We start from the raw sequence: 57,671 nt of genomic DNA, 5'->3' as shown, positions 1-57,671 counted from the left end.
TAGCCAACGCCGGAAGCGATGCAGGCAGGAAAATTTTAAGCAAAATAGAGAAATGTCCTGCTCCATCCATAAACGCTGACTCTTCAAGCTCTTTCGGAATACCTCGAAAAAAGTTAAGCAAAAGTACAACACTGAAAACTTGAACTGCACCCGGCAGTACAAGTGCCCAGATCGTATCGATGATTCCTACCGACTTTACAATAATATAGCTTGGAATAAGTCCCCCGCCAAAAAAAATTGTGAAGACGAAAAACCATGAAAATAAAGTCCTTGACCGAAATGTCTTAACCTCTTTAGATAAAGGATATGCGGTAAGGACAACTAAAATCATATTAATCCCGACACCAAGAATGACTCTTTTCACTGTAATTAGCATAGATGTAATAAACTGCGGTTTATTTAAAACTAACTTATACGATGCCAAAGTGAAATCAACAGGTAAGAACTTAACGACACCCGCGGAAACGGCTCCTTTTGAACTTAACGATATGGCTAATACGTGAATTAGCGGGAAAATACATGTTAATGCAAGCAATGTTAAAGCTGTATAATTAAAAATTTTAAATATTCGATATCCCATCGATTTATCAGCGACCATCTTACCCCGCTCCTTTCCAGTTTCTAGAAGATTCTATAATTCGCCAAACGGTAGGCAAGGAAGTACGAAAGCGAAACCATGATTAATGAAATAAGTGATTTGAACAAACCGACTGCTGCTGCAAATGAGTACTGAGCATCAATCAAACCAATCCTATATACATAGGTATCAATAATATCCCCTGTCTTGTATAGTGCTGGTCCATATAGCATCAACACTTGTTCGAACCCTGCATTCAGTACATCCCCTAGACTTAAGGTTGCAACAAGAATAATAATCGGAAGCATACCTGGAAGGGTCACATTCCAAGTTTGTTTCCAACGGTTTGCACCATCAATCGAGGCTGCCTCATATAACGTAGGATCTACATTCGTAATGGCTGCCAGAAAAACAATGGTACTGAATCCGACGTTTTTCCAAATATCAGAACCTACTAACACATATGGGAAAATGGGGGCGCTATTTAAAAAGAGAATCGGCTCGATTCCGAAGACACCCAAAAACTGATTGACAATACCATCTGCCGATAATAGTTGGAATAAAATCCCTCCTAAAATAACCCAGGAAAGGAAATATGGGGCGTATATAACGACTTGAACAAATCTTTTATACCATTCTTTCATGACTTCATTTAATAGAAGTGCAACAACAACCGGGAATACTAACCCCGCAACTATTTTCATCATCGCAATAAACAATGTGTTCCATAATACTTGCCTAAAATCAGGTAACAGGAACATATACCGGAAATGATCTAATCCAACAAAAGATGATTCAAAAAAACCTTTTGCAGGTATAAAGTTTTGAAAGGCCATCACAATTCCAAGCATCGGACCGTATGCAAAAATTCCTACTAAAACAATTGCGGGAAGTAACATGATATAAAGCGGAATTTCTCTCTTTGTCCTAGGAGAAAGAAAAACTTTCTTTTCACTTCTAACTCCAGGAGAAATATCAACTACTTGGGCATCTGAACCTATTACTTTTTTCGAAGAAAGCATCTGTCTCTCACCTCTTGAATCCTGACTTTCCACTCAAGTGGAAAATCAGGATAAAATATAAAGCAGTTACGTCTATTTATTTCGATTGATACCATTCGTTAACTTCTTTCGTAATATCGTCTCCACCTTGTTTCTTCCATTGCTCTACAAAAGCATCGAACTTGTTGATGTCTGCACCATTGACGATTTCGATAAACGTTTCAAGGAATAATTTATCTAAGTTTGCTTGTTTGGAAACCATGGATGGTGTTGGCGCTCCATAAAACTCATTGTTTATATAATTGAAAGAGTCATACAGTCCAAGCGATCCACCTTCTCCATATTCAAGAGCAATTCCCCAATTCTCGTCATTTCCGTCTTTATAATCTTGTATGCGATCGTAAAGCTGCTTCTCGCCTGGATGAAGTTTTGAATCATCTCCAGATTGAAAAGCTTCTTCTATCGACTGTTGGAACACAATATTTTTGCCCCAAGGCTGCATATGGGCAGGTGCCATTTTCCATAATTCACTTGCCTCAGGATCAACCTGTGGATCTTCACCCCAGTAATGCTCCGCTACAAGATTCACCATTTCAATATACTTTTCTGGATGCGGATATCCCTTTTTAAGAACATAGAAACTATGCGTCTGAACCGTTTCTTTTACATGTAATGCTGGTTTATCATCCATGGACATAAACGGAAATGCTTTCCACTCTGCTTCAGGATCACTATCTTTTAATAGCTGAAGCGGCCATTCTGGAGCCCACCATTTTCCAAAATGAATGCCAAGCTTACCATTGATATAATCTTGACGCGATCTCTCACCATCATCTTCAACCGTCCATTCTTTGTGGATAAGGTCTTTCTTCTTAAGCTCTTGAAGAGCTTTCAGTGCTTCTTTCATTTCAGGTTGAATATTTCCATTCACAATATTTCCGTCTGTATCTTTAATCCAGGTATCAGGATAAGCATGGTACGCAGCAAATAATCCACTTAGGCCATACATACCATAGGAACTAGTTCCAGCTTCGAATCCATAGTTTTGTTTTGGATCCATCGCTTTAAAAGCTTCCGCAATCGCTATCACATCTTGAAATGTTTTAGGATCCGGCAAATTTAACTTTTTAAGCCAATCGGAACGAATCCACGTCATAGATCCATCTTCGTCAGGTCTCCCTACATCAGGAATAAAGTATAGCTTCCCATCTCTTCTTAATGGTTCAAGGGCTTCTTCAGGAATAAGCTCCTTCAACAATGGTGAAGCATGCTGTTCCCACACATCTGTAAGATCCTCTGCAAGATCTGCCTCAATGATTTGATCCAATTGGACAATATCCTCACCTCTAACCGTAAATAAATCCGGCAGATCATTTGTCACAATGAGTGCATTTAATTTTTGGGTATACTCTTCGCCACTTTGCATCGCAAGCGTTACATCGAGTTTTATCCCTAACTCTTCCTCAACAAGTCTCGTCCACTTATTGTCTTTCGTTGACTGGCCATCTGGGAAGTTAACGTCGGGATCAACTCTTCCAACCGCAAAAGTCATATTGACAGGCGCGTTGTCATCGCCACCAGATTTTTCACCATCAGATTTACTTGTTGGTGAATCTGTGTTCTTCGAGCAACCAACGATTAATAGCATAATAAGAACGATTGCCATCAAACTCTTAAATCTTTTCATTCCCATCTCCCTTTCATTTTATAAAAATAAAACTTCCTTTGCGTAACCGCCTTCATATCTACTTCGATTTATACCATTCATTTACTTCTTTCGTAATATCGTCCCCACCCTGTTGTTTCCACTGTTCTACGAAAGTATCGAATTTGTTGATGTCCCCACCGTTGACAATATCAATAAATGTTTCGAGGAATAATTTATCTAAGTTTGCTTGCTTCGATGTCATGGATGGTGTCGGAGCTCCATAAAATTCATTGTTTATCCACGTGTTGTTTTGAGTATACGTGTCATAGACACCAAGTGAACCGCCTTCACCGTATTCAATGGCAACTCCCCAGTTTTCGTTTGCGCCGTCTTTATAATCCACAATTCTTTCATAAAGCTGCAGCTCAGTCGGACGAAGTTTCTTAGTATCATCGGATACAAATGCATCCTCTATCGATTTTTGGAACACGATATTTTTACCCCAAAGTTGAACATCAGCAGGAGCAATTTTCCATAATTCACTTGCAGGTGGATCTGCAACTGCCGTTTCACCCCAATAATGTTCAGCCACTAGATTGACCATATCGAAAAATGCCTCTGGGTGAGCAAATCCTTTTTTAAGAACATAGAAACTATTAACCTGTACCGTTTGCCTTAAATGTAAGGCAGGTTTATCATCAGCGGACATAAAAGGAAATGCCTTCCATTCTGATTCCGGATCGTTATCCTTTATTAGCTGCAATGGCCATTCCGGAGCCCACCATTGACCAAAATGAATGCCTATTTTACCATTGATTAAGTCTTCACGCGCTCTTTCGCCATCGTCCGCAACTGTCCATTCTTGGTGAATTAATCCTTTTTTCTTAAGATCTTGTAGGCTTTGAAGTGCGTCCTTCATTTCCGGTTGAATCGTACCATTTACAAGATTTCCATCCGCATCTTTAATCCATGCATTTGGGTATGCATGATAGGCAGAGAATAAGCCACTTAAACTGTACATATTCCAGTCAGCTGTTCCTGCCTCGAATCCATAATTTTGGTCTGGATTCACAGCTTTAAAAGCTTCGGCAATCGCGATAACATCTTGGAATGTTTCCGGTTCTGGCAAGTCGAGCTTCTTGAGCCAATCCGTTCTAATCCAGGTCATAAATCCTTCTTCAGCAGGATCTTGTACCGCAGGAAGAAAATATAGCTTTCCATCCCGCTTCAAAGGTTCAAGCGCTTCGTCAGGTAATAGCTTTTTTACTAATGGAGAGGCATATTTTTCAAATGCTTCTGTCAAATCTTCAGCGAGGTCTGCTTCAATGATTTGGTCTACTTGATTAATTGCCCCGCCATAAACTGTAAATAAATCTGGCAGATCGTTTGTCACGATCAGTGCATTTAATTTCTGGTTGTATTCATCCCCGCTTTTCATGGCAAGGGTTACATCCAGTTTAATACCAAGTTCTTCTTCAACTTTTCTTGTCCATTGATTATCTTTTGTTGTCTGGCCATCAGGGAAGTTTACGTCGGAGTCCACTCGTCCGACTGCGAAGGTCATTTCAATAGGAGGATCATATTTTCCATCCACTTTGTTGGCTGGCTCTGAAGGTGAATTATCTGGGGTGGAGGTGTTTTTATTACATCCTGCGATTAAAATCGCTATAAGTGCAACAACAAGAAAATATTTTATTTTTTTCATCTTTTTTCCCCTTTCAAATATTCAAACATCCTCAACAGTAGTAACTCGATTACCACCTCCTTGCAAAATCATACAATTTACTTAAATCGCACTAGATCATCTACTCGTACAGGCATTCCAGTACGCAGCGACTTATTTCCTGCGATTCCTGTTAAAATCGATAACGCTCCGTCAATATGAGAGGCAGCACGGTTATAAATGTCATTTTCGGGCTTTGCAAAAATATCTCTTAGCAAGACAGGATCACCCCCGCCATGACCGCCTTCGCCTTCCTCAAAGTCAACTTTATAAGGAGCATCGAACATTGGAAATACATGTATACTTGATTCTTGAAGTGCACCTTCCAATGAGACGTCACCGCCAGAATTCACGTAGGACATTTCAACGATTTTCACTTCCATTCTTCCTTTCGTCCCATTGAAGGCGATATTGTATCCTTCCCATGGTAGGAATGTATTGAGGGAATATGTCATAATCGCTTTACTTTTATACTTAACTAATAGTCCCATTGTGTCCTCGATGCTGATACCATCTCCAAATACGCTTTGATCTCGGATGTATCCGTCATCCTTCTCGGCATCCAAATACATTGCTTTCATATATGGGTTGCTTTCCATGTCAAGTCCGAATGGGTCGTTCTTTGCTGCCTCACTCCCATGTGAACGAGTATAAAATTGTTCTATTCCTCTTTTCTCTGCGTTTTCGCGACCGTAAAACCTTAAATCCCCCATTGCATAAACGGTATCTGGAGTCGTTCCAAGCCAGAAATTAACGAGATCAAAATGGTGTGTCGATTTATGGACCAATAACCCACCACTATTTCGTTTGTCACGGTGCCATCTTCTAAAATAATCTGCACCATGTTCTGTATTTAAGAGCCATTCAAAATGGACTGAAATGACATCTCCAATGACTCCGCTCATGATCAATTCCTTTATTTTCGTATTATGGGGAGCATATCGATAATTGAACGTGACCCTTAATTTACGACCGGTTCTTTCAACAGCATCCAAAATCGCCTGACATTTCTCTTCGTTGATGGTCATCGGCTTTTCCGTAATGACATCACAGCCTAATTCCATTGCTCGAATAATATAGTGGTCATGTGTCCGGTCTATGGAGGTTACAATGACGACATCCGGTTTTTCCTTTTCAATCATGAGTTCAAAGTCATTCGCTCTATATGTGTTCACTTTATGGTAATTGAGACGCTCCTCCAAAACAGAATTCGCATAATCCATGCGCGTTTGATTCACATCGCAAAATCCAACAAGCTCGGAAGTCTCGCGGAAATCTCTTACCATTGCTTCATAGAAAAACCGCGCCCTGCCGCCTACTCCAACCACCGCATATTTTTTCTTCATCGTTTGCACCTCCTATAAATATTTGGTCATTTCTAAATCAAATGCTTCGACCAATGTTTCGAACATGTGGAACTCTATTTTTTGTTTATCTATTACTTTTAAAATCGAATCTTTTCCACTTTGAGAACAATTAAATATTTTCAGCGTCTTAGGTTCAGCTAATTGAAAGCATGTTTCAATCCCACCGACAGCTCTAAAATGTGGTATGAAAAAATGATTGATATAATCTGCATCAGATTCAGTATTAAAGCCGTTTAGATCAACAGTTGCTGAATGTACATTTTTTAAAAACGGCAATGCAGCTGAAACCCATAATCCCGCATCTTCCAGCCCAACAATATGCAATCTGTCATACTGGCAGTCTAGTAAAAACTGATAAATATGGACGATATCCTGCACTCTATAAACGGAATCTGTATAATTGTAGGTTGTAAAATATTGATCCAGGTTCGTGTTCCTTCCTGATTGGCTAAATGGCTTCAAAGAAGCTCCAGTTAGAAACGCATCAAATGTCGCAACTTGAATACCTTTCTTCAACCAGTCGTTCACTATTTTTCTACTTTTCGAATCTTCCAGAATACCTTTAGAACCGCCTGGGTGAGCAAATAAAACGATTTCATTTTTATTTGACACTGATTTACTTTTAAGAATCGATAATGGAATGTTTACATCTTGTTTTTCAAGCTTGACTACATATTGTGCAATCGCGATTTGATCCGTGTCTTCATCCTTATATTGCTTTCCATAATAAATATCGTCTGGTTTAATCGCCTGCACGTAACCTGAATCATTGTTTAAGCCCATTAAAAACTTCAAAGCTTTATAATAAGGCTCTATCGACTCATTTCTTGCTGCGTCTAACCTATCTATCTTTTCTTGCTTTAAATTAGTGATTATTTCATCGGCATCTTTCAGTTTGTACATCGATTCCGGAGAAGGAAAAATGCGAAATTGATTTACATCGCCAAAATTAACTTTTACTTCTTCCCATGGAGCTGAATTTCCTTGGAAATGCACTCTAAACCAGTTATAAACTACTTCCCTCGTTGCTTTGTTGTAATTATGCTCTGCTTTTATGTAAAAATATTCCGTCTTTTCAACAGAGTCAAATAGTCGATAAATGTTTTGAATGTAAGGAAATTCTAGATGGGGGATGTTGTTCGTCCAATCACCTGTATTTCCCGTCATCAACATAGGACGTGGAGCGAACATCGCTGCTATTTCAACATTCGTCGTACCTTCCATTCGTAAATATGGTGCATTTTCACATTTACATCCACCTTGCATATAGGATGAAATCATACTGACAGGCGCCCCAACCTTTAAACGTTCATCGACCGCTCCGAGTAAAAAGGTTTGAGTTGCGCCTCCAGAAGCACCAGTACATCCGATTTGTTCAGGGTCAACATCTGGAAGCGACTGTAAAAAGTCAAGGGAACGGATACTGTTCCAAAGCTGCAACCCAAGGAGACTCACACCCCAAAGTTCCTGCTCCACACCACTTAATTCATGATCAATCTGCCTACTATCCACATAGCCGACCATGTCATAGGAAAAAGCGACAAATCCCATTTTGGCAAAGTTGGCACAGCGAGTTGGAATTTCCGTCAAATCACTCATTTCCAGTCTTCCGTTTTCCCAGTGACCATGAGGATTTAATATAGCTGGAAACGGACCTTTTTGCACTTTAGGGCGGTATAAATTACCTGTCACATAAAAACCTGGATAGCTTTCAAACAATACCTTTTCGACTGTAAAATCATCAAATTCAACCTTATCGAAAATTTTTGCTTGTAAAGCGCATTTATTCGGGAATGGCCAAAGCCCTGAACTTATCAAGATTGCTTCCCTTAACTCATTACATCTATTTTTCCATTCATTGAGGTCCTCATATCGAGGTAATTCAAATGAATAATTGTGGTGATAAACATCAGATAATCTACTGTCCTGAACGATTGACCGCAACTTATTTTCCAATTTCAAGCCTTCAAGCAAATCAGTTCCCATTTCTTCATACCTCCGCAATTTGTTAAATGTGATTTATTATTGTGACATCCTACTTGCTGAAGGCATACCTTTATATCCTGTTATTAAAGGCAAGTCAGGAGTGGATGGATGCATAAGTCGTTCTTCCTCTAACTCCTCGATTTTGGCTATCTTTCCACTCACGTAATCATTGAGCCTTTTAGTAGCGGTATCGATATTAGCCAATAAAGCCCCGTATCTTAAGTCAATAATTTCCCAACCAAATGCTTTATTCGTTTTAAACCAAATATCACGGTGATATAGCCGCAAATCTTCAACCCTACTTTTAAGTTCTTTCAAAGTTTCGTTGCTTAATCTTTGTAATTCCTCATTCCTCTTGCCCTTGTAAGCACTCGTTATTTGAAGGCCGATTTCCGCCTTAATCGCCAATACGGAGGACACTTTTTCAAGTAGAGTAAAGACATAGTCGAATTCTCCGTTACGCTCAATGCTTTCATGCATACGTTCAGCTAATTTTGCATAATGCTCCCCAAGATTTAACCCTTCGATGTTTTTATCAAATAAACCAGCTAAAATGTTTTGCCATAATAAATATTTTGAAGGGTTGCACATGTAAGTGTTATCCTCCGAAGTACCCGGCACTTCATCTATATATTTTACAGAGATAAAGTCGTCGAAATTTCCACCTGTACAGAACTCAAATCTCCTTTTTAACTTTTCCATATCTAACTCGCGGGAATATCCATGCTCCGCATATAACTGCCATCCGAGCATCGCTGAAAAAATTTGGCTCTCTGTTCCATCGTCTCCCCAATGAGTAAGGAACACTTCTTTGATTTCTTTCTTTTTACTTGCATTCAAAATGGCGTTTGATGCCCTAAAAGCGATACCGTAGTTAACACCAAATCCGAAACAGCTGTAAATTCCACCACAGACGATGGTAGGAACATTTAAAGATCGATGCTTTTCAATAATAGTTTCATAAAATGGTTGATCGTCCCGGTTGTATTCCCAGAAGTTCATCTGCATCCCTTTTGGTATAGCGCTTACAATCTCTTCTGGAATTTGTGCATCTACATCAAAATTGTTCCCGTAACCCGTTAGCCTTGGCGTACGGAAGTACATATCGCTGAACATCATTGGGGTAAGTTCAAGCTTCTCGGTAATTTTAACGATATGGTTAATATGCTCGGTCATAATTTCGAACTTGCTTTTTAAACCATTTCGATTTAAATATTCACCTAATCCTAATTTCCAAGCTTCATCCAACCCTAGGTGAATGCGCTTACTTCTAAATGGAGCAGAAACAGTAGAAAGAAGATTTTCAATTAACTCATATGTCTGTGGTTCCCCTACAAGCAAAGTAGCTTCATCTTCCCTAACTGAATTAAACCGCGGCCACTTCATTACTTCTTGCAAGTGCGCCAATGTTTGTATACAAGGAATCACTTCGATTCCTAACGAAAAAGCATAGTCGTCAATTGCTTTCAAGTCTTCATATGTATATTTTCCACGCATATATCCAAAGAAAGGCTCATCCTTTACTTCAAAGCTATCTTCCATATAAAGAATTAACCAGTTCAACCCCATGACAGACATTCGTGTAAGAATTTCCTTCACTGTATTGATGTTCATTACCGCGTTCCCTTGTGAAACATCAAAAAACAAACCGTTTCTATCAAACTGAGGCTCTTCAACAATATGAAACTCATCTTTTTCTTCACATGCTTCAAGAAATAACCCTAATGCCCGAAAAAAGTGAATGTCCTTAGAATAGGTAATAGAGCCGACATTTTTCGACTTTACAACTTCTAGTTTATCATATTGACTTTTTATCACCTTGATAGGTAAACCATTTTCATCTATACTGAAGTTAAATTTATCGGCAAGTGCGTTAATTCCTTGCTCTAATCTCGTGAGATCTCCTATTAATTGAAGTTTCATTTACATTCCCCCAATAAATATTGTTTGCAATTTAGAACACCACTTCACAATTACGAATTTCTTATTTATAACCTATCACTATTTTTTTACTTTTTCAATAAAAACTTGAAGAATTAATTAAATTTTTTTAATTTAGTTCTATTTCAATCCTTTCTTTATTCTATATAAACGAAAAAAACTGCCGAATAAACTCGGCAGCATTTAAGTAGTTAGTATGTTAAACTGTGATTTCGGAAAACCCCATTTGTTCTGAAATCAGGCGGCATTGTTCTTTTAAAAATTCTCCAATCTCTTGGAAATGAATGCTATGAAGATCATTTCGAACTCCAGTTATACTTAAAGCAGCTATAACATTGCCTTTATCATTAAAAATAGGCGCTCCAAGACAACGAACACCTATTTCACCTTCCTCATCTTCAATGGCGTAACCCGTTTCACGGACGTTTCCAAGAAATTTCTTAAACAATTCAGGTGAAGTAATCGTGTTTTCAGTAGCCCGAACCATTGGGTTATTTACTAATATTTCGTCTAACTCTTTTTCGTCTATATAAGCAGCAAGTACCTTCCCTACCGCAGAGGAATGAATGAACATTGACTGTCCAATCTTAGTATCAAACTGGACAAATGTTGGGCCATTTACTTTTTCAATATAAACAGCTCTTCCATTGCTTAATGTAGCCAGGTGAACAGTAAATCGCAATTGCTGGGCTATTTTTTCCATAAAAGGACGTGCAACCCTGCGGATATCGTATTTGGACTTTGTTTCTATACCAATATTGTATAATTTCATTGTTACTCTGTACCGACTATCGTCTACTTTCTCAACATACCCCATTGTTTCAAGCGTCGACATCATCATAAACACGGAGGTCTTTGGAATGCCCATTTGTTCGTGGATGTCAGTAATTCGTAGGGGCTCTTCTGATTTTGACAATTTTTCTAATATCAGCAATCCTTTTTCCAATGCCGGTACATTGTAATCCTTTTTTTTCTTCATCTCCACCCATTAACCTCCAATATTGTATATTTCATAGTATTAAATAATCGTTCTGTATACTGAATATAATTTTAATATAACATCGGTTTCGAAATGCGTCAACGCATTATAAATGGAAACTTACTCGTCTATTAAAAAAGCAAACAAAACGCAATGAAAGAAAGGCAAAATATATAAATATAATAAAAGTATGCAAGGTTAAAATACCTAGCATACTTTTTATTACTCACACAATAATAGGGAATATACATAGATTAATATATTCGTGATAAATTTATTTTGACCACAACTGTATTAGTGACTGTACCGCTTTATTGAGACTTTCCTTAGCATCTTGTGTTACGTTCTTCTGTTTTGGTATATTATCCAAATGCTTTAAGAAATCCTTTAGCTTTTTAACAGCCTGTTTATTCGAACCTTTATTATATTGATGAATTGCCTGATCAAGGGTATTACTCAATTGATTTACTAACGAGCCATTCACTTCCCCGGAATTAATATATTCATTTAGTAAATTTTGTAGAGCTTCTAATTGATATTTACTATAATCAAAATATCTAACGTGATGTGAAGTACCAGGTGTTACGATAAATACTTGTGATGGATCATGCGGGTTCATCTCTACATCTCTAACATACGGCCATGACAATCCTTCATTTACTTGCTGCCATGTTTCACCGCCATCAACCGTTAACCAAGCTCCGCTTGATTCAGGAACTCCTCCAGCAATCCAGACATTTGCTGATCCAGCAATAATAATGTTCTCATTTTCTGGATTTACATCAAATCCTCTAATGTATTCGTCTTCAAAGATTTTTTCCCAAGTTGCACCGCGATCCGTACTGCGGTATAGTCCACGCGAATTGTTAGATTCCCAGTCATCACTTTGGTAAGGGCCAATCGCTATAAAAATATGTTCAGGGTTTTGTTTTGAAACGACTATCTTCTGAACCCCTTCAAATTCTTCTCCACCAATTTGCTCCCACGTTGAACCAGCGTTAGTGGAGCGGAAGAATCCATCAGAACCACCGGCATACACATAGTTACCATTTGTAGGATCCACAGCCGTTGCAGCGGTACGGTCAGGATTGACATCCCAGGTTTCAAAACCGTTATATTCATACGGATCTTTACTAGTTGCTTCTCTCATATCTAAAACTGGACTCCATGTTGTACCATCGTCTATGCTCTTATGAACGACATCATCTGCCACAACATATAGGGTGCGGTTATCGATCGGACTTGTCTTATCTAGTGAGAGCCCACGAATAGCCGCTCCATTTTGATAATTATTCCATCTTGGCGATTCCGATTTAGGAAGTCCTTCATGCGATTCTACCCAACTGCCATTTGCTCCGTAATCAGTACTTTTTACTAGAATTTGATCCACATAGTAGCCGCCAAGACCTGCCCATACTACGTTCTCACGATCTGGATCTGGCAAGATGGCTTGGGCTTGTCCACCTATTCCTTTCCAATCGCTTACAAAACCAGCCTGGTTCGAATGTTGCCATGAACGTCCATTATCTTTACTCCTCCAAAATCCGATATCAGCGTTACCTGTATAGATGATATTTGGATTGGCTTCACTAATTTTAAGGCTGAAAGATACGACGTTACTCACACCTGTTGTCGAATACCATTTTCCTTCTTCATCCGTACGTGAAGTGGATGCTGCCGATTTAAAACTTCGTGCTCCGTCGTCAGATCTAAATACCCACTGAGAATCAACCCAAAAATATGAATCTGGATCTGCCATAGACGACGCAATTGTCTTAACATAAGCTGGAGAAGTAGAATAATAGTGATGAATCGCTCCTAATTCAAACGTTCCAGGAGTCGACGCTTCTGCGATTAGTTCAAATCCATTTTCAGCTTTATTCGAATCGTACTCGTACACCTTCGGGTAATTCCTTGCTTGTTCCATTGGCTGTGTATCGGACCAACCGCGAATGTCAAACAATCGAACGACTGATTTTCCTTCTTCCGCTTTTACCTTAACAATCCCAAAAGTATCCGTTAATTTCTCCCAACTCCATGTACCATCACTGAACGTCCCTTTATAAAGTCCTTTACCGGGAAGATTTAAGTTTCTTCTATTTCCTTTTGAAACATAGATTACATTTGGATCGACCGGATCCATTTCAAAGTCTGATACAATCCTCATAAATAGCGGTTCTTCGATAGTGCCTGATTTTTGGTAAACTGCTCTAAATTCCCCGTTAGTATGTTGGTAAAATTGCTGTTGACCATCTGCATCATACAACGGTAATCCCATGCCATTGTCGCCGCCATACGCTGGATAGGAATGCATTTCTCCAGCAATTAGCTCCCAATCCTTCCCGCCATTTATCGATTTATAAATAGCGCTCTTCGGTCCTTCCCAGTACAATCCACTTTCTTCAGTAAACTGATCAGGCTGAGAAAGGATATATACGATATCCGGATTTGTGTGATCAACTACAATTTTTTGCACTCTCATATTCTCATTAAATTTTACGAGATTGCCATCATCGTCATAATCATTAAGAAATACTTTTACAGGATTCCATGTTTCACCACGATCTGTTGTCTTGAAGATTACTGCATCAGTACCCTCCCAGTTATGATGAGCTGCCGTATAACCGATATTTGGATTGGACTTTGAGAAAGTCATCGACGTAAAGTAAAGCAACGCTCCGTCCTCATCATCACTCCATTCATAATGCACATCACCAAGTGGATCCTTATATTTCGTCCCGATTTCACCTGCTTTTAAATCCCTGACCACTTTAAACGTCCCTGTTCTCTTCCAAGGGTCCCAATCCTCTGATAAAATCGGATAAAACTGATGACCGCCGTCGTCACTCTTATACATAATATCTTCCGCACCAATGAACACAACATTTGCATCATCTGGAATGAACCCGACCATACTTGTATGATTATGATAGACAAGTCCATTCCAAAATCCTCTATTTTCCCACGTCTTCCCATTATCATAGCTAAGGTACGGACCTGATAAATCCGCGGCAGCTACTGCAATACCGTGCGGATATTTCTCACTCGCAGGACCAGCACCAACAGAAAAAAACGCCCCACCAGCTCCTGGTTCAACCATTTCCCATTGGTCAGGTTTTTGAAAATCTGTACTAAAATCATTACCTTCTGCTGCAACTGGAGGCGTATCAAAGGATACATGTGCTTGAGCAACCAACCCAATAGCAAGCAGAATTGAAGTGGCTTTTATTAACTTTTTCTTCAATTGTTTCCCTCCTATCATTTATTAAAGTTCATCCAAGCGATCTATTTTTTTATATCATCACTCCTTTTAACTAGACAGAGAGGTTACATTTTTTGTAAGTGTATACACATCCTAGTTCTATATATTAACAAAAAATTCATAATGTTGAATACACTATTAAATTACCATAATAATATGGCGTTAACATGGTAAAATAGTCCTGTTTATTTAATATATTGATTATAACTTCGAGTATACGAACAAAAGGCGCAGATTAAGATTATCTACGCTTTTTGTTTCACTGCTATGTCTACCAGTTTGCATCAACCATATACTTATTGATTTACAAGCGGGCTAATTACTGAACCTCCTTCTGCCATTTTTCCGCCCTAGCTTGCAAATCGCTCAAAAATTTTTCAATATCCTGGTTCTGCTTATTCGCTGCCATACTGAGAAATCCGTTTACTGCAGGCACAACCTCATTGTTAAAGAACGGGTTCACCTCATCCATTAAATTTGATTTGGCAACGTCGGCAATGTCCATGGCCGTCGCAATAAATCTATCTTTTGGATCAAGAAAAGAAGCATCTTTCAATGTCGGTGTCATCCCGTAATTTTCGTACATATGTTTTTGCATTTCCGTATCTGTAAAAAACTTCATCACTTCCCATGCCTCTTCAACATTGCTGACATCCTTGGCCATGACGAACGGGTCAAGGGCTACATACCCTTCTCCATTCGGACCAATGTTCATGACAGGAATGAAACGTTCCAACACTTTTTCGTCTTTCGAAGATATATATTCTCCCCAGACATCATGCCCTCCACCGTCCAAAAAGATTGCGATGTTATTTGTTTCGAGGCCGAAATTTTCAGCTCCCTGATTGTTCAAAAAAGCTTCGGGTACATACTGTACAGCCTGATCGAACCATTCGAACACTTTGACCATCTCGGCCGAATCCAGTTCAAATTTCACGTTCTCCAAATCGTTTAACGTTCCTTGTCCACCCGGGGCGTTGTAGTAACGAGTCAATGCTTGGAACGTCGGTACATCGAGTGCTTTTCCATTAAAATACAAGCCGTATGTTTGTTCACCTGTTCGAGGATTTATACCTGTCAATCTACTTGCCTTTTCTAGTATTTCTTCCGGCGTTGGCTTTTCGGAAAGGTATTCAACACCAAAGTCGTCGAAAATTTGCTTATCATAAATGGTCATTCTACGTCCAAGTATGGATGGAATGCCGAAACGCGTTTCGCCATCGAGTGATTTTGTATTGTATGAGAAGTTCCATATTCCCTGCAAATATTTTTCCGGATCAAATTGACTATCATTGGCGATCAAATCATCGATTCCGCGGAGGAATCCCTGCTCATACCATTCGTTGGCCCAACCGCCTGCTGTATAAATCAAGTCCACATCTTTGGAAAGCAGCAGCGCTTTTTGCTTTGCTTGCGCATTTTCCCACGGTATTTGTATCACTTCTAGCTTAATATTCGGGTATTTAGGATTGAAGTGCTCTTTCAAAAATTGGTTTACCCCGATCGTCTCCCTACCTGTAATCGGGTCGATCCCATCTTCCAATGTCCAACCAGCCAAAGCGACTTTAACCGTTACAGATTTGGCATCTCCCCCTCCTGCATCTTTCGTTTCTGAAGAACAGGCAACCGTGAACACCATAATAAGGGCGAACAACATCAATGAAAACATTTTTCTCATCTAGATCTCCCTTTCGGTAATATGTTTATTGTTATATTCTTTAATGAGATGTTTCTAGGAATATAAATTTTTTGGAAACAAATAAATCACCACTACAGTTATTAAATTCAAGGTGATTGCGTCCATCATGATCGAAGGCACCTCGACAAGATTAGGCACTATGATTGTAAGATTCTGGTCGCTGACGGCATATGTTTATACCGATTGCAATCGACTAATCCTTGTTCGCTATTGAAAAACAGCCGCTCTTCCTCCAATTCTTCCAGATGCTCCAGTTTACCCGTTAAGTACAGAGAGATTCGGTCTGCCGCCGACTTTAAGCTTATGAGCAGCGCTCCATAGCGAAAATCAATGACGTCCCAGCCGAAGGGCTTGTTGATCTCATGCCAGCGTTCCCAATGGTAATTCCGCAAATCGTTTACTCTTGTGGACAATTCTGGTAATTCCCGAGTCGCGATTACCTCCAGTTCCTCCCTGTTCCCAGACAAATAGGAATCGGTAATTCGGTTGCCAATGTCCGCTTTCAATGACAATACACGGCATAACCTGCGCAGCACTTCAAACACGGATCCAAATTGTCCATTTCTCGCTGCGTACGTCTCCATTTTCTTTTCTAGTTCGGTATAATGTTCTGAGAGCTTAAGTCCGCGAATGTTTTTATCGAACAATCCCATCGTGACATTTTGCCAAAGCAAGTACCTGGAAGGATTATACCTTTCCAGATTTTCCGGCGCGATGCCCGGTATTTCGTCGACATATTTGATATCCATAAAATCGTCATAATGTGCACCAGTACAAAAGTGAAATCTTTTTTTCAATTTCTCGATATCAAGTTCCTGTGAATATCCGTGCTCGGCAAACAATTGCAGCCCCAAAAGCGCGGAAAACCAATCGCATTCCGTCCCGTCGTCCCCCCAAAGAGTGGCGAAAATCTCTGTAACTCCTTCCTTCTTGCATGCCTCCAGCGCCGCATTTGTGGAAGCGAATGTTGCCCCGTAATTTAGCACGAAACCTTTCCAGTTCCAAATCCCTCCGGCAAATACTGGAGTAGAGCCAAATTTCTTGTGCCTTCGAATCCATTCGAGGTAAAACGATTCATCGTCATGATAATAATCCCAGTACACAAACTGCACACCGCTCGGCATAGCTTGAATCACTTCATCGGGGATTACGCACTGTTCATCATAATAGGATCCAGTTTTAGAGCCGGCTCTGAAATACATGTCACTCCACATCATCGGTTGCAGTCCGTGTTTTTCTGTAATTTCCAGCACCCTTTTCAAGTGCTCATTCATAATGTCAAATTTAGAATGGTACCCGTTTTGGGCGAGATAATTCCCCAGCCCTAACTTCCAAGCTTCATCCATGCCGATATGAATGCGTTTCGTCCGTACGGGGGCCGCAGCAGCGATGATCATCTGTTCGATGAATTCATAAGTACGCTTATAGCCTACCAACATCGTTTCGTGATCATCTCTTAGGTCAGCAAACGATTCCCATTTCAGCACATCCTCCAAATGGCTTAATGTTTGAATGCAAGGGATCATTTCGATGCCGAATAGATCAGCATAGTCGTCCAATTCCTTGATTTCCGCTTGCGAGTAGCGACCTCGCATATAGCCGAAATAGGGCTGCTCCTTCACGTCATAACTGTCCTCGGCATATAGCATAATCATGTCCAGTCCCATCAAAGCCATTTTCCGAAGAAATGTCTTTACAACGTCTACCCGGATGACCGCTCCACCTTGAGAAACGTCGAACATCGGGCCATTCATCGTAAATTGCGGGATTTCTTCCACTTCAAATTCGCTTTTCTCCTGCAGTCCTTCGACCAGCAAACCGAGCGCTCGAAAAAAATGAATTTTTTCCGAATAGGCAATGCGCAATCCACTTTGTTGAGCACGAACCTCAATTCTCCTCTCACAGTGATGGATCACTTCTACTTCCTCGCCGTCAGAAGCCACTTCGAAACCTAGTTCCCGCGATAATATTTCGATGCCGGAACTCAGATCAGCAATATCTCCCGTAAATTTGAATCGCATATATATCCTCCCTTTCGTATATTTAGTTTTAAGATCTCATTCAAGGCAACTTCCAATGATAGAATAGATCTTTGATAACTTTATAGATAACCCTTTCATTCTCTTCAGCTAGTCCCCATCTCCACAATCTTCAGTTATAAGCAGCATCGATCGTTTTGTTCAAGGTTTCTCTACTGGGGAATTAGGATATTTCCATGAACTTAGATTCTTTTTGCGTGAAGTGTTTGTTAAGACTACTTCCGAAGAGACGTCAAGGCTCCTGTATCCGCTCTCATCCTCTTTGAATTCATCTTCATGATCTTCCTGTTGTTCTGTTATTCCATCTATAGGAAGCATCTTAATTCCTTTGGCAGTCATTGATATGCCGGACTCATTAACATCTATAACATGATAGCTGCTCACAACCCAGTCGGTATATTTTTCTGTATACGTTTCGGCAACATTGTTATATTGTCCGTATAGGGTACCGAATTCGTAGCCCGCTGTTCCGCCTGTAATGTAGGTTGTGCCTGTTCCAGGGATGGTTGTCACCTGATTGTTATACATAAGCTTTGCACGCAAATAAAGATGGTCATGCCCGGAAAGAACAACGTCTATTCCACATTCATCAAAAGCTTCTGTGACAGTCTGCCAATAGGTGGGCTGCGCAAACCTTCCTAAGTATGGCCCTTGATGCATGGCAACGAATCTCCACTTCTTTTTATTCGTCTTTAGTACAGACTTCATCCAGTAAAGCTGGTCATTAATTGCTTTGTCGCTGGAAAATGAAAAGCCTTGGTCGCCCGTTTCGTCAATATTGCTTGTGTTGTCTGAATAGTCAAGAACGAAGAAGATAGCATCGCCATATTCAAAGTAATAGGTGTTACCGTCAAGGCGTTGCTTAATTGCGCCTGTTACAATAGGTTCCAAACCATTTGTTCCGGCACCTTGGTACGCAGGTCCGTTTTTCGGTACGTTAATACGGCCTTTGGCAGTAATCATATAGGGGTCAATCGAGTCCCAGCTTCCGGTTATTCGCGGATTGCCTTCGTATTCGTGATTACCTGTGGCAGAATAATATGGAGTGTTATACAAATATGGCTGCAGAGCGTTGTAGTAAGCGTCCCACTCCTTAGTGTCGAATGCGAAATCTACATTGTCGCCTGTACTGAGGATGAAGCTTAGATCTGGATGATTATTAAAGGCAGTTTCTACTGCTCGTCCTGTATATTGCTCGTACTTTCTATAAACCGTTTCAACGTCCTTACCACTTCCCTGAGCATCGGTTAACCAGAGAAATGAGAATTCATTTACATTAGCTGCAGGCGTTCTGAAGCTAGGTGGGTTGACAATATCGGTGACATTAATTCCGCCATCACCAACGGAGTAAACGTATTCTATGTCTGGTTCAAGAATGCCCGTTTCTGCCTTATGGCTAATGATAGGTGTAAGTTCCACTTCATTTTTATATTGTCCTGTAAATGTCTCATACAAGTCTCGCTGGTCAATCGGGGTAGATTCACCAATCATCGTTTCAGTGAATGTACCGTTAAAGCCATCTTTTTTCGCATAATTAAGTACTGAAGTGTGAATTGTCATATCTGAGGTCACCCAGTTGAATCGGGCCTTTACTGCTCCATTGTCTGTCGTGTCAAAGAGGAAAGTTACTGATGTAGGGATGGGGCTAACTGAACGATTAATAAAACTCACACTCCTTTTAATTTCAATGTGAATAGTTTAATAGAGGACATTAAGCCATTGAAGAAGTCATATTGTTCGCTGCTGACGGACTACAACGTTACCCTATGTACTCAATTTTCAAGTGCTAATTAATAGGTTTAAAGGAATTTCATTGAACCGGATGAATGGGCAATGGTGGTGAATTGTTGTGTAGGTGGATTCACTTGGAGTTTGATAGAGCGACTAAGTTTTCTATATATTGAATTGTATTCAAAAATATCATGTATATTCATTAATGTACAAGGGTCTTTTTTCCTATTTACATTTATATTTGAATCGTATTTTCCAAAAAACAAAATTTTTCTAACTTATCTTAAGCTTGGTCATAGATCCTATCCTTTTCTTTAAAATTTCATTATATTCATGTGGACAATCAATAGGAAAATAAACGTTACGGTATAATAGCATGCAAAGAAAATAGCACCTTCTTACTATAAGAATGGTGCTGCCATTTATGTAGAGTTGGTATACATTTTAATGTTAATAATTATTCATCTTTTCCCATCGATTGCTGATTCTTCCTTTTTACTTCCTCTACATTCGTATCACTGTAAATCCAAGTCCCGTTTCCTCCAGTCGTTTTCGCCAGTAACTCCTTCACTTCATTATAAGACATCCCCGAACGTTCGTTTGCTCTTTTAACCGCATCAATGTTTGTTCCAGCAACCGTGAATGTATCTTGATGGACGTCTTTTTCATTTTCCTTCATAAACGACAACTCCTCCATATTGTTTGAAGATATGTTCTCCCATATAATGAGATTTAGTCTAAAATCTATTTGGAGGTACAATCACATGGGGAAAAAAGTTTTACTAACAGGCTTTGATCCATTTGGTGGTGAAAAAATTAATCCTGCCCTTGAGGGAGTTAAGCAGTTAGATGGGAAGTTCATTGACGATATTGAAATTGTGGCGCAAGCAGTTCCTACTGTTTTCCACGAATCCATCAACGTTGTCATTAATGCGATCCAAATACACAAGCCTGATGTTGTTATTTGTGTTGGACAAGCCGGTGGTCGAACTCAAGTGACTCCAGAGCGAGTCGCTATTAATATCGATGATGCACGGATACCTGACAATCAAGGCAATCAGCCAATTGATGAACCCATTTATGAAGAAGGTCCCCCAGCTTATTGGACAACATTACCAGTAAAAAGGATTGTACACGAAATGAAAAAAGCTGGAGTTCCTGCAGCGGTTTCAAATACCGCAGGAACGTTCGTATGCAATCATCTTTTTTATGGAATCATGCATTATTTAGAAAAAAATGCCCCACATGTTCGAGGAGGATTCATTCATATTCCATTTATACCAGAGCAAACCATTGAAAAAAACGCACCAAGCCTAAGTCTTGACGTGATTGTGAATGGACTTAAAATAGCTGCCCTGGTTGCAGCGAATGAAAAAGAGGATATTCGTGAAATTGGTGGGGCGACACACTAGAAAAAGGAGAGGTTCTATGCAATATAAGGGAACCTTCTTTTATTTAGATTTTCCATTTTCTTTTGAAAATCCAATGACCGATTCATAGTTCGTTCATCTCAAATACAAATTCCTTTCTAAAAAAATACCACATTACCTAAAAAATATGCTATGATGTCTTTAATCAAATACAAACGTTCTTGGAGGAGTCTGTCACCAAGGGATATCTATGTCCTTTGGTCGATAGGCTCTTTTTGTTTTGAAAAAATCAGGAAAGGCGGAAAGAACATGATATTAATTCTTCAACTAGCGATTATTTTGATCGCTTCCAAAGTGGCAGGAAGCGTGAGTGTAAGACTTGGACAACCAGCAGTATTAGGAAAGCTCCTTATTGGAATTGTGCTAGGCCCCTCTGTTTTAGGATTGGTAAATAATACAGATACATTACAAGCACTTAGCCAAATTGGTGTCATTCTTCTTATGTTTATTGCTGGTCTAGAAACAGATCTTGATGAATTTAAGCGCACTGGAAAAGCGGCTACGTATGTAGGATTCGGTGGGATTATTGCCCCTTTAGCACTAGGATATGCAGCTGGAATTATATTAGGGCTCACTACATTTGAAGCAATATTTTTAGGCCTCCTGCTATCTGCGACAAGTGTCAGCATTTCTGTACAGGCACTCAAAGAAATGAATAAATTAAAAAGTCGCGAAGGTACGACCATTTTAGGTGCGGCCGTCATAGATGATGTTGTTGTCATTATAGCGCTCGCCTTCTTAATGAGTTTCGCTGGCGGCGACGTGAATTTATCGATGGTCATTTTGAAAAAAGTACTATTCTTTGCAGGTGCCATCCTTGTAGGATGGAAGGTGGTCCCGTGGTTCTTGAGTAAATTTTCAAAGTTAAAAGTAACTGAAACAGTGATTTCATCTGCCCTCATCATTTGCTTTGCCTTTGCCTATTTTGCGGAATTCACTGGTGTCGCCGCTATTATTGGAGCGTACATTGCGGGAGTGGCAATTAGTGTTACAGGATTCAAGCATGAGATATTTGAGAAAGTAGAGACCATTAGTTATTCGATTTTCGTGCCTGTCTTTTTCACCTCTATTGGTGTGATGGCGCAATTTAACGGAATCTCAAAAAATTTAGGTTTAATCGTTGCACTCAATATTTTAGCGATATTAACAAAACTAGTAGGTGCTGCGGTAGGGGCAAAATTCTCGGGCTTTGGCTGGAGAAGCTCGCTTGGAATCGGTTCTGCCATGATTTCACGTGGGGAAGTAGCATTAATTCTGGCAGCAATTGGTCTAGAATCCATGTTATTGTCAGAAGATATGTTTGCTGTTTTAGTTGTTGTCATTCTAGTCACAACCATCGTAACACCGCCGCTAATGAAAGTGATTTTTAAGAGTAATGATGTTAGACTTAAGGAAGAGTAAATATTCATTAGTAAAGGAGAAATAAATTGATTAAAGCCGTTATTTTCGATTTCGATGGAACGATTATTGATACTGAGACCCCATGGTTTGAAATTTATCGTACTGTTTTAAAAGAAGATTATGATTTCGATTTAACTCTTGAGGAATTCGTTAAAATTGTTGGAACAACGAATGACACTTTATTTGAGTTTATTGATGAGTCACTCGGGAGTCCGATGGATCGTAACCTTTTTAAAGAAAAAACTCGCACTTATTATGCAAAAATAAAAGATGATCTCCCTTTAAGGGAAGGATTTTTGGATATTTTACAACGCATTCAAGATAACGGGCTCAAGCTAGCCATTGCAAGTAGTTCACACCGTGAATGGATTGTAGGATTTCTTGATAAATACGGATTGACTGATTATTTTCCAATTATTCGATCCGCCGAGGACGTCGAGGAAGTAAAACCAAATCCAGCCCTTTATATTAAAACACTCGAAGCACTAGGGATAGAGCCAGATGAAGCCGTCGCGGTTGAGGACTCCGTAAATGGATCTTTAGCAGCAATTCGCGCAGGAATCAACTGTCTTATTATCCCAAATGATGTTACAAAGTCCTTAACTTTCGATAAAAACGCAAAATTGATTCAGTCTTATGCAGAATTTGATTGTGATCATTATTTAAGAAAAGACACTTGGTTAACAAAACTAATGGAGCAATCATAATTCGATTGCTCTTTTTTTTGAATAGTTGCACGAGAAACGAAACTGCTTGAACAGGAATTGAAGACTTCTGAACGAGAATTGAACCTGCATTAACGGGAATAGAATCTGCTTGAACGAGAATTGAAGCGCTGAACGGGAATTGAACCCGTCTGAACGAGAATTGAACCTGCACGAACGGGAATGGAAGCCGCTTGAACGAGAATTGAAGTGCTGAACGGGAATTGAACCCGTCTGAACGAGAATGGAATCCGTCTGAACCAGAATTGAACCTGCACGAACGGGAATTGAATCTGCTTGAACGAGAATTGAAGTGCTGAACAGGAATGGAATCCGTCTGAACGAGAATTGAACCTGCACGAACGGGAATTGAAGTAGTTTGAACGAGAATTGAAGTGCTGAACGAGAATGGAATCCGTCTGAACGAGAAATGAACCTGCACGAACGGGAATTGAAGCCGCTTGAACGAGAATTGAAGTGCTGAACGGGAATTGAAGCAGTCTGAACGAGAATTGAACCCGCCTGAACGAGAATTAAACCCGCCCGAACGAGAATTGAAGACGCACGAACGAGAATTGAAGCCGCTTGAACGGAAAAGACCCCACTCTTCTTACATTGAATCAGTCTATCTAACAATCGAATCACCTAAACAGCAACAAAACAGGATGTTCGCCCTAAGATGTATATTTGCTTGATGAATCAAGAAAAATAAAAGAAAAAAGTGATCCTCGGTTAGAATTTTCACGTAAAGTCGTGTAGAATAATTATTATGTTTCGGGTTACTAAATAATCACAGGGGGAGATAGTATTGGGTAATTCACTCATTAAGGAGGCTCCCAGGCAGAATGTGAGTTCCGGTAAAATATGGACTCGGGATTTTATTTTGATCTGTCTGTCCAATTTTTTTGTTTTTCTTGGTTTTCAAATGACATTACCCACTCTTCCTTTGTTTGTTGAAAAGCTTGGCGGGAATGATCAGCTTATCGGGGTAGTTGTTGGAATATTCACTTTTTCAGCCCTTCTCATTCGTCCTAGTGCTGGACATGCACTGGAGTCGAAAGGTAGACGGTTCGTATTTTTAACGGGACTTGGAATTTTTGTATTCTCTGTTGGTTCTTTCGGGTTTGTAAAAAGCTTGCTTTTCTTATTTATTATGCGGATTATTCAAGGGCTTGGGTGGGGCTATTCTACGACTGCATCTGGTACGATTGCAACCGATCTAATCCCTGCCGATAAGCGTGGAGAAGGAATGGGGTACTACGGACTTTCCGGGAATATAGCACTTGCGTTCGGTCCCTCTTTAGGTCTCGCGTTAGTCGGGATCATTTCATTCACGCAATTATTTTTAATATGTTCGGTTCTTGGATTACTGGCACTTTTACTTTCATCCAAAATACGCTACAAACAAGTGGAAGCGAAAGCCGCTCCTACAGTAAATAAGTGGGACTTTTATGAAAAAAGTGCACTTCCACCATCATTGCTATTATTCTTCATTACTGTAACGTTTGGAGGAATCGCTACCTTTTTGCCGCTTTTCACAGCACAAAGAGGAATTGAAGGAATCCAATGGTATTTTCTGCTCTATGCCGCAGCATTAATGCTGACACGAACTTTTGCTGGTAAATTATACGACTCTAAAGGACATCAAGCTGTTTTTATACCAGGAACTTTATTAATTCTTATTTCGATGCTGCTGCTTTCTTGGTTGCCAAACAGCGCAATTCTATACACGGCTGCTGTATTTTACGGACTTGGTTTTGGAACAGTGCAGCCAGCTTTACAAGCTTGGTCTGTTAAAGGATCGCCTCCTAATCGACGAGGAATGGCGAATGCTACATTTTTCTCGTTCTTTGATTTAGGTGTCGGGATCGGGGCAATCGCTTTTGGACAAATTGGACATTGGTTAGGGTATAGTTCGATCTATATGGTCGCGGCCATTTCTGTACTATGCTCCATCATTTTATATTTATTTATTTTGATGAAAAGCAGAGTGCGGAAGCCAGCTTGAGTGCTGGCTTTTTATTTGTCCTTCTTTTCACCGCTCCAAGGCTCAAACGAAAATGGAATGCCCGCATATTTGGAAATCGCTTCATCGTAAGACACTAAGTCTTTTCTTGATAATTCCTTTAAGGAGCGCTTCCCCATTGCTCTTAAAGCAACTTTGATTTCTTCTATACATGATGTAAGGAATTTTTCGGCGGATTTTGCTCCATCTTCTGCTTTCAGCTCATCCTTGAATTTCCCTTCATTCCACACTAATTGCGTTGGAGGCTCAAAAGGAACTGCCTTAAATATTTTATCATGTGCCACTGCGAACAGAATGGAAGATCCAATATAAACGGCATCAGCTCCTAACGCCAATGCTTTTAGAAAGTGTCCCGGAACAACTAATCCTCCTGAGATAATCAAGCTGATTTTCCCTTTCATTTTTCTTCTTTCTAAATGGTTTACTGCCCGCACGACTGCATGCAACGTCGGAATCCCAAAATCATCTGATAAAATGGGTGCCGCGCCAAGTGTAGCCGCCTGTGCTCCGTCAATCGCAATGAAATCGACACCGATTTCAATTAAATGGTCGATGTCCTCTTCAATTTTTCCTCCTGCCCCCATTTTCACCCCAATGGGCACTCCACCAGTTACATTTCGAAGTTCATCCACTAGCTCTTTAATATCCTTCAATGTCTGGTTTTCAAAAAAGTGCTCGTGAATGACTGCTGTTTCATTTTCTTTTAACCCCATTATATTACGGGCATTACCAGTTAAATTTTCGGGGGATATTTTCATCCCCATAGCCATCATTGCACCTTGCCCAAGCTTAATTTCAATCATATCCGCTTGCTTTATTAAATCTTCTTCTTTCGCCCATTCCGTTTTTCCAAATTGCAAAATATATTTTCCTGCTTTTTGGATCTCTTCTGGCATCACTCCGCCTTCACCGGAATTGATGGCTGTTCCGACATTGTTTGCGGCTTCTGCCAATGACAGTCGGACTTCTTCACTTAAAGCAACACCATACCCCATGCCACTAATCATGAGAGGAATCTCAATGTCCATCGGCTTTTTTGCCTTTGGACCGATCTTTACTTTTATATCAACTTCTTCCTCACCGTCAATCGCAAATGGTGAAACCTGAGCTGGTAAAAATGTAATCGGATCTAAATTCGGCCATTTTTTTGAAGATCCTAATGGACGGTGTAGAAGATCCCCAGATGCTGTACGCAAATTGTTTTCCAAAATATTTTGTACTCCGACATGCCTAAATCCCGGAATCATCTCAAGGATGTTCTCTTGGTAGCTATCAGATAAAAGAATTTTCCCCATCTTTGCTGCCACTTTTTTCATAATCCAGCGCCATCCAAACAGAACAAACAAGTTAAACAAAAACATTAAAATGATCATTCCAAGTATTCCATACTGCAAAATGGTGTTCATCGCTTTTTCCCCACTATGTTATTTCTCCTATTATTTCCGTTAATGGGAAAAGTATGTCCCCTCTGTATGGAAATCAACGTCAGAGAAAGACTAATCAAAAAAGGAGCCTATTTTTTATGGTATTACAAGCAACAAAGCATCGCCCTTATCCATTGCCATCGAAACCTTGGATTATGAAGCAAAGATGGAGCGATGTATTATTCACTCATTGGCCGATTGAGCCCGAGAAATTAAAGCCATTTATTCCTTCTCCTATAGAAATTGACACTTTTGATGGTTTTGCATGGTTAGGTGTGATTGTTTTTAAAATAGATGGTATTTATCCCCGTGGATTTCCACCCATTTCGATACGCTCAGCATTTCCGGAAATCAATCTGCGGACGTATGTAAAGCTCAATGGCAAGCCCGGGATTTATTTTTTATCCCTTGATGTTGACGATTGGACATCTTACACACTGGCAAAGAGGTGGCTTCACGTACCCTATTATCCTGCAGACATATCTTTTCAACAAAAAGGCCAATCCATTCATTTTGAAAGTATTAGAAAAAAGCATACTCCTATTATGTGTAAAGGCTCGTACACTCCTATATCGGAAATCTTTTATGCTGAAAACATGACTCTAGACCACTTTCTAACAGAGAGATATTGCTTTTTTAGTCATGACCTAAAATCTAATATTTATTGTTTAGACATTCATCATCATCAATGGCCGCTGCAGAAGGCGGATGCGGATATAAGTACTCATGATCTTTTTAAAACTTTTAACTTAAAACTTGCCGATTTACATCCTATTATTCACTATTCCCAAGGCGTTGAGGCACTTATCTGGAATATCAAAAAAATGAATATAAAAGTTCTTTAAAGAAGATTGTAGAAGACTGACTGTAGAATTAGAGAGGTTTTGTAGTGGAGTTTACTTTTGATCTTTACCTAGCGAAATGAACTTAAAACTAGTTGACACGTTAATGGCACCTTACCATTAACGTGTCTTTCTTTTTATACTAATGTAACAACAGAAAACTGCTCCCTAATTTGCCCCTTTTGCACAAATTCAATCATTTTCTGTAAGTCTGAAAGCACATAACGATCTTCCCACATCGGATTAATTGATCGCCTTATCCATTTATGAAGGATAGAAGTGCCTTTCCCCATAGTTAGGCCTTTCATATTTTCTGATATTAAATCAATGGCTTGGGCTGATAATAAAAGTTCAATGGCTAATATTTGTTGAGCTCGATCTATTATTTCCATCAGTTTACGAACGCCACTCATCGCCATACTATTATGGTCCTCCTGATTTCCTTTAGAAGGAATTGAACCAACACTTGAAGGGGCGGCCAATATTCTCATTTCGCTAACAAGAGCAGTCGCATTGGCGTGAACTAGCGCAAAGCCTGTATTTAGTCCTGCTACAGCAATTAAATTGGCTGGCAGCCCATAACTCATAATTGGATCAAGAAGACGCACTGATCTTCTTTCAGAAATCATTGCTAGGTCTGTAATTACAACACCCATAAAATCAAGTGCATATGCTAGGTGGCTGCCATGATAATTTCCCCCGCTTAAGCTTTCAAATTTAATACCATCAGTAAAGATGAGCGGGTTATCTTTCGAGGCATTCATTTCCCTAATGAAAACTGATTTTACATATAGTAAAACATCTTTTATGGCACCATGAACTTGTGCAGTCGAACGAATACTTACGGCATCTTGTACCCGTGGTGAAAATTCTCCTAAACGTTCCCTGCCGCTAGCGGTGCACCACTCTGTACCCGTTAATAAAGCTCGTAAAATTTGGGCAGTTTCCTGTTCTGTTTGAAGGTTGTTAGCACTATGGATACGTGGATCTAAAGCATCCAATTCTCCCCTTGTCGCCTCAATTGTCATGGCTGCTGCCATATCGGCAATATTGCAAAGCTGCTCTGCTTGGTAATATGCATATAAGGATGCAGCCAGTACCATCGTACTCCCATCAATTAAAGCCAAAGCTTCCTTAGCCTTCAACTCAAAATAAACGGGAGCAATATTGGCTTTTTCTAAGAGATCGGGACTTTTTCCTTCTTCTCCATTATAAGTCGCTCTACCTTCAGGTGCCCCAACCATACATAAACCGATATGGGCCATTGGCTGTAAATCACCAACTCCTAAGGATCCGATTTGCGGAACACTTGGAATAACACCTTTATTCAACAATAAGAGGATACGTTCAATCATTTCTACTCTTACTCCAGAATGACCGCGCGCAAGTACATTTGCCCTTATTAGCATCGCGAGTCGTACGACTGATTCCGGAAAGTCAGGACCGATTCCAACCGCATGGGAAAGTAAAATATTTTGTTGAAATTGGTTTTGATCATGTTCGTCAACAACATAATCCTTTAATTTCCCCAAACCGGTTGTTACCCCATATATCGCCTTCTTATCTTCAATCAACCATTGATCTACAGCGGCACGATAATGTTTTACTCTATCTTTTGCCGCTTCTGTTAAAGTGACTTGTACGCTTGGATGTTCTATAAATTCAACTATATTTTCATATGTTAATGAATAGCCATCGAGAATAAGGTTCTTTTGTTCGCAAGTCACTGACTTTCACCTTCTCTCAATATAGTCTTGATCAAAATTGATGAGCGCTCTCGCTAAAGCTTCTACACCGAGCGCCACCTCTGCAAAATCAGTCCATTCTTCAGGGCAATGGCTTCTGCCTTCCCGGCTAGGGACGAAGATCATCCCAACAGGGGCAATGCTTGCGAGCTGATTTGCATCATGCCCAGCACCGCTTGGCAAATATTGCGTTTTTCCGGTTGCTGAACATGCAGCAGCAATTTTATCCTGTACATCTGGAAGGACACGTATGGAATCTGACTTTGACAAATTATCTAAACTGATGTCGAGTTGACGTTTAGCAGCGACAAGAGCAGCATATTTGGAAAAGCTAGACATGATATTTTCAATAATCTCTGAATCTATCGATCTAACTTCCAACTCAAATATTACTCGCCCTGGAATGACATTCGCTCCGTTTGGTTCATTCGTAAATTTACCTACCGTCCCGACTACCGGATCCGAGTAAGTAAATTTACATAAATTTTCTAACTCTAATACAAGTTCTGAAGCACCTGTTAAAGCATCAAATCTCATATTCATTGGGGTTGTGCCAGCGTGGTTCGGCTTTCCTTCGACAATAACACGGTAACGATGAATTCCGACGATTCCTGTAACGACTCCAAGCTTCATATTGTTTTGTTCCAAAACAGGACCTTGTTCTATATGCAATTCCAAATACAAGCTTACATCACCAGTTTTTCGAGCAGTTTCATAAATTTCGTCAGGATTTCCTCCTATCATTCGAATCCCTTCATCTAGAACTAATCCTGTTTGATCTGTACGTTCCAACATCTCGGCTGTTAAATTACCGACCATAGAACGGCTTCCGATTGTTGAAATGCCGAACTCACTCGGCTCTTCCGCGGTAAAATCAACAATTTCCAGCGTGTGACGTAAGGTTGTTCCTGTTTCCTGTAATCTGCGAGCAATTTCGATACCGGCTATGACGCCGATAATGCCGTCAAAACGACCACCGCCCGTAACCGTATCGGTATGGGATCCAATCATAATAGGTTTAAGATGTTCCTCACTGCCGCTAAGCCTCCCTATTAAGTTCCCACCAGCATCAATGCTGACTTGCAAACCAGCTTGCTCCATCTGTTGTTTCAGCCAAGCACGCCCTTCTTTGTACCATGACGTAAATGGCCTTCTCGTCCACCCTGGTTTCGATTGATCCACCATAGTGGCAAGCATTTCTATATTATTTTGAATCCGCTCCTGATTGGGATGTAAATTAAAAGATATGGTCAAACTAAACACCCCTTACTCGGATGCATTGCTTTTATAAAACGACCGTGACCTGGTTTTCCCAATTGTCCGTCTTCTTTATATACAGTTTCCCCACGAACAAAAGTATGAATGACTTTTCCAGCCATTTTGCGATTATGATATGGACTCCATTTAGCCGTAGAATGTAAAGTTGACTCATCCATTATGTATGTCTTGTTCGGATCTATAATGACCAGATCTGCATCCATGCCAATGTCGATTCGTCCCTTGCAATGACTCAATCCGAACGTTCGGGCTGGATTTTCGGAAAGGACGCGGACAAGATCCAAAATTGTCATCTTTCCTGCCGAAACACCCTCGCTATACATGACAGGCAATAAAGTTTCTACACCGGGTGCCCCTGATGCATTTTGAAAAATATCTTCATTCGCTTTCCGCTCCAATGTCCACGGCGCATGGTCAGACGTCACCATATCAATTTTACCTTGTGTTAGAAGGTGCCAAAGATCTGCTATATCTTCCTTTTTACGAAGCGGAGGGTTTATTTTGGCTTTTGCGCCGAGTTCCACCATATCATCTTCACTCAAAGTTAAGTAATGTGTACATGTTTCAGCTGTTACTTGAACACCTTGCGATTGATAAAAGTCCACCATTTCAAAGATTCGTTGAAAAGTACTATGATATAAGTGCAATTTCACTCCAGTATAAAAAGCTAACTCCATCGCTGTTAAGGCAGCTACTGATTCTGCCGCTTTTGGACGGCTGTATGCATGTGCCCGTGGATCATTTATGCCATCATGCTCATATTTACGAATATATCGCCTGACAATATCATCATTTTCAGCATGGACCCCTACAGGACAACCTGTTTCAGCAATGGCTGAAAAAGCATCCAGCAATTGCCCTTCATCAATTCTTGGAAACCGAAAAGAGTCAGTGTTAAACATCGACACTTTAAATCCACATGCACCTGCATTAGCCAGTTTTGCAATTTCATCCAGTCCATCTTCTTTTTGAATGGTGGCTAAAAGAGCTGTATCAACAACCGACTCCTTTTCCAATCGCGATATTTTTTCTTGAAACATCTTTTCAGTGCAAACCATACCTGTTGCATCATAAGGCATTTCGATCATCGTCGTAACTCCACCGGCTGCTGCAGAAAAACCAGCATTTGTAAAACCTTCTTCAAGGGCACTAAAACAATGGACATGGGCATCAATCGCACCAGGGAGAATGTAGCAACTCGTTGCATCGATTATTTCTTTCGCGGACAGCTCACTTATCTCTTCATAAATGCCGCTTATTTTTCCATTTAAAACAGCAATAACGGCATCGTAAATTACTCGATCAGGTAAAACCACATTCCCCTTCACGAGCAAATCATATTTTCCCATTCATTCCCCTCCCTCTAAGAAATTTGGGCGAGACTTTTCGTTATCTTATGGGCTGAAGAAACGACGGTTTGAATAAATTCATTACCGCTTTCTTGATCCCAACGTTCAGTCGGACCAGCCACTGTCAACGAGGCAATAACACGTTTGTTAATATCATAAATAGGAACGGCTAATCCAAAAATATTTGTATCTACCTCACCAAAGGTCAAGCAATACCCTTGCTCTCTTATTACGTCGATTTCTTTTTCAACACTTCTCCTTAGATTAGCATCTGAAATTGCCTTGACTAATTGATCTATTGTTTGTTTTTGCTCAAATGCTAAAATAGCTTTTCCAGACGCTCCACGATCGAGCGGCATCATTTTTCCAATCTCAACTGACAGACGGAGCATTCTTTGTGTTTCAATACTTTGCACACATATTACTTGTGACGCTGATCTTACACAAAGAATGGATGTCTCATTAACCTTTTCAGTTAATTCTTCCATAATCGGTCGGGATATGCTTATTAATTCGTGATTCAATTGCTGTTGTAAGCTTCTAGCCAACTCCAAAATCCGGACACCGAGTCTAATTTGTCCAACCGATTTTCTTTCGACCAATCCGTATTGTTCTAGTGTTTTGATTAGTCGATAGGCTGTACTTTCAGGAATTGCGACTTTTGCTGCAATCTCACCGACAGTCAAATTACATCCTGCCTCAGATAATGAAAAAATAATGTCCAACGCTCTTTCGATTGTCTGATTTTTGTTAACGGTCACTATGATCTCCCTCACTTGGCGTAATATAATCAGATTATTTAGCTGCGAGTTCACCTCTAACTTTCAATGCTGACCTCTTTTCCAAACTTAATAATATCTGATTAGAAACGATGGCAAGCAAGGATACAAAAATAGTGCCCCAAATCATTTTAGGGGTATGATTTTGATAAAGTCCTTCGAACAATATAACGCCTAATCCACCTGCATTTATCCAAGCTGCAATCGTTGCAATACCTATGATGGAAATGGCGGCAATCCGGACGCCGCCTAAAATGACGGGTAACGCTAACGGAAATTCAATTTTCCAAAATAACCGAAAAGACCCTAATCCCATTCCTTTCCCCGCCTCAATAATGGAAGGATCGATCGATTGGAAACCGACCATTACGTTACGAACAAGAATAAGCTGGCTATATGCGATTAATGCGATGATTGCAGGCTTTACACCTAAGCCGACAAATGGTATGAGGAAAGCAAACATAGCCAAGCTAGGTATGGAGTATAGAATACCAAGAACCGATAAAACTGGAACCGAAATCTTTTTAAACCTTGATAAGAAGAGACCAACTGGCAATGCAATCAATATTGCCAAGCTTAAAGAGACAACCGTAAGCATAAGATGTTGAAAAAATAATAATAAAATCCGATCGTAATAATTAAATAAAAATGCAAACATTTCTCAGTATCCCCTCCGCGTTAAGAAGCAGAATAGATCATCCAATCCCAGCGATATAACTTTTTAATCCAGCTAAAGTAATTCTTCCTACCGGAGTATCATCTTCTTCTGTTACAATAACCGAGTCGCCATGACCTTGTAAAATATGGGTTAAAACATTCTTTAGATTTTCGGAACGCCTAACCTTTACTACATCCATTTCTGCTCCGTCAGTAAGTGGTGCCATCACATGATCAGCTCTCATGAGACTGAGATGCTGCACAATATCATCCGAGTGGACGAGCTGACTGACAAAAGAATTGGCTGGCTTCGTAATAATATTTAAAGGAGTATCAAATTGTTGAATGACACCTTCATTCATGATGACAATTTTATCGCCTAGTTTTAATGCCTCATCAATATCATGTGTAACAAACAATATCGTTTTATTAAGCTGCCGTTGAATTCGGATCATCTCATCCTGCAATGTGCTCCGGGTAATTGCATCAATGGCACCGAATGGTTCGTCCATTAACATGATGGATGGGTTTCCTGCCAAAGCTCTTGCAAGCCCAATCCTCTGCTGCTGTCCTCCAGAAAGCTGCCTGGGGTAACGATTTCGGTACTCTTTGGGAGGGAGCTGAATCAACTCTAGCAGAAAATCAATTCGTTCTTCAATTTTCTTCGAATCCCACCTTAATTCCTTTGGTACGGTTGCAATATTTTCTGCTATCGTCATATGAGGGAATAAACCAATTTGTTGTATGACATATCCAATATTTCGTCTTAATTCTGTAACCGGCATTTTTGTTATATCTTGACCATGAACCAAAATTTTACCTGAAGTCATATCATAAATACGATTGACCATTTTCAGTAATGTTGTCTTTCCGCATCCAGAAGCACCTAAAATAGTGACAAAGCTGCCTTCTTCAATCGTAAGGTTCGTAGGATACACGGACGGCTTTGGCGCTTTAGGAAACTGTTTTGACACTTCTTCGAAAACAATGGCATTTTTAGTCAAATCACTCACCTCCATTCATTAGAAAAGCGTAAGCGCCTTGCTCATCGACGTACAGGCCCGCAGGATGCGAGTCCGTCGACTTTAGCCTAGGACGTGGCGATTTTAGTCGACGTTCCTCCTTTGGCCTAAGACTTGAGATAAAGGAAACACAATGAGCCTGCAAGGCGAATTGATGTTGACTTACGCAAAAGAAAAGGACAGGAAGTTTGCTAGTCGATAGGCTGCTTGCGCTATACACTTTCAAAAATTATACTTTTTACTTTACTTTTTAAAAATGTACTTTTCCCGATATCACATCGAGAAAAGTATAGTAGTTATTACTTAATAATTCCTTCGTTTTTCAAAAACTCTTTCGCGACATCCGCATATTCACGCTGATTCAAGTCTACTTCGGCATTTAATTTTTGCATCGTTTCATTATCTAGCTTTGCAGATATTTCATCCAGCTTCTGCCTGATCTTCGCATCTTTATCCAATGTTTCTTGACGGATGACAGGAGCTACGAAATATGGCGGCCATAAATGCTTATCATCCTCTAAAAGGACAAGGTCAGGATTCGTTAAATCACCATCTGTTCCGAAAGCTACTGTACCTTGCACTTCATCATTTAATACAGCACGATATTTCACACCGTAGTCGAAAAGCTTCATGCTTTTGAAATTAAAATCACCATACACTCTATTCATGCCGAGCAAACCGTCTTCACGTTCCTCGAACTCTGGAACTGCTGCAAAATCTATGTTTTCTGCATGCTTTTGCAAGTCCGAAAGTGTTGTAATGCCATATTCATCAGAAGCTTTTTTGGAAACGGCGATCGCCTGAGTGTTGTTCGCATTTGATGCTGTCAACCATACTAAGTCAAATTTCTCTTTATAAAAATCTGAGACCATATCATATACTTGTTGTGGATCGGAGATTGGCTCTTCTTCCATAATGTTTAATAGCCCGGTTCCTGTATATTCAGGGTATACATCAATATCACCTTTTTTAAGGGCTTCATGTGCTACAAGCGTTCCACCTAAATTTAGTTTTCGTTCTACTTTAAAGCCAGCATCCTCTAAAGCCAATGCATACATTTCCCCTAAAATCAGCGACTCAGTAAAGTTTTTGGAACCTACTTTTATTTTTGAGGATCCACTGCATGCACTTAAAAGTAAAGAAAAAACAAGTGCGATTGCTAAAATAAAAAATGATTTTCTTTTCAATTCAATTCCTCCCTAAATTAAATAATGAATCTATGAATCTCTTTGATATCTTGTAGTAAATCTTTCAATAAATGAAAATATGACTTCAGAGAAAATCGTTAAGAGTGCAATTGGAATCGCCCCAACTAGTAAAACTTGGAATTTATACATACTTAATCCGTTAATGATAAAGGTTCCAAGTCCGCCTCCCCCAATAAAAGCTGCAAGCGACGCACTGGCGAGAACTTCGACACTAGCCGTTTTTGCACCAGTAATCATAAGTGGCATCGCGAGCGGAAACTCAATTTTTCTAAGAACCGCTTTCTGACCCATTCCCATCCCATGAGCGGATTCAAGTATGGCGGGATCTATCCCCCGAAATCCTAAAAATGTATTAATGAGGATCGGAGGGCATGCGAGTACAGTTAAAGCTACTAAAGCCGGCCAAAAACCAGTGCCGATTAACGGCAACATGATCACTAGGATTGCCAAACTTGGGATGACTCGTATCGAATTGACAGTATTCATGATGGTTGCGGCAACTTTTTGGTTTTTGGCACACCATATGCCTAGTGGAATACATATGATTAAACCAAGTAATAAGGCGGACAAACTTAACGTGATATGAACTTGAAGTTCTTCCAAAAAACGTACATGGTTTTCGATTAAATAATCATATGCTTTTATTAACAGCTCCATCCGATGCCTCCTTCCTGTTTATTTCTATTAAACTTATTCACCTAATGCATAATCTGCAATTTGAATACCTAATGCGGATTCCACATCGGGATACACAGATGCATCCCGGACGCTTGAACTAATCGGAATATGGCTTTTGTGGATTCGGAACACAGCTATTTCCATACCTGGTTCAAGGGCTCCAGCGCTCAATGGTTTTCCAGTTTCAGTTGATATAGCTGTAATGACATCTGGATAAGTTGTTAAACGATTTCCAAGTGAATCGTCCACCGCCATAAATTCATTCATTACATGCATCGTTAAAGACTTGTCTCCCGCGTCAACAACTACTTGCCCAATATCAAAAGCACCGGAATATTCTACAGTAGTTGAGGTTACTTTCCCTCTACCCAAAATCTCACCTTTCGTATGCTTACAAATGGTTTGGATGACTGCCTCTGCTCCTTGTGGCTCAGCATCCAAAATAGCCTTGCCAAGATCAATGGCAATGGATATACCACCTATAGCTGCATGTTTTTTAATATAGCTCGCAGGAAGCGGAAGTCTCGCCGAAGCAATAAATCCTCCTGACATATCTGAAGCAGTACGTAATATATTAGAAGTTTTTGCTGGAGATCCTTTTACAACAAGCTCAATATAGGAACCCGTCTCCTTTTTCCCACCCACAACAACTTGGATTGTTTCAAAATTTGGATCAGCCGCAACTCCCATTTGCCCCATCTTCCCAGTTGGATGCGCACGAATATCCCCTGTTGCATCGACAACAACTAGATCGAGCATGGCAGCAGGCAACCAGCCGTTGATGGAACTTGACATTCCATTTTGAGGTGTCATCACACCTACGACCTTGCCCTCATAATTTTCCATGAGTAATTTAACTGCTTTAATATAATCTACACCTAACATTTGCCAATCCGTTTTCCCTGCAGGTGCACCAATAGCAGTACATGTAATGATGATGGCATCATCGGGGAGTTCATCAACCGAAACTAGCTTTGGCTGCCCCATCGTTACGGCAGCTCCGCCAATTTCCAAACCATGGTCAACCCAGCCACCTCCACCAGAAGCATATACAGAACCGCCGGCAACAGCTGCTTTAACATCTTCCATTGTAAGAATGCGCATATGAATTCTCCTCTCATTTCCTATTTCAAAACTATAATTGGATATGTCGAATTCCCTTTTTCTCAATTTCATCCAATGATTCTTCATAGCCCGCATCTGCATATCTTAATACACCCAGGCTCGTATCATTGTCTAAAGCATGCTTTAATCGTATATCCGCTTCAGGTGTACCATCTGCAACAAGTGTAATTCCTGCACTTGTCATATACCCTGAATAACCACCACCCCCTGAGTGAATGGCTGTTAAATCTGCCATCGATGAACAACTCAACATCGCATTTAGAAGCGGCCAATCGGAAATCGTGTCGCTGCCATCTTTCATACGTTCAGTCATAATGTTTGGATGTGTCATCGCCCCAGCATCTAGATGGTCTCTTGAAAACGCAATGGGACCACTTAAAATACCAGTTCTCACCATTTCATTTACAGCTAAAGCAAGTCGAGTTCTTTCTCCATGTCCAAACCAGCCAATTCGTGCCGGCAACCCTTGAAAAGGTACATATTTATTCGCCAGTGAAATCCAATTTGTCGCAATGTTATTTTCTTTAAAGTGCTCTAGTATGTAGTTGTCGATCGTCTTGATATCATTGGACTCTCCAGTAAGAGCAACCCAGCGGAATGGACCAATCGCCCTGCTGAAAAGAGGTCTTAAATATGCTTCTGTAAAAATATCAATTTCAAAAGCATTTTTGACACCATATTGATAAGCTTGTGTGCGAATGTTATTTCCATTATCAAACACAATTGCGCCGCGCTTTTTAAAAGTAAGCATCGCTGCTACTTCCAAGGCAATGGACGATTGTGCATCTTGCTTTAGTTTAATAGGATTATTTTCTCTTACTCTTTTAACATCTTCTGGACTATAGTCTGCTGGAATATAACCGTATAATAAATCATGTGCGGACGTTTGATCCGTTACGATATCTGGTGTGATATTCCGCTTTACGAGTTCAGGATATATATCAGCCGCATTCCCAACCAATCCTACACTTACACTTTCTCCTTTGGCAGTCGCTTCTTTAATCCAACGTAAAGCCTCATCTATATCTTCCGTTTTCCGTTGTAAATAACCATCGGCAATCCTTTTATCAACACGAGCCTCATCAATCTCTACAACAAGAATAGCAGCACCGACCATCACACCCGCTAAAGGTTGTGCTCCTCCCATTCCTCCTAAACCTGCTGTTAATATAAATTTCCCTATTAAACTATCATCAAAATGTTTTTTTGCAATAGCAGCAAAAATTTCATAGGTTCCTTGAATGACACCTTGAGAACCGATATATTGCCAGGCAGCTGCGGTCAAGCCCCCCCACATTATTAGGCCTTTTTCCTGTAAATCATAAAAATGATCACTAGTCGCCCATTTGCCGACGATATTACAGTTAGCCATAATGACAAGTGGTGCAAAAGCATGAGTTTTCAATATTCCAATCGGCTTCCCCGACTGTATGACTAAAGTCTCATCTTCTTCAATATTTAGGAGGGTATCCACAATCGCATGATAAGCTTCCCAATTACGTGCTGCCTTACCCAGTGCCGCGTATACAACCAAGTCCTTTTGGTTTTCTCCGTTTTCCAACACATTTTCAAGCATCCGAAGTAAAGCCTCTTGCCTCCAACCTTTACACCTTAATTGAGTTCCACGAAATGCTGATATTCGTTCCAATTACACCCCACCTTTTTATCAATAATAGATAATCAATTATTATTATATGATAATTGATTATCAGTTTATTCGAATTCTACACAATATTACGCAAACAGTCAACATATAAATATAATTCCGATAGGTTTAGTTGTATTTAATTGTTAACATGCTAGCATCCCATTGAAACAGTGTCAAATCACATAGTTCATTAGACCTTTAATTAGTAGATACCTCTTTTAACCCTTATTCAAATAAATTTTTTTCACATTCTCTGTATCTTTCTGTTAAAAAATCCGTACATATTAATAAAACATTTGAAAGTAGGGAGAAATTTGCATTATCAAACTTATCAAGTTTCTGATAGAAGCCATGAAAGCAAGAAAGATATTATACAAGTGATTGGAGAAGGGAAAGTATCTGTTCAACCTGACCATGCTAAAGTAACATTAGGTGCTTCAACCGAAGATAAAGCCTTACAAGTTGCTCAGGAAGAAAATGCCGTGATTATTACGGAGATTAAGAAAGCATTGAATCAAATCGGAATAACGGATAAGCAAATACAAACGACGGATTACTCCATTTATCCGCAATATGATTTTGCCAACGGTAAGCAAGAATTCAGAGGGTATAAAGTTGATCATTTGCTGCAAATTAGTATTCATCATATAGAGAGTACTGGTTTAGTAGTGGACACTGCGGTAAAACATGGGGCAAATACGATTTCAGGGGTTAAGTTTGAAGTATCCAACTATAACCAATACTATAAAGAAGCATTGTCTATGGCAGTGATTAATGCTTATGAAAAAGCAGAGACGATTGCAAGCACACTTAAGGTGCGTTTAGTTAAAACACCTATTTTAGTAACAGAAAACGAAAAACTACCCGGTGGGCCTATACCTCTGGAGGCTGCTGCTTTTGTAAAAAGTGCTGCCACAACCCCTATCCAGCCCGGGATATTGGATATCAAGAGTACGATAACTGCTACCTTTGAATATCAATAACATTTTTCATATACAAAAATTAGATAAAATTGATAACGCTTTCACCAAATATTGTGAATATTCATATGTTCATTGTCATATGAACATGGTATAATGTACAAATATTCATATTTAGCGAAGGAAGTGGATAGCGCGGTGAATCAGACGAAAGTAAAATCGCAGACAGTACATGTGGAAGATATTCTCATTGCATATCAGCGCTTAAAAGACGTAGTGGCACATACCCCTTTGCAAAAAAATGAGCGATTATCTGAAAAATATGGCTGTCATGTTTACGTAAAAAGGGAAGATTTGCAACACGTTCGTTCTTTTAAATTACGTGGGGCTTATTATAAAATCAAAACTGTTGAAAACGAAGCACGTGAAAAAGGAATTGTTTGTGCAAGTGCAGGGAATCATGCTCAAGGTGTTGCTTTCGCCTGTTCTCATCTTGGTATCTCCGGAACCATCTTTATGCCGCAAACGACTCCAAAGCAAAAAATTGACCAAGTTAGAATGTTCGGCCGCGACTATGTGGACATTGTCCTCGTAGGCGATACGTTTGATGATTCTTCAGAGAGTGCGACGGAATATGCAAACAAAGAAAATAAAATCTTCATCCATCCTTTTGATGATCTCGATATTATAGCTGGTCAAGGAACGGTTGCCGTTGAGATTATGAACGATATTGAAGAACCCGTTGATTTTGTATTTGCAAGTATCGGCGGCGGCGGACTTGTTTCCGGCTTAAGTGCATATATTAAAAATCTTTCTCCACATACCCGTATGATCGGGGTGGAACCTGAAGGGGCAGCAAGTATGAAAGCTGCTTTGAAAAACAACTGTGTAACCGCACTAGAATCAATCGATAAGTTTGTAGATGGGGCCGCTGTAAAATGTGTTGGCCAAAAAACATATGAAATTTGCAAAGATTATGTGGATGATATTATTCCTGTTCCAGAAGGAAAAGTATGTACGACCATCCTAGATCTATACAACGAACATGCTATTATCGCCGAACCTGCAGGAGCCTTGCCGATTGCAGCACTCGATTTTTACAAAGAAGAAATTAAAGGGAAATCGGTTATTTGTGTAATTAGTGGTGGAAATAATGATATTGGCAGAATGCAGGAAATTAAAGAAAAGTCTTTAATTTACGAAGGATTGCTCTACTATTTCATCATCAATTTCCCACAACGAGCAGGAGCCTTGCGAGAATTCCTAGATGGTGTCCTAGGTCCTGAAGACGACATCACAACCTTTGAATATACGAAGAAAAACAATAAAGAAAGCGGCCCAGGACTTGTTGGTATTGAATTAAAGCGAAAAGAAGATTACGCAGGTCTAATCGAGCGTATGCAGCAAAAAGGGTTTCCGTACACAGAAGTGAATAAAGACAGTACATTGTTCCATCTTTTGATTTGAGCATGTCTAAAATGAAGTGAACGAGGTTATCGCCTCGTTTTTTTCATACATATTTTTGTTCTAAGGAGGAGTGCAAATGAAAATAGTTTTGTCGAGAAGCGATAGAGATTCAATCCTTGACTCCCTTACCCCTGAACAGAAAGAATTTATTCAACATCACGTAAAGAGAGGTAAAAAAACGGCTTTTGCCAATGTTTTAGCTAGTGATAAAGGAATTGTCATCCCTGAACATGCTGGGATGGAAGAAGTGGAAATGTTGCTGGATGAGTGGATTTTGGAAGAATATATTGACAATGGATTTGTAAACCCAAAGACCCCATGCGAATGCGGGAGACCGCTCCGATATCAGTACATAGTCAAACATAAAGCTACAAATGAGACAAGGAGATTCGGCATCGAACATTTTAAGGAGCATACCGGTTTTTCATCGGAAATCGTCAATGAAATCCGGATGGGCTTTAATGTCATCGATTACGAAATGGATGAGCTGTTATATAAAATACAAAATAAGTGGGAGCTTAGACAGGAAGTTCCTTTTTTGCCGGATTATTTGGAAATTCCGAAATCCATCCAAGAATATATTGATCTTGATCTCCCTTTATTGGATAAACATGTAGATGAACTTAAAAGAATCATTCGCGACTACATGGAACAATCTAGGGAACAGCGAATACTTGAACCTGTGGCAAGAGAATCTGAATCCCATATAATTTTTAATATTGAAGATTACATTTTCGAGGATACTTTTCGAACGGATCCGGAATCATTCAGTAAGGACAAAACACTGGAATATTTGGAAAGTGGAGTTTCTAGTGCGAGAATCATCTGTGAATTATTAATCAAGCATGGTTATGCTGCTAATGAACGATATATAACAGGAAAACCTAAAATATATGGCCACGTTTGTATGTTTTTAGAATCCCTTAAAGCACGGGATGTTTTAAAAAGAGGAAAACTGCTCGGCAAAGATGATCGATATTACCATATTTCAGAGTAGATGTGTAATGATGCTGTTGATTCTGATATGGGCTAGATGGACATCTCAATCGGACAATAGCGATGCTTTTTACGCGTTCACAGGCCCTTTGAACGTTCCATACGGATAGTAACTTTGATTCACATAACTTCCCGGTCCGATTGAACGCTCAATCGGACAATAACCTTGACATTACCCTGGTCAGGGGCACAATGAACATCTCATCGTGACCTCTAGCTTGATTTTATCGACTTCAAGGGCACGATGAACACCTCATCGTGACCTTTAGCTTGAATTTAACGACGTTAAGGGCACAATGAACACCTCATCGTGACCTTTAGCTTGAATTTAACGACTTCAAGGGCACGATGAACACCCCATCGTGACCTCTAGCTTGATTTTATCGACTTCAAGGGCACAATGAACACCTCATCGTGACCTTTAGCTTGAATTTAACGACTTCAAGGGCACGATGAACACCCCATCGTGACCTCTAGCTTGATTTTATCGACTTCAAGGGCACGATGAACACCTCATCGTGACCTTTAGCTTGAATTTATCGACTGCAAGGTCACGATGAACACCTCATCGTGACCTTTAGCTTGAATTTATCGACGTTAAGGGCACAATGAACACCCCATCGTGACCTCTAGCTTGAATTTATCGACTACAAGGGCACGATGAACACCTCATCGTGACCTCTAGCTTGAATTTATCGACTTCAAGGGCACAATGAACACCTAATCGTGACCTCTAGCTTGAAATTTATTGATGTCAAGGGCACGATGAACAACCCATCGTGCCCTCCACTTTAAATTATCAAAATCATTTATACCCTTTTGTACGCTTGCCTATAAATTTCCGCTAACTCTGTAACTAATGGTAGCTTAGGGTTGGCAGTTGTGCATTGGTCTTCAAATGCTCTTTCGGCCAAATAATCTACTTTACTATCAAACGCAGCCTTCTCAACTCCGTTTGCCTCAATACTCATCGGGATGTCTATTTCTTTTGCCAAGTTAATGATTGCTTGAATAAGGCTCACTACCCCTTCAGCTGTAGTTCTGGCTGGCAATCCTAACATTCTTGCAATCTCTGCATATCTCTTATCAGCGATGAATTTTTCATATTTAGGAAACGACGCAAATTTCTTTGGTTTTGTACCGTTGTAACGAATGACGTGTGGCATGAGAATCGTATTGGCACGTCCATGCGCCCTTATCCCTCCTTGAATATTATTCTGTATTCAATATAGCATAGGGCGCTCCAATTGTGAGGTATTGAACAAACTGCTTTTCGTTAATTTATTCACTATTTCGTTGGCTCATTAAAAAGATTGTCCCAAAGCGCTCTTGCTTTAGGACAACCTTTTTATTCATATCGTAATGCATCAATCGGACTTAGTTTTGATGCTTTGCTTGCTGGGAGTATCCCGAACACAACACCGATAAATGCGGAAAAACCAATGCCAATTAATACAACAAGCGGACTAATAGTGGCTGTTATTGGGGAGAACTCGGAAATAAGCAATGTGCCTAAGACCGCAAATCCAAGGCCAATTAGACCACCCAAGGAGGTCAACGTAACGGATTCAATCAAAAATTGAAGCAAGATTCTTCCACGTGTCGCTCCTAAAGCCTTACGCAGTCCAATTTCTCTCGTTCTTTCAGTGACGGAAACAAGCATAATATTCATTACGCCGATCCCCCCTACCAAAAGTGAGATCCCTGCAACGCTTCCGATAAATATCGTAATGATCAATATGAACTGATTAAATTCATTTTCATATTCAGAGAAATCGTGTATCCTATACTGTCCATCTTCAATCTTTTTGCTTTGCGTAAGGGTGCTCGCCGCCAGATTTCCAGTTTCCGATATTTTATCAGCATCACTTGCGATAATCGCTAGTCTCTCAATTTCCCTATTCCCATACATCAACGATATTAAAGCACGGGGCATCAGCATTTCACCATATTCCGAATAACGATATTGCTCCGGCACATGAGATTCATACACGCCAACGATTTTATATGGATTATCATTTATATCAACAATTTCACCTATCACATTCTCACTTTCTTTAAAAAACTTTTTCCTTGCAACAGTGTCGATCATAATAATCCGGTTCATGCTATCGTTATCGCGGACATTAATTGGACGGCCTTCAATGATCTTAATGTTTCTTGCTTTAAAATATTCCGGACCTACCCCAGTTATTTCCATGTCACCTTGCTTTTCATTATGAACAAGCGCACCCCAACCTTGATTTGTTGCTAATACGGCCTTTACCCCAGGAACGGCCGCAAGCGTCTCTACATCGGCCTGCGATAGTTCAGGTTCCATCCACATCATTTCTGATTTATCCTCAGTTGGTGTCGGCTCGTAAAATATATCAATCGCATTTTTATCAGTGTTAAAAAACTCGTCTTGCAAAGAGGTTTGTGCACCTTGTCCAATGGCTACGATCGTAATGACAGCCGCAACACCAATTATGATTCCAAGCATCGTCAAAATCGACCGAATCTTATGATTCCAAATGGAGGAGAGGGCAATTTTAAAACTTTCCCATATGCTCATCGTTTCTTCCTCCGGTCATCTGTAATTCTACCATCCTTCAATGTAATGATTCTATTTGTATATTTGGCTATTTCCTCCTCATGGGTGACAATGATGACGGTTTTGCCTTCTTTGTTTAATTGGACTAATAGCTGCATAATTTGTTCGCTAGTTTTTGAATCAAGTGCTCCGGTCGGTTCGTCTGCTAGAATAATGGAAGGTTGATTTACTAGCGCCCTTGCAATGGCTACACGTTGTTTTTGACCACCTGACAACTGGTTTGGCAAATGTTTCATTCGATCCTCCAACCCAACCTTTTCAAGCATTTCCATTGCTCTTTCAGTTCTTTCCCGCTTTGAAACACCCGCATATATAAGTGTTGACTCTACATTTTTGAGAGCATTTGCTCTTGGCAGCAAAAAGAATTGTTGAAAAACAAAACCAATATGCATATTTCTTAATTGAGCAAGTTTATTTTCTTTTACTAATCCAATTTTTTCTCCATTTAGTTCATACGTACCGGATGTTGGGTAGTCGAGAAATCCTATAATATTCATTAAAGTCGATTTCCCCGATCCGGAAGGACCCATGATGGAAACAAACTCCCCATCCTCAATGGTTAGATTGATATCATGCAGTACAGGAACTTGCAAAGAACCATTCCCGTAAACTTTTGTAATCTCACTCAACTTCATCATAGGAGACCACTTCCATTCCATCATGCATGCCTTCATTAGGCATAGTGACGACAAGCTCCCCTAAGCTGACGCCCTCCGTCAATTCGATAAATTCATCGTTCATTTTACCAGTTTGAATTTCTCGTCTTTCTAACTTCCCATCCTTTAAAACATAAACGAAAGACATGCCGTCTTCATCAATGATTGCCATATGTGGAACAACAAGTGAATTGCCATCTCCACTTATTTTGACTTCCAGCGAAACATGAAATCCTTGACGGAGCTCAGTCGTATCATCAGTAATACCTACTTTAAAAGGATACATTGTGACATTTCCTCCACCCATTCCGCCGCCAAAATCTTCACCGCCGCCTTCATCGTTAGGAAATTGGGAAACTGTTTCCACTACGCCTTTCCATTCCCTATCCTTATATACTTTAGGGCGGACGATAACCGCTTGATCTTTTTGAATTTTAACAGCATCAAATTCGCTCATGGTTCCAATAACTTTAAATGGTTTACTTGAAGTGATATGTATAACAGGTTCATTTACTCCCGTTTCACTATTCACCGCATTTTTATTGACTTTAACGATAATCCCATTTATTTTACTTTTTACCGTCATCGCTTTGATTTGAGCATCAAGTTCATTAATTTGTTCCTGTGCACCTTCAATCTCAGCCTTTGTACCTTCATACTGAAGTTCCAATTGAACTTTTTCATTTAAAAGTTGATTCACATCATCTTGGGTTACTGGAATGATCGTTTCATCTTCAGCCTCTGGATCATCTGACTTAACCTTTTGCGGTACACCAACTTTCTTTTTTGTGTCCGTAATACGTTTATTCAATTCAGCGATTTGATTTATTTCTGTTTGTGCACGACTTTGAATTAGATCCCTTTCTCTTACCGCTCTATCAAATTGCCTATTCAGTTTCGAAGAATCATAGATAAATAATGGATCTCCTGCTTTTACCTTTTGATTTTCCTTTACCTTATATTTACTGATTTCTCCTTTTTCAGGTTCCATATAAACCTTTTGTTCATCTTCGGGAACGATTTTACCTGTTACAAGAATCGTTTCTACCAATTCTTCTTCTTTTGCCTTTTGGACCATTACCGGCAATTCTTCTACTTCATTGTCCGCCATTTTCGGGCTTTTATTTAATGTAAAAAATAACGTTATTCCAATTGCCAATACTACAATGATTGACAATGTCCATATCCATATTTTCTTTTTCACTCTCTTTTTCCCCCTAATATCCCATCAATATATATTTTTCATCCTTTACTAGACGTATAAATGTTGGAAAAAGTTTCATATTCAGACAAAAAGAATAGCCCTCAAGTATGAAGGCTATCCATTTTTACCTATTCTTTTGCTTTTTCGGGATGTTGCATATAATACTTATGCCCAATCCATGTTTGAATAATCAAGAAAGTTCCTCCTACTACCCAGTATAACGGCAAGGCTGCAGGGACTGAGAGTGAGATAAACATGATCATGGCTGGCGATAGATACGAGAAAACTTGCATTTGTTTTCTTTGAGCTTCGGGAACAGTCGACATAGAAACCCGCGATTGGATAAAGTAAACAAAACCAGCTATCAGCATCATCGCTATATCCCTTTGTCCAAGGTCGAACCATAGAAAAGAATGAGTCGCAATTTCCTCCGAGCCGCGAATGGCATAATAAAGCCCCATTAAAATCGGCATTTGAATTAGCATTGGCAGACAGCCCATATTAAGCGGGTTGACGTTATGCTTTTGATATAAAGCCATCATTTCTTGCTGAGCTATTTTTCTTTCTTCCGGCGTTTTTGCTTCCTTTGTTCTCTTTTGTATTTCTTCCATTTCCGGCTTTAATTTCTCCATAGCTATTTTCATTAATTGTTGGTTCTTGTATGTTTTTAACATAAACGGCATAAGCACCAAACGAATGAGAAGCGTAATGATGATAATAGCTAAACCAAAATTCCCACCGAAAAAGGAGCCAATTTCGTGAATTAAAAAAGCAAATGGGCGCACAAATGTATTATAAAAGAAACCTGTTTTATTTTGTACAGCTGAACATCCTCCAAGGAAGATTGATGCAAAGACTAGAGTTGAAAATAATACTGTGTTTTTTTTCAATGATTTCACCCTTCTATTTAGAAATTTGTGTATGAAAATAGAAGATGTGGCCCTTCCGGATCATCGGGAGCTTCTTTTCTTTTTACTGTTTTAATTAAACGTGACACATCGAAAACTGGGCGCTCTTTTGGAGGAGCTGGAATCAAAATATCTTGTATATGAAAAATAGTATCTATTTTCCCTTTCCTGTTTGCTTGAACAGGATGGGATAATAAAAGTATTTGCCAACTAAGAAGCCATGTAATAGCAAGAGTTAATGGGACTACCCACTCTGTATAAGAATCATGAAAAAGAAGATCGAACATCGTACCACCTTATTTCTTTCTTATCAATACAGAAAGTATAGTCGTATTTTTTATGAATGTAAAAGATTTTTTAAAACTTCATATAATTGCCATTCGTTATATGGATCTTTTTGCCCTTAGTTTAGTGACTTTCACATCTTTTACTTTTTTGACGTTTAACCACGTGTAGAGTGCGCCCATAAATAAGGCACCGCCAATGATATTTCCGAATGTTGCGGGAATTAAATTATGAATAGCCTTCCCAATTGTAATCGTTTCTGGATGCGGGATAATTAAAACGAGTGAAAATGAGACTAAATTAGCGATGACGTGCTCAAAGCTGGAAACGAAAAAAACGGCTACGAGCAACATTAATGCAAAAATTTGAGCAAATTCATTTTTCAATGTTTTCGGCAAAAAGATCGCCATGCATACCATCCAATTACATAAAATAGCCCTAAAGAAAATTTCAATAGTAGTATGGTTCATTTTCCCTTCTACGAGGGCAAATAACCAATTTTCCATTCCAAGTTCTTGAATAATTCCAGTTGGAGCCATTAACAGGGCAAAAAACAGTCCACCTAATGCATTTCCGATAAAACAAAAAGTCCAAACACGCATAGTCATTTTCACTGATGTATGGCCACTTAGTGTCGATATTGCAAAATACATCGTATTCCCTGTAAAAAGTTCAGCACCACCATACACAATCATGACGAGGGCTACTCCAAATAATAAAGCAGCAACAAACCCAGCTAATGGCTCTTGATTTATATACATGCCATTCACTGTTTTCAAACAAAAAATCGTTGCAAAACCAAGATAAACTCCTGCCAGCATCGCCCTAATTAAATATTCCACAAAGCGGTTTTCCACCATTAGAGCAGATGTTTCGGCTTTCCTCCTTAATGTTTCAAGCGCATTCATTTCCGAGGTTGCCATTTTTGATTCGCCCTTTCATTAATATATTGTTTTTGTTCAAAGTTTCACATTCGTAATTAATATGTATTGCATTGCTCACAATTTCACAAATAAAAATTTTCAAAAGCGAAGCCCATATAGAGAAAACCCCTTGTTCTTTTCTATATTCTATTTTACTTTATATCGAATGTTTTATCCATTCATTTCATACTTGTTGGACCGTTAGCTTATACGACATGCCAATCCTTTAAAATAACAACTGTTTACAAAAGCGATGGGAATTGAATCTTAGTTCTTTTCCCATTTTGTAGTTATGTTAGTTGCATAGTGGTAATACAGGTGCCATCCCCTTTAAAGGTAGAAAATTCCGACTCTACCTTTTTCCCCTCGTGACTAATCGTTATGCGATACTCTTTGTCACGCTGTAACCATAAATCGATAAAACCATTAGATTGGGATTTTAATGTTTTATCCAGCACTACATTGCCATTATGATCTTCAATATATACATCAAACTCTTTATCCGTCATTTCCCCTTGGCAACCCGTTAGGCTATGATTTTTGCATGGATGTGTTTCATTGATGAAAGGTGCTATTGAAACAAAAAATTCATCTTCGGGCAAGTCGTAGATTGTTTTACTTTCATCGCTGTTAGTAATAATGAGTTGGTCTGAAGTAATCGAGGCAGATTGACTGTTCTTAATGTTCCCCACACTATAGTCATGCACTAATTCTTTAATGTTCAGAGTTTTATTATCTTCACTAATGTTTTTTCCGTTGCAAGCACTTAATACAATAGTAGCCAGCAACAAGATTACTGCGAGCAATTTCAGCTTCATATTGTATTCACTCCTTTTTATTTTTTTTAGCTTACTACCTTCCCCCATACTAAAAACCTCTACCTTTGATCCTTTTACCTCCTCGAAATCTTTGGATTTATTGTGAATCACTTCACATTATATATCTCAATTATATCTTATTAATTCGAAAAAAATCCACATATTATCGACTTATCACAGCACTAATTTTATGATGGTTACATATCAAGAACGTGCATGAAGCAATCTTCATGCACGTTTCCAAGTTTTATTCTTCTTTTTCCGCTTTAATCGCCTTATTATTTTCAACCACCGTTTTTAGCATGGACAGCTTATTATTCCAAAACTGATCGTAATAAGAAAGCCACTGTTTTATCTCTTCAAAGGGCTCGGGCTGTAATGTATATATCTTTTCTCGACCAACCTTTTGACCGTTAACTAATTTGGCTTCTGAAAGAATATGAAGATGTTTGGCAATAGCCGTGCGGCTCATCGAAAAATGTGATGTTATAGTTGAAATAGGCATTTCTTTTTGGGCTAGCAATTGAAGCATTTTTCTTCTAGTTGGATCCGCAATTGATTGAAAGACATCGTACTTTTTAGCAGATGAAGACACTCAGCCCCCCACAACCTTTCCAAGCTTCTTCGTTATACCAGCCCAACCTTGATTCATCTTATCGCGAATAATAGAAGACTTCTCCCCTGCTTTTGGCACGATTGTATCTGCTTCCTTCCATCCGCCGTGAATGAGAGTAAATTCTGTTTTATCTCCTAAATCTTTTAATATAAACGTAACGACCCATCCATCCGTATCCCATGAAAAAGAAAGCCGATGCGGTTCCTCTATTTCTAATACTTTGCATGGAGATGGTCCATATGGTGATTGCACATGAAATTCATGTCCTACTTTCAGCTCAAAATCATTCGGCATAAACCATGACGCAATCCCTTCAGAAGTGGACACAGTATCCCATACTTTTTGAATGGGTCCCTCAATTATGACTGATTGTATAATATCTTGTACTTGATGATTGTTTTCCATCATTGTTCTCCTTTTGACGCAAAAATATAAAACCATTTGGTTACACTTTTATAATATAACACCTTTCGGTTTCATGTCAAAAAATCCTCTATCTTTATCACTTGTGCACATTTGTAGTCTACTTCTCTTTCGTTAATTGGTTTCGGTTTGGCGCCTCTGGCGGCTGTTCTAGCCAATTATGATCAATCATAACATTGGCTCCATCTTCTACATATAATGAAACATCTAATAAACATCTGGCATATAAGGCACCTATATCTTTTCTTCCGTTAATAGACGCTCCATTGGCATATTCTCTTATTTTCATTGAAAACATGTCGATTTTATGAAAAACCATCAGTTTATCTGAAAACGGCGGATGTGTAGACGTCGTGACCAAATGGTCTAAAAGTGTTGGTGAAGGCAGATGATCTTCGGACAGTTTTTTTGTAAGCATTTCTATATGCTTATGGTTAATACTTTTTCCGCGCTCTAAAAACTTTCTCACTTTTTCATTTTTAGCTCCTTGGCTAAATCCGATAATGAGTGCTTTACTCGTAACATCATTATTGATATTTCCATATAGATGAGCTATTTCTAATCCATGGAGAGGTCTTTTATTTCCTCCAAAACCATTTAAGAAATTCTGCTTATCTATAAAATCAGTACCTTTAGGGCTTGGTATATGAGGTGAATTTGCCAGGTGTCCTTTCGACATGAGCACATCGTTGACCTCCCCCAACAATTTGGAGGTATCATTAAGACCCTTTATAAATAAATTTCTTATATCTTTTCTTGTTACCAATGGAACGGCCACGGAATAAATACTCAATCCTGCCTTACCTAAATATTGCAAGTAATGTAGATAAAATTCATCATGAAATAGTCTTGGTGCGTCTAAATTTACGTCATCATTTGCAAATCCAACGGGTAGAGGAAAATTCTCTTTTTTAAAAATGGATTTTATATTCATTATCCAGTCTTCGCTTAAATTCAATGCATCCTTTAAAACCTTTTTAATAGCACGATCATCTATATGTTTAAGATAATAACTGAGAACACATTTCCCCATTGTATTACCTATATAGGTTGCCCAAAGCTTCCCCATTTCAGCTGATGTTAACCCCGTTTTATTATCATTTCTCTCCATTTAGGTACCTCCAAATTATCCCACTTAATAATCATTAGAGTTTCCAAAATGAAAAATATTATTTAAATTCATGTTTATAGATTCTTTAATGGTGTAGGTACTGAACATCCTCGTATACCAAAAAAAACGGAAACACTCCTTTTTTTAAAAGAAAGGAGTGCTCCCGCGACAATTGATAACCTACCTTACGCTTAAGGTGATATTTTTTTACTATTAGACCCCAACATTCCCACTGTTGATTCCTGCATTTTTATTTTCCAGTGGAAGCCAATCCAACACTTTCTTAATATATTCACCCCAGAAGTCCCAATCATGTCCCCCTGGTCCTTCTTCATATGTAAGGTCAATTCCAATATTCCCTAAGTAATCTTTTAAACTCCTGTTTGCTTCAAGCAGGCTGTCCCCTTCACCACAAGCCATGTAAATCTTTGGTATATCTGCCTTTTCTTCTACAAGCTTCTTAGCCAGCCATTTTGGGTTCATATCACTTTCAGCCACCCTGGAAACATCTCCAAAACATCCTTCAAAAAAGTTTCGATTTGCAAAGAAAAGTGGGCTATCGTTTGTCATCTTTTCAGCGCCATCGATAACCAGGGCTGAAGATAGTCCAGCAATATACCCAAATGTATCATGGTATTTTAAACCATTTCTAATAGCACCGAAACCTCCCATCGAAAGTCCAGCAATATATGTATCCTCTCTTTTATCGGATAGCGGGAACATTTTCCTCGTAATCTCCACTAATTCCTTCCCAATAAACTCACCATAACTATTGCTCACTGTCCAGGGATTATCAACGTAAAACATGTTGTCACCTGAAGGCATGACGACAGCTAGATCATTCTCCATTGCATATCTTACAATGTTCGTTCCGGTTACCCAGTCAGTATAATTCCCTAACACCCCATGAAGTAGATACAAAGTTTTGTATGGCTTGTCCTCCCTTACAGGCATCCCGGGAAACGTCATTTTATCAACAGGTAAAATAACATTCATTGGAATGGTTCTCCCCAATGAACTTGACAAAAAATTCACTTGAAGTAATGCCATCTACAATCTCCCCTTCTTTTATAAAAATTAATTTAGTTTCTTTTATATTGGCTCGCAGAATGTTGATTTAAATAAACGGATACATTCCGTTTAAATTGGGAAGTACCCATATTTTATTAATAATAAGGGAAGTATTTCCGTTTATATCATCCAAATCTTTGAATTTAGTCTCATTTAGAACAGTTAAGCGGAATATCTCCGTTTATATCAGCTCCTTAAGCCTCCTATATATATTAGCAGGAAATTCTCCGCCTATGAATCCTCACCTACACTAAAATAAACAATCAGGAACTTTGCACATCCATACTTGACTTTTTTTTATTCGAAAGACGAACCACGAGGAAAAAGAACAATACTAAGGAACAGGCGACTGACATGGCACTTACCGTGAATAACAGTCGATAATTCCAGAATTGCGATACCCAACCTAGTATAATCGCACCTAGCCCGATACCAAGGTCAATAGCTGTAGAAAAAGTGGCATTAGCTACACCCATACGTTCTGGTTGAACAAAACGAAGCATTGCTGCCTGAAGAGCTGGCTGCGCGGAACCAAAACCGATACCATATAAAACAGCCGAGGCAAGTATACCTAGCAACCCAGTTGATAGGCTTAACGTAATCAAAGCAATTATGGTGACAAAAAGAGACGGCACGATGACAAACGACTCTCCTTTTAAATCAGAAAGCTTCCCGGCAAAGGGACGGATTAGAAATAGTGTTGCGGAGTATACGAGAAAAAACAAACCAGAATTGACATGTAGAGAATGAGCAAATAACGGAATGAAGGTAGTAATACCGCCGTAAGCGATAAATAGGAAAAAGACTGATGCCGCGACTGGCATGACGGATTTTCCAAACATTTCCATTCTACCAGCTGCTTTTTTCGGTTGAAACGGCATTTTGGCTCCAAACGTCATGGTCAATGCGACGACAGAGAGCGCAGCTGATATAAAAAACAGGGATTGAAAAGATAGATTATCACTAATCCAGAGACCAAACATTGGACCAATGGCCATTGCTAAAGTCATCGCCATACCAGACCACCCAAAACCCTCTCCGCGACGATTAGATGGAATCATATCTGTAATGGCTGTCGTCATAGCGGTAGTCGTAACACCCCAAGTCATCCCGTGCAACACCCTAAGTCCCAATAATAGCAAAACCGCCGATGTCCACTCGTATAAATACATAAACAATGAAAAAAATAGCAGACCACAGACAATAAACGGACGCCTTCCAAAACGATCTAATAGTCCACCAATAATCGGACGTATCAAAACAGCAGATAACATGAACGTACCCATTGCCAATCCAACCTGTGACTCGTTTCCACCTATTTGCTTAATATAGATCGGCAAGGTCGGATATAACATATAAAATCCGATGAATAGAAATAAAGTTCCTAGGATCATTAGGATAAAAGACTTCGTCCATAAGCGCTCCATTTGTTTTCCTCCCAAGGTGAGTAGATCATCATATTTTTTTACTTTCATAGATTGAACTTGTGTATTATATACACCGTCTATTCTATCATGGAATCGCCTTCATTCCCTTATGCCCTGACCTCACTCGTCACTTTGGAGCTTTTCCCAAGAGGTTTTGTCCTCCATAATAAAATGAATGATAGAACTGCAAGTAACAGACATACCCAAAAAACATAACGAAATCCTAGTAACTGGGCAATCAATCCTCCCGCTAGACTTCCTACTAACCTTCCAAGAGTAGAGCCGTTGTAATAAATCGTTGTGGCAAGTCCTGGTGAATTCGGTAGTCGTTCCGTAAAGTAGCTTAATCCGTTGCCCATAACAATCGCCACAAAGGCAGCTTGAAGAAGCTGCGCCGGGATTAATTGCCACGACTGCGTGGCTACGCTTAAAATAATGTAATAGATGACTAAAATCATACAACCATAAATGATCAAAGTATGATTGGATACCTTTTTTCCTAAAGCACCTAGTCCAAGCATAATCGGGATTTCCAAACCAGCGCAAATACTAACAACAATTCCGACATCCTTAAACGTCCCATGAAGTTCATTTACAATAAACAACGGTATTATGATCAAATGAATGGCATTAATAGCAAATAGAAGGAGAAAGGCGATGAATGGATGAATGGCAGTCTAATTTGCCTATTTTTAATCAAAGAGACACCTGATTTTTTCTTTTTTACAGCATTATTAGCCATTTCCATTTTTCTTAAGAAGAAAAATACAAGGGAAGCGACTGTAAGATAAAGGGCTGCTGTTCCAAGAAAGATCCCCTTATATCCAGCAAGTACTAAAATTAGGGTCCCACATAATGGCCCTATTAGAAATCCGAAGGAAACAAGAGAACGCAATGAGGATAGCGCTAAGGTCTTGTCATCTGATTTGCTTGCATTTGCTGATTCATGCGCGTATGCGTAGATTTGCGGCATGACGGGTGCAGCTAATCCATTAAAAATGGTTACGAAAAGAAGAAGAATTAAGAAGTTATGAAACATAAGATAAGAGGAATAAGCTAATGCAGCTGAAAACGCCGCAACAATGATAATCCATCTTCGATCCATCCCACTATCTGAATATTTAGCAATGAGCGAGTTTATGATCACGCCGCTTAGCGAACTTATCGCCATGAAAACACCAAAAGCTCCTGCACTCATTCCAAAATCTTCTGTTAAAAACAACGGAATATATGGAGAGGTAATAGAAATTCCCATACCAATCAGCAGTAAACAAATCACTAAAACGCTATATCCTTTAATAGCAAATAGATTTATTATTCGTGTAAACAAATTTAGTCCTCCTTAGAAGAATCAAATAACAATATGAATGAAATGCAGAAATACCATTTTAAAAAATAAATGATATTCCTGCATTTTCTTTACTTCATACTAAATTAAAATCCACTAATCGGATGTGGAACATATGGCTCTTCAAGGAACGCCATTTCTTCAGGGGAAAGCTCCACTGAAAGCGCCGCTATAGCATTCTCAAGATGTGAAATTTTTGTTGCACCGACAATTGGGGCTGTCACCGGTTCTTTATTCAATAACCAGGCAAGTGCGATTTGAGCACGAGGAATCCCGCGTTTTTCAGCTAGCGCTGCAACGCGTTCTACTACCAATCGGTCATGTTCGGCAGTCGCATCATATTTTGCTTTCTGAGCACGATCCGTTTCGGAACGATATGTAGTATCTGTCACGTCACGAGTCAATCTTCCTGAGGCAAGCGGACTATACGGAATCACCGCAATTTTTTCTTCTTTACAAAGAGGCAGCATTTCTCTCTCCTCTTCGCGATACATGAGGTTATAATGATTTTGCATGGATACAAATCGAGTCCAGCCATTTTTCTCTGCTACATGCAATGCCTTCAAAAATTGCCAAGCGTACATTGCGGAAGCACCAATATATCTAACCTTCCCCGCCTTTACTAAATCGTGTAATGCTTCCATTGTTTCTTCAATCGGAGTATTGTAATCCCAGCGGTGAATTTGATAGAGATCTATATAATCTGTTCCTAATCTCTTAAGGCTCTTATCGACTTCACTCATGATCGCCTTTCGGGAAAGCCCTTCCCCATTCGGGCCATCATGCATACGGAAACGAACCTTAGTTGCGATCACAACTTCATCACGATTGGCAAAATCCTTTAAAGCACGCCCAACATATTCCTCGCTCGTTCCACTTGAATACACATTCGCTGTATCAAAGAAGTTGATTCCTAAATCAAGGGCCTTTTTAATGACAGTGCGACTGTCCTCCTCATCAAGCACCCATGGATGAAACCCGGTGTTAACATCACCAAACCCCATTGTTCCGAGACAAATTCGCGAAACATCTAGCCCGGTATTTCCAAGTTTTACATATTCCATTTTCCCAATCCCTCACTTTCATTAGCCGAGTATTTTATTATTTTCAATCATCAAGAGGCTTTTACCACTCTTATTATGGCAGATACAAAAAAGCAAACGTTATCTAAATCTTCGCAAATGATTGCCTAATCCTCTCACAACACTTACTCAATAGGTAAAAATGAATTATAATGGAAATACCAAGGTCAAAAGAACTAGGAGGATTTTATGACTGAACATATATCCACACAGCAGAATGAGCTTGCGAGATTAATAGAACGTTATTCCGGACAGGACGGTTATTATTCAACCGCTATCCCATCGCTATTTTTTATTCGTGTATCGAATGTTACCGAATCAAAACATATAGTTCAAAAGCCTTCTCTTTGTATTGTTGTTCAAGGAGTAAAAGAAGTAGTTCTTGCAGAAGAGCGCTTTGTATATGGTCCTGGGAATTACCTCGTTTCATCAGTTGATTTGCCGGTTACAGGAAGGGTTGCTGAGGCATCTTCTGATGTTCCATATATGTGTTTCAAGATTGATTTTTCGCCGAGTGAAATTTTAGAAGTGATAAGTGATTCCAAAACCCATGT

The 57,671-nt window shown here is 39.5% G+C and carries 48 protein-coding genes and 1 pseudogene (2 of these 49 running past the window's edge); 9 read left to right on the top strand and 40 right to left on the bottom strand.

Features of this window, described 5'->3' with window-relative positions; genetic code table 11:
• From NQ185_RS08600 to NQ185_RS08540, 13 genes are all read right to left on the bottom strand, one after another.
• Positions 1-598 carry the 5' portion of a carbohydrate ABC transporter permease gene (locus NQ185_RS08600; protein WP_257581241.1) on the bottom strand. 287 nt of this gene lie to the left of the window's left edge, so the window shows 598 of its 885 coding nt (coding positions 1-598); its start codon is at positions 596-598; its stop codon lies beyond the left edge, outside the window.
• A 23-nt stretch (positions 599-621) separates the two neighbouring features.
• Positions 622-1,476, bottom strand: a complete 855-nt coding sequence (locus NQ185_RS08595) for an ABC transporter permease (protein ID WP_257581309.1) — start codon at positions 1,474-1,476, stop codon at positions 622-624.
• A 199-nt stretch (positions 1,477-1,675) separates the two neighbouring features.
• Positions 1,676-3,265: a type 2 periplasmic-binding domain-containing protein gene (locus NQ185_RS08590; RefSeq protein WP_257581239.1), complete on the bottom strand. Its 1,590-nt coding sequence runs from the start codon at positions 3,263-3,265 to the stop codon at positions 1,676-1,678.
• A gap of 58 nt (positions 3,266-3,323) precedes the next feature.
• A complete protein-coding gene (locus NQ185_RS08585; RefSeq protein WP_257581238.1) occupies positions 3,324-4,931 on the bottom strand; it encodes an extracellular solute-binding protein in 1,608 nt (535 codons plus the stop codon).
• Positions 4,932-5,008: 77 nt separating this feature from the next.
• Positions 5,009-6,295: a Gfo/Idh/MocA family protein gene (locus tag NQ185_RS08580; RefSeq protein ID WP_257581237.1), complete on the bottom strand. Its 1,287-nt coding sequence runs from the start codon at positions 6,293-6,295 to the stop codon at positions 5,009-5,011.
• A 12-nt stretch (positions 6,296-6,307) separates the two neighbouring features.
• Positions 6,308-8,302, bottom strand: coding sequence for an alpha/beta hydrolase family protein (locus NQ185_RS08575; protein WP_257581236.1), 1,995 nt, complete (start codon positions 8,300-8,302; stop codon positions 6,308-6,310).
• Positions 8,303-8,338: 36 nt separating this feature from the next.
• Entirely contained in the window at positions 8,339-10,225 is a 1,887-nt protein-coding gene (locus tag NQ185_RS08570) for a beta-N-acetylhexosaminidase (protein WP_257581235.1), read from the bottom strand.
• Positions 10,226-10,442: 217 nt separating this feature from the next.
• Entirely contained in the window at positions 10,443-11,222 is a 780-nt protein-coding gene (locus NQ185_RS08565; RefSeq protein ID WP_257581308.1) for an IclR family transcriptional regulator, read from the bottom strand.
• A 274-nt stretch (positions 11,223-11,496) separates the two neighbouring features.
• Positions 11,497-14,466, bottom strand: coding sequence for a WD40/YVTN/BNR-like repeat-containing protein (locus NQ185_RS08560; RefSeq protein WP_257581234.1), 2,970 nt, complete (start codon positions 14,464-14,466; stop codon positions 11,497-11,499).
• A 337-nt stretch (positions 14,467-14,803) separates the two neighbouring features.
• The gene (locus tag NQ185_RS08555; RefSeq protein WP_257581233.1) at positions 14,804-16,162 is read right to left on the bottom strand and encodes an ABC transporter substrate-binding protein; all 1,359 of its coding nucleotides are present in this window, start codon (positions 16,160-16,162) and stop codon (positions 14,804-14,806) included.
• Between the two features lie 158 nt (positions 16,163-16,320).
• Positions 16,321-18,204, bottom strand: a complete 1,884-nt coding sequence (locus NQ185_RS08550; protein WP_257581232.1) for a beta-N-acetylhexosaminidase — start codon at positions 18,202-18,204, stop codon at positions 16,321-16,323.
• 159 nt (positions 18,205-18,363) lie between these two features.
• Positions 18,364-19,782, bottom strand: a complete 1,419-nt coding sequence (locus NQ185_RS08545) for a metallophosphoesterase family protein (protein WP_257581231.1) — start codon at positions 19,780-19,782, stop codon at positions 18,364-18,366.
• Between the two features lie 628 nt (positions 19,783-20,410).
• Positions 20,411-20,632 (bottom strand): gamma-type small acid-soluble spore protein, encoded by a 222-nt coding sequence (locus NQ185_RS08540; protein ID WP_257581230.1) that lies wholly within the window; start codon positions 20,630-20,632, stop codon positions 20,411-20,413.
• Positions 20,633-20,717: 85 nt separating this feature from the next.
• Between NQ185_RS08540 and pcp the strand changes: the two genes are divergently transcribed.
• From pcp to NQ185_RS08520, 4 genes are all read left to right on the top strand, one after another.
• Positions 20,718-21,365, top strand: a complete 648-nt coding sequence (pcp, locus tag NQ185_RS08535; protein WP_257581229.1) for a pyroglutamyl-peptidase I — start codon at positions 20,718-20,720, stop codon at positions 21,363-21,365.
• Between the two features lie 270 nt (positions 21,366-21,635).
• Positions 21,636-22,784 (top strand): cation:proton antiporter, encoded by a 1,149-nt coding sequence (locus NQ185_RS08530; protein ID WP_257581307.1) that lies wholly within the window; start codon positions 21,636-21,638, stop codon positions 22,782-22,784.
• Between the two features lie 26 nt (positions 22,785-22,810).
• The gene (locus NQ185_RS08525; RefSeq protein ID WP_257581228.1) at positions 22,811-23,491 is read left to right on the top strand and encodes an HAD family hydrolase; all 681 of its coding nucleotides are present in this window, start codon (positions 22,811-22,813) and stop codon (positions 23,489-23,491) included.
• A gap of 844 nt (positions 23,492-24,335) precedes the next feature.
• The gene (locus NQ185_RS08520) at positions 24,336-25,496 is read left to right on the top strand and encodes an MFS transporter (protein ID WP_257581227.1); all 1,161 of its coding nucleotides are present in this window, start codon (positions 24,336-24,338) and stop codon (positions 25,494-25,496) included.
• An 11-nt stretch (positions 25,497-25,507) separates the two neighbouring features.
• Here the strand turns inward: NQ185_RS08520 and NQ185_RS08515 are convergent, their stop codons facing one another.
• Positions 25,508-26,920: an FMN-binding glutamate synthase family protein gene (locus NQ185_RS08515; RefSeq protein WP_257581226.1), complete on the bottom strand. Its 1,413-nt coding sequence runs from the start codon at positions 26,918-26,920 to the stop codon at positions 25,508-25,510.
• A gap of 116 nt (positions 26,921-27,036) precedes the next feature.
• Between NQ185_RS08515 and NQ185_RS08510 the strand changes: the two genes are divergently transcribed.
• Positions 27,037-27,783 (top strand): YqjF family protein, encoded by a 747-nt coding sequence (locus tag NQ185_RS08510; RefSeq protein WP_257581225.1) that lies wholly within the window; start codon positions 27,037-27,039, stop codon positions 27,781-27,783.
• A gap of 134 nt (positions 27,784-27,917) precedes the next feature.
• Here NQ185_RS08510 and NQ185_RS08505 read toward each other — a convergent pair whose 3' ends face one another.
• From NQ185_RS08505 to ertB, 10 genes are all read right to left on the bottom strand, one after another.
• Entirely contained in the window at positions 27,918-29,507 is a 1,590-nt protein-coding gene (locus NQ185_RS08505; RefSeq protein ID WP_257581224.1) for an HAL/PAL/TAL family ammonia-lyase, read from the bottom strand.
• 6 nt (positions 29,508-29,513) lie between these two features.
• Complete coding sequence (gene ertE, locus NQ185_RS08500; RefSeq protein WP_257581223.1) at positions 29,514-30,779, bottom strand: N-carbamyl-l-glutamate amidohydrolase ErtE; 1,266 nt, start codon at positions 30,777-30,779, stop codon at positions 29,514-29,516.
• Positions 30,776-32,152, bottom strand: a complete 1,377-nt coding sequence (locus tag NQ185_RS08495; protein WP_257581222.1) for a dihydroorotase — start codon at positions 32,150-32,152, stop codon at positions 30,776-30,778. The genes ertE and NQ185_RS08495 overlap by 4 nt, the downstream gene beginning before the upstream one ends.
• A gap of 14 nt (positions 32,153-32,166) precedes the next feature.
• A complete protein-coding gene (locus NQ185_RS08490) occupies positions 32,167-32,913 on the bottom strand; it encodes an IclR family transcriptional regulator (RefSeq protein WP_257581221.1) in 747 nt (248 codons plus the stop codon).
• Positions 32,914-32,947: 34 nt separating this feature from the next.
• The gene (locus tag NQ185_RS08485; protein WP_257581220.1) at positions 32,948-33,589 is read right to left on the bottom strand and encodes an ABC transporter permease; all 642 of its coding nucleotides are present in this window, start codon (positions 33,587-33,589) and stop codon (positions 32,948-32,950) included.
• Between the two features lie 37 nt (positions 33,590-33,626).
• Positions 33,627-34,592 carry an ABC transporter ATP-binding protein gene (locus NQ185_RS08480; RefSeq protein WP_257581219.1) on the bottom strand — a complete coding sequence of 322 codons (966 nt, stop codon included), beginning with the start codon at positions 34,590-34,592 and terminating at the stop codon, positions 33,627-33,629.
• A 317-nt stretch (positions 34,593-34,909) separates the two neighbouring features.
• Complete coding sequence (locus NQ185_RS08475) at positions 34,910-35,797, bottom strand: ABC transporter substrate-binding protein (protein WP_257581218.1); 888 nt, start codon at positions 35,795-35,797, stop codon at positions 34,910-34,912.
• A gap of 30 nt (positions 35,798-35,827) precedes the next feature.
• On the bottom strand, positions 35,828-36,475 hold the full coding sequence (locus tag NQ185_RS08470) for an ABC transporter permease (RefSeq protein WP_257581217.1): 648 nt from the start codon (positions 36,473-36,475) through the stop codon (positions 35,828-35,830).
• Between the two features lie 33 nt (positions 36,476-36,508).
• Positions 36,509-37,600: a thiohydantoin desulfurase gene (gene ertC / locus NQ185_RS08465; RefSeq protein WP_257581216.1), complete on the bottom strand. Its 1,092-nt coding sequence runs from the start codon at positions 37,598-37,600 to the stop codon at positions 36,509-36,511.
• A gap of 31 nt (positions 37,601-37,631) precedes the next feature.
• Complete coding sequence (gene ertB, locus NQ185_RS08460) at positions 37,632-39,269, bottom strand: thiourocanate hydratase (protein WP_257581215.1); 1,638 nt, start codon at positions 39,267-39,269, stop codon at positions 37,632-37,634.
• A 314-nt stretch (positions 39,270-39,583) separates the two neighbouring features.
• On the opposite strand from ertB, the gene NQ185_RS08455 reads away from it, so the two are divergent.
• The 3 genes from NQ185_RS08455 to NQ185_RS08445 all read left to right on the top strand — a co-directional run bounded on the left by NQ185_RS08455 (position 39,584) and on the right by NQ185_RS08445 (position 42,653).
• Positions 39,584-40,252, top strand: a complete 669-nt coding sequence (locus tag NQ185_RS08455) for an SIMPL domain-containing protein (protein ID WP_257581214.1) — start codon at positions 39,584-39,586, stop codon at positions 40,250-40,252.
• Positions 40,253-40,387: 135 nt separating this feature from the next.
• Complete coding sequence (gene ilvA / locus NQ185_RS08450) at positions 40,388-41,656, top strand: threonine ammonia-lyase IlvA (protein ID WP_257581213.1); 1,269 nt, start codon at positions 40,388-40,390, stop codon at positions 41,654-41,656.
• 76 nt (positions 41,657-41,732) lie between these two features.
• Positions 41,733-42,653, top strand: coding sequence for a DUF3895 domain-containing protein (locus NQ185_RS08445; protein WP_257581212.1), 921 nt, complete (start codon positions 41,733-41,735; stop codon positions 42,651-42,653).
• A gap of 808 nt (positions 42,654-43,461) precedes the next feature.
• Here NQ185_RS08445 and NQ185_RS08440 read toward each other — a convergent pair.
• From NQ185_RS08440 to NQ185_RS08365, 16 genes and pseudogenes are all read right to left on the bottom strand, one after another.
• Positions 43,462-43,845: pseudogene (locus NQ185_RS08440) on the bottom strand (bifunctional acetaldehyde-CoA/alcohol dehydrogenase); the annotation flags it as partial.
• 155 nt (positions 43,846-44,000) lie between these two features.
• The gene (locus NQ185_RS08435) at positions 44,001-45,206 is read right to left on the bottom strand and encodes an ABC transporter permease (protein WP_257581211.1); all 1,206 of its coding nucleotides are present in this window, start codon (positions 45,204-45,206) and stop codon (positions 44,001-44,003) included.
• The gene (locus NQ185_RS08430) at positions 45,203-45,883 is read right to left on the bottom strand and encodes an ABC transporter ATP-binding protein (RefSeq protein WP_257581210.1); all 681 of its coding nucleotides are present in this window, start codon (positions 45,881-45,883) and stop codon (positions 45,203-45,205) included. The genes NQ185_RS08435 and NQ185_RS08430 overlap by 4 nt, the downstream gene beginning before the upstream one ends.
• A complete protein-coding gene (locus NQ185_RS08425) occupies positions 45,867-47,105 on the bottom strand; it encodes an efflux RND transporter periplasmic adaptor subunit (protein WP_257581209.1) in 1,239 nt (412 codons plus the stop codon). Before NQ185_RS08425 ends, NQ185_RS08430 begins: the two co-directional genes overlap by 17 nt.
• Before the next feature lie 128 nt (positions 47,106-47,233).
• Positions 47,234-47,995 (bottom strand): membrane protein insertase YidC, encoded by a 762-nt coding sequence (gene yidC / locus NQ185_RS08420; protein ID WP_257581208.1) that lies wholly within the window; start codon positions 47,993-47,995, stop codon positions 47,234-47,236.
• A gap of 17 nt (positions 47,996-48,012) precedes the next feature.
• The gene (locus NQ185_RS08415; RefSeq protein ID WP_257581207.1) at positions 48,013-48,300 is read right to left on the bottom strand and encodes a hypothetical protein; all 288 of its coding nucleotides are present in this window, start codon (positions 48,298-48,300) and stop codon (positions 48,013-48,015) included.
• Positions 48,301-48,396: 96 nt separating this feature from the next.
• Complete coding sequence (locus tag NQ185_RS08410; RefSeq protein ID WP_257581206.1) at positions 48,397-49,221, bottom strand: formate/nitrite transporter family protein; 825 nt, start codon at positions 49,219-49,221, stop codon at positions 48,397-48,399.
• Positions 49,222-49,511: 290 nt separating this feature from the next.
• A complete protein-coding gene (locus NQ185_RS08405; protein ID WP_257581306.1) occupies positions 49,512-50,039 on the bottom strand; it encodes a CueP family metal-binding protein in 528 nt (175 codons plus the stop codon).
• Between the two features lie 247 nt (positions 50,040-50,286).
• A complete protein-coding gene (locus NQ185_RS08400) occupies positions 50,287-50,634 on the bottom strand; it encodes an ArsR/SmtB family transcription factor (RefSeq protein WP_257581205.1) in 348 nt (115 codons plus the stop codon).
• Entirely contained in the window at positions 50,635-51,060 is a 426-nt protein-coding gene (locus tag NQ185_RS08395) for an SRPBCC family protein (protein ID WP_257581204.1), read from the bottom strand.
• Positions 51,061-51,178: 118 nt separating this feature from the next.
• Entirely contained in the window at positions 51,179-52,189 is a 1,011-nt protein-coding gene (locus NQ185_RS08390; RefSeq protein ID WP_257581203.1) for a DUF3231 family protein, read from the bottom strand.
• Between the two features lie 213 nt (positions 52,190-52,402).
• Complete coding sequence (locus tag NQ185_RS08385; protein WP_257581202.1) at positions 52,403-53,239, bottom strand: alpha/beta hydrolase; 837 nt, start codon at positions 53,237-53,239, stop codon at positions 52,403-52,405.
• Positions 53,240-53,523: 284 nt separating this feature from the next.
• On the bottom strand, positions 53,524-54,687 hold the full coding sequence (locus tag NQ185_RS08380; protein WP_257581201.1) for an MFS transporter: 1,164 nt from the start codon (positions 54,685-54,687) through the stop codon (positions 53,524-53,526).
• A 107-nt stretch (positions 54,688-54,794) separates the two neighbouring features.
• On the bottom strand, positions 54,795-55,292 hold the full coding sequence (locus tag NQ185_RS08375) for an MFS transporter (RefSeq protein ID WP_257581200.1): 498 nt from the start codon (positions 55,290-55,292) through the stop codon (positions 54,795-54,797).
• Positions 55,293-55,303: 11 nt separating this feature from the next.
• Entirely contained in the window at positions 55,304-56,017 is a 714-nt protein-coding gene (locus tag NQ185_RS08370; protein ID WP_257581199.1) for an MFS transporter, read from the bottom strand.
• A 104-nt stretch (positions 56,018-56,121) separates the two neighbouring features.
• Positions 56,122-57,099, bottom strand: a complete 978-nt coding sequence (locus NQ185_RS08365) for an aldo/keto reductase (RefSeq protein ID WP_257581198.1) — start codon at positions 57,097-57,099, stop codon at positions 56,122-56,124.
• A gap of 207 nt (positions 57,100-57,306) precedes the next feature.
• Between NQ185_RS08365 and NQ185_RS08360 the strand changes: the two genes are divergently transcribed.
• Positions 57,307-57,671, top strand: partial view of an AraC family transcriptional regulator gene (locus NQ185_RS08360; protein ID WP_257581197.1) — the 5' end (the start) only. 553 nt of this gene lie beyond the right edge of the window; only the first 365 of its 918 coding nucleotides appear in the window; the start codon lies at positions 57,307-57,309; its stop codon lies beyond the right edge, outside the window.

Source organism: Lederbergia panacisoli (assembly GCF_024626525.1).
GTDB lineage: Bacteria > Bacillota > Bacilli > Bacillales > Bacillaceae_C > Lederbergia > Lederbergia panacisoli.
The sequence above is the reverse complement of the archived record's forward strand: the minus strand, read 5'-3'. Positions and strand labels throughout refer to the sequence as shown.

Coding starts and splice junctions, on each gene's coding strand:
- NQ185_RS08595 (WP_257581309.1), bottom strand. CDS start 1,476: ATGTTACTTCCCGCAATTGTTTTAGTAGGAATTTTTGCATACGGTCCG.
- NQ185_RS08590 (WP_257581239.1), bottom strand. CDS start 3,265: ATGAAAAGATTTAAGAGTTTGATGGCAATCGTTCTTATTATGCTATTA.
- NQ185_RS08585 (WP_257581238.1), bottom strand. CDS start 4,931: ATGAAAAAAATAAAATATTTTCTTGTTGTTGCACTTATAGCGATTTTA.
- NQ185_RS08580 (WP_257581237.1), bottom strand. CDS start 6,295: ATGAAGAAAAAATATGCGGTGGTTGGAGTAGGCGGCAGGGCGCGGTTT.
- NQ185_RS08575 (WP_257581236.1), bottom strand. CDS start 8,302: ATGGGAACTGATTTGCTTGAAGGCTTGAAATTGGAAAATAAGTTGCGG.
- NQ185_RS08570 (WP_257581235.1), bottom strand. CDS start 10,225: ATGAAACTTCAATTAATAGGAGATCTCACGAGATTAGAGCAAGGAATT.
- NQ185_RS08565 (WP_257581308.1), bottom strand. CDS start 11,222: ATGAAGAAAAAAAAGGATTACAATGTACCGGCATTGGAAAAAGGATTG.
- NQ185_RS08555 (WP_257581233.1), bottom strand. CDS start 16,162: ATGAGAAAAATGTTTTCATTGATGTTGTTCGCCCTTATTATGGTGTTC.
- NQ185_RS08550 (WP_257581232.1), bottom strand. CDS start 18,204: ATGCGATTCAAATTTACGGGAGATATTGCTGATCTGAGTTCCGGCATC.
- NQ185_RS08545 (WP_257581231.1), bottom strand. CDS start 19,782: ATGACAATTCACACTTCAGTACTTAATTATGCGAAAAAAGATGGCTTT.
- NQ185_RS08540 (WP_257581230.1), bottom strand. CDS start 20,632: ATGAAGGAAAATGAAAAAGACGTCCATCAAGATACATTCACGGTTGCT.
- pcp (WP_257581229.1), top strand. CDS start 20,718: ATGGGGAAAAAAGTTTTACTAACAGGCTTTGATCCATTTGGTGGTGAA.
- NQ185_RS08515 (WP_257581226.1), bottom strand. CDS start 26,920: ATGAACACCATTTTGCAGTATGGAATACTTGGAATGATCATTTTAATG.
- NQ185_RS08510 (WP_257581225.1), top strand. CDS start 27,037: ATGGTATTACAAGCAACAAAGCATCGCCCTTATCCATTGCCATCGAAA.
- NQ185_RS08495 (WP_257581222.1), bottom strand. CDS start 32,152: ATGGGAAAATATGATTTGCTCGTGAAGGGGAATGTGGTTTTACCTGAT.
- NQ185_RS08485 (WP_257581220.1), bottom strand. CDS start 33,589: ATGTTTGCATTTTTATTTAATTATTACGATCGGATTTTATTATTATTT.
- NQ185_RS08470 (WP_257581217.1), bottom strand. CDS start 36,475: ATGGAGCTGTTAATAAAAGCATATGATTATTTAATCGAAAACCATGTA.
- ertC (WP_257581216.1), bottom strand. CDS start 37,600: ATGCGCATTCTTACAATGGAAGATGTTAAAGCAGCTGTTGCCGGCGGT.
- NQ185_RS08445 (WP_257581212.1), top strand. CDS start 41,733: ATGAAAATAGTTTTGTCGAGAAGCGATAGAGATTCAATCCTTGACTCC.
- NQ185_RS08435 (WP_257581211.1), bottom strand. CDS start 45,206: ATGAGCATATGGGAAAGTTTTAAAATTGCCCTCTCCTCCATTTGGAAT.
- NQ185_RS08430 (WP_257581210.1), bottom strand. CDS start 45,883: ATGATGAAGTTGAGTGAGATTACAAAAGTTTACGGGAATGGTTCTTTG.
- NQ185_RS08415 (WP_257581207.1), bottom strand. CDS start 48,300: ATGTTCGATCTTCTTTTTCATGATTCTTATACAGAGTGGGTAGTCCCA.
- NQ185_RS08410 (WP_257581206.1), bottom strand. CDS start 49,221: ATGGCAACCTCGGAAATGAATGCGCTTGAAACATTAAGGAGGAAAGCC.
- NQ185_RS08405 (WP_257581306.1), bottom strand. CDS start 50,039: ATGAAGCTGAAATTGCTCGCAGTAATCTTGTTGCTGGCTACTATTGTA.
- NQ185_RS08395 (WP_257581204.1), bottom strand. CDS start 51,060: ATGGAAAACAATCATCAAGTACAAGATATTATACAATCAGTCATAATT.
- NQ185_RS08390 (WP_257581203.1), bottom strand. CDS start 52,189: ATGGAGAGAAATGATAATAAAACGGGGTTAACATCAGCTGAAATGGGG.
- NQ185_RS08385 (WP_257581202.1), bottom strand. CDS start 53,239: ATGGCATTACTTCAAGTGAATTTTTTGTCAAGTTCATTGGGGAGAACC.
- NQ185_RS08380 (WP_257581201.1), bottom strand. CDS start 54,687: ATGGAGCGCTTATGGACGAAGTCTTTTATCCTAATGATCCTAGGAACT.
- NQ185_RS08365 (WP_257581198.1), bottom strand. CDS start 57,099: ATGGAATATGTAAAACTTGGAAATACCGGGCTAGATGTTTCGCGAATT.